The organism is Halorubrum aidingense JCM 13560 (assembly GCF_000336995.1).
In the GTDB taxonomy this organism is placed as follows: Archaea; Halobacteriota; Halobacteria; order Halobacteriales; family Haloferacaceae; genus Halorubrum; species Halorubrum aidingense.
Genome location: NZ_AOJI01000032.1, coordinates 112,961 through 170,631 on the forward strand (window position 1 = coordinate 112,961; position 57,671 = coordinate 170,631).

52 protein-coding genes (2 of these 52 running past the window's edge) are annotated in these 57,671 nt (G+C 67.7%); 29 read left to right on the top strand and 23 right to left on the bottom strand.

The window, feature by feature from the left end; translation table 11 throughout:
* From C461_RS13595 to C461_RS13605, 3 genes are all read right to left on the bottom strand, one after another.
* Window positions 1-127, bottom strand: the start of a protein-coding gene (locus C461_RS13595; RefSeq protein ID WP_008002168.1) for an ABC transporter substrate-binding protein. Its footprint begins 1,886 nt before the window's first position; 127 of the gene's 2,013 nt are visible here — the first part of the coding sequence; its start codon is at window positions 125-127; its stop codon lies off the left edge, out of view.
* A 100-nt stretch (window positions 128-227) separates the two neighbouring features.
* Complete coding sequence (locus C461_RS13600; RefSeq protein ID WP_008002169.1) at window positions 228-1,412, bottom strand: hypothetical protein; 1,185 nt, start codon at window positions 1,410-1,412, stop codon at window positions 228-230.
* 183 nt (window positions 1,413-1,595) lie between these two features.
* Entirely contained in the window at window positions 1,596-1,898 is a 303-nt protein-coding gene (locus C461_RS13605; RefSeq protein WP_008002171.1) for a DUF7091 family protein, read from the bottom strand.
* 397 nt (window positions 1,899-2,295) lie between these two features.
* Here C461_RS13605 and C461_RS13610 point away from each other — a divergent pair, with 397 nt between their 5' ends.
* From C461_RS13610 to lpdA, 7 genes are all read left to right on the top strand, one after another.
* Window positions 2,296-3,222, top strand: a complete 927-nt coding sequence (locus C461_RS13610) for a hypothetical protein (RefSeq protein ID WP_008002173.1) — start codon at window positions 2,296-2,298, stop codon at window positions 3,220-3,222.
* Window position 3,223: 1 nt separating this feature from the next.
* Entirely contained in the window at window positions 3,224-3,919 is a 696-nt protein-coding gene (locus C461_RS13615) for an RPA family protein (protein WP_008002176.1), read from the top strand.
* Window positions 3,920-4,046: 127 nt separating this feature from the next.
* Complete coding sequence (locus tag C461_RS13620) at window positions 4,047-4,451, top strand: hypothetical protein (RefSeq protein WP_008002178.1); 405 nt, start codon at window positions 4,047-4,049, stop codon at window positions 4,449-4,451.
* Window positions 4,452-4,825: 374 nt separating this feature from the next.
* The gene (pdhA, locus tag C461_RS13625) at window positions 4,826-5,929 is read left to right on the top strand and encodes a pyruvate dehydrogenase (acetyl-transferring) E1 component subunit alpha (RefSeq protein WP_008002181.1); all 1,104 of its coding nucleotides are present in this window, start codon (window positions 4,826-4,828) and stop codon (window positions 5,927-5,929) included.
* Window positions 5,930-6,916: an alpha-ketoacid dehydrogenase subunit beta gene (locus C461_RS13630; RefSeq protein ID WP_008002183.1), complete on the top strand. Its 987-nt coding sequence runs from the start codon at window positions 5,930-5,932 to the stop codon at window positions 6,914-6,916.
* A 2-nt stretch (window positions 6,917-6,918) separates the two neighbouring features.
* A complete protein-coding gene (locus C461_RS13635) occupies window positions 6,919-8,490 on the top strand; it encodes a 2-oxo acid dehydrogenase subunit E2 (protein ID WP_008002185.1) in 1,572 nt (523 codons plus the stop codon).
* Window positions 8,490-9,917 (top strand): dihydrolipoyl dehydrogenase, encoded by a 1,428-nt coding sequence (gene lpdA, locus C461_RS13640; RefSeq protein ID WP_008002187.1) that lies wholly within the window; start codon window positions 8,490-8,492, stop codon window positions 9,915-9,917. The genes C461_RS13635 and lpdA overlap by 1 nt, the downstream gene beginning before the upstream one ends.
* Before the next feature lie 50 nt (window positions 9,918-9,967).
* On the opposite strand, the gene C461_RS13645 is transcribed toward lpdA, so the two are convergent.
* A complete protein-coding gene (locus C461_RS13645) occupies window positions 9,968-10,165 on the bottom strand; it encodes a heavy-metal-associated domain-containing protein (protein WP_008002189.1) in 198 nt (65 codons plus the stop codon).
* 132 nt (window positions 10,166-10,297) lie between these two features.
* On the opposite strand from C461_RS13645, the gene C461_RS13650 reads away from it, so the two are divergent.
* From C461_RS13650 to polC, 5 genes are all read left to right on the top strand, one after another.
* Window positions 10,298-10,915 (top strand): AsnC family transcriptional regulator, encoded by a 618-nt coding sequence (locus tag C461_RS13650; RefSeq protein WP_008002191.1) that lies wholly within the window; start codon window positions 10,298-10,300, stop codon window positions 10,913-10,915.
* A gap of 290 nt (window positions 10,916-11,205) precedes the next feature.
* The gene (locus C461_RS13655; RefSeq protein WP_008002193.1) at window positions 11,206-11,532 is read left to right on the top strand and encodes a DUF5783 family protein; all 327 of its coding nucleotides are present in this window, start codon (window positions 11,206-11,208) and stop codon (window positions 11,530-11,532) included.
* Between the two features lie 99 nt (window positions 11,533-11,631).
* Entirely contained in the window at window positions 11,632-12,006 is a 375-nt protein-coding gene (locus C461_RS13660) for a NifU family protein (protein WP_008002195.1), read from the top strand.
* A 228-nt stretch (window positions 12,007-12,234) separates the two neighbouring features.
* Window positions 12,235-12,654 carry a PPC domain-containing DNA-binding protein gene (locus C461_RS13665; protein WP_008002197.1) on the top strand — a complete coding sequence of 140 codons (420 nt, stop codon included), beginning with the start codon at window positions 12,235-12,237 and terminating at the stop codon, window positions 12,652-12,654.
* A 16-nt stretch (window positions 12,655-12,670) separates the two neighbouring features.
* Window positions 12,671-16,342 (top strand): DNA polymerase II large subunit, encoded by a 3,672-nt coding sequence (polC, locus tag C461_RS13670; RefSeq protein WP_008002199.1) that lies wholly within the window; start codon window positions 12,671-12,673, stop codon window positions 16,340-16,342.
* Window positions 16,343-16,641: 299 nt separating this feature from the next.
* On the opposite strand, the gene C461_RS13675 is transcribed toward polC, so the two are convergent.
* Window positions 16,642-17,286 carry a bifunctional 4-hydroxy-2-oxoglutarate aldolase/2-dehydro-3-deoxy-phosphogluconate aldolase gene (locus tag C461_RS13675; RefSeq protein WP_008002201.1) on the bottom strand — a complete coding sequence of 215 codons (645 nt, stop codon included), beginning with the start codon at window positions 17,284-17,286 and terminating at the stop codon, window positions 16,642-16,644.
* Between the two features lie 223 nt (window positions 17,287-17,509).
* Here C461_RS13675 and C461_RS13680 point away from each other — a divergent pair, with 223 nt between their 5' ends.
* The 5 genes from C461_RS13680 (at window position 17,510) to rpsJ (ending at window position 23,457) form a co-directional block, all read left to right on the top strand.
* Entirely contained in the window at window positions 17,510-19,699 is a 2,190-nt protein-coding gene (locus C461_RS13680) for an elongation factor EF-2 (protein ID WP_008002202.1), read from the top strand.
* Window positions 19,700-20,089: 390 nt separating this feature from the next.
* A complete protein-coding gene (locus tag C461_RS13685) occupies window positions 20,090-20,686 on the top strand; it encodes an amino acid-binding protein (RefSeq protein ID WP_049906687.1) in 597 nt (198 codons plus the stop codon).
* Window positions 20,683-21,669, top strand: a complete 987-nt coding sequence (locus C461_RS13690; RefSeq protein WP_008002206.1) for a homoserine dehydrogenase — start codon at window positions 20,683-20,685, stop codon at window positions 21,667-21,669. The genes C461_RS13685 and C461_RS13690 overlap by 4 nt, the downstream gene beginning before the upstream one ends.
* Window positions 21,670-21,879: 210 nt before the next feature.
* Window positions 21,880-23,145 (top strand): translation elongation factor EF-1 subunit alpha, encoded by a 1,266-nt coding sequence (tuf, locus tag C461_RS13695; protein ID WP_008002207.1) that lies wholly within the window; start codon window positions 21,880-21,882, stop codon window positions 23,143-23,145.
* Window positions 23,146-23,148: 3 nt separating this feature from the next.
* Entirely contained in the window at window positions 23,149-23,457 is a 309-nt protein-coding gene (gene rpsJ, locus C461_RS13700; RefSeq protein WP_008002209.1) for a 30S ribosomal protein S10, read from the top strand.
* 116 nt (window positions 23,458-23,573) lie between these two features.
* On the opposite strand, the gene C461_RS13705 is transcribed toward rpsJ, so the two are convergent.
* Together C461_RS13705 and C461_RS13710 are read right to left on the bottom strand one after the other, a co-directional pair.
* Window positions 23,574-24,134, bottom strand: coding sequence for a rhomboid family intramembrane serine protease (locus C461_RS13705; protein WP_008002211.1), 561 nt, complete (start codon window positions 24,132-24,134; stop codon window positions 23,574-23,576).
* A gap of 70 nt (window positions 24,135-24,204) precedes the next feature.
* Complete coding sequence (locus tag C461_RS13710) at window positions 24,205-24,489, bottom strand: hypothetical protein (protein WP_049906689.1); 285 nt, start codon at window positions 24,487-24,489, stop codon at window positions 24,205-24,207.
* A gap of 160 nt (window positions 24,490-24,649) precedes the next feature.
* On the opposite strand from C461_RS13710, the gene C461_RS13715 reads away from it, so the two are divergent.
* From C461_RS13715 to C461_RS13730, 4 genes are read left to right on the top strand one after another with little or no spacing between them, the layout of a single operon-like run.
* Window positions 24,650-25,792, top strand: coding sequence for a lysylphosphatidylglycerol synthase transmembrane domain-containing protein (locus C461_RS13715; RefSeq protein ID WP_008002215.1), 1,143 nt, complete (start codon window positions 24,650-24,652; stop codon window positions 25,790-25,792).
* Between the two features lie 22 nt (window positions 25,793-25,814).
* Window positions 25,815-26,996, top strand: a complete 1,182-nt coding sequence (locus C461_RS13720; protein WP_008002217.1) for a hypothetical protein — start codon at window positions 25,815-25,817, stop codon at window positions 26,994-26,996.
* A gap of 39 nt (window positions 26,997-27,035) precedes the next feature.
* Window positions 27,036-28,178, top strand: coding sequence for an extracellular solute-binding protein (locus C461_RS13725; protein ID WP_008002218.1), 1,143 nt, complete (start codon window positions 27,036-27,038; stop codon window positions 28,176-28,178).
* Window positions 28,179-28,197: 19 nt separating this feature from the next.
* Window positions 28,198-30,492, top strand: coding sequence for a DUF7846 domain-containing protein (locus C461_RS13730; RefSeq protein ID WP_008002220.1), 2,295 nt, complete (start codon window positions 28,198-28,200; stop codon window positions 30,490-30,492).
* A 489-nt stretch (window positions 30,493-30,981) separates the two neighbouring features.
* On the opposite strand, the gene C461_RS13735 is transcribed toward C461_RS13730, so the two are convergent.
* The 3 genes from C461_RS13735 to C461_RS13745 all read right to left on the bottom strand — a co-directional run bounded on the left by C461_RS13735 (window position 30,982) and on the right by C461_RS13745 (window position 33,962).
* The gene (locus tag C461_RS13735) at window positions 30,982-31,635 is read right to left on the bottom strand and encodes a dolichyl-phosphate hexose transferase (RefSeq protein ID WP_239639124.1); all 654 of its coding nucleotides are present in this window, start codon (window positions 31,633-31,635) and stop codon (window positions 30,982-30,984) included.
* 195 nt (window positions 31,636-31,830) lie between these two features.
* Window positions 31,831-33,435 carry a GMC family oxidoreductase gene (locus C461_RS13740; RefSeq protein ID WP_008002223.1) on the bottom strand — a complete coding sequence of 535 codons (1,605 nt, stop codon included), beginning with the start codon at window positions 33,433-33,435 and terminating at the stop codon, window positions 31,831-31,833.
* Complete coding sequence (locus tag C461_RS13745) at window positions 33,432-33,962, bottom strand: gluconate 2-dehydrogenase subunit 3 family protein (protein WP_008002225.1); 531 nt, start codon at window positions 33,960-33,962, stop codon at window positions 33,432-33,434. Before C461_RS13745 ends, C461_RS13740 begins: the two co-directional genes overlap by 4 nt.
* A 114-nt stretch (window positions 33,963-34,076) precedes the next feature.
* Between C461_RS13745 and C461_RS13750 the strand changes: the two genes are divergently transcribed.
* From C461_RS13750 to prf1, 4 genes are all read left to right on the top strand, one after another.
* Window positions 34,077-35,687 (top strand): ABC transporter permease, encoded by a 1,611-nt coding sequence (locus C461_RS13750; RefSeq protein WP_008002227.1) that lies wholly within the window; start codon window positions 34,077-34,079, stop codon window positions 35,685-35,687.
* 325 nt (window positions 35,688-36,012) lie between these two features.
* Window positions 36,013-36,948 (top strand): NAD-dependent epimerase/dehydratase family protein, encoded by a 936-nt coding sequence (locus C461_RS13755; protein ID WP_008002229.1) that lies wholly within the window; start codon window positions 36,013-36,015, stop codon window positions 36,946-36,948.
* Between the two features lie 382 nt (window positions 36,949-37,330).
* On the top strand, window positions 37,331-39,112 hold the full coding sequence (gene argS / locus C461_RS13760; RefSeq protein ID WP_008002231.1) for an arginine--tRNA ligase: 1,782 nt from the start codon (window positions 37,331-37,333) through the stop codon (window positions 39,110-39,112).
* A gap of 74 nt (window positions 39,113-39,186) precedes the next feature.
* Complete coding sequence (gene prf1 / locus C461_RS13765; protein WP_008002233.1) at window positions 39,187-40,437, top strand: peptide chain release factor aRF-1; 1,251 nt, start codon at window positions 39,187-39,189, stop codon at window positions 40,435-40,437.
* A 67-nt stretch (window positions 40,438-40,504) separates the two neighbouring features.
* Here prf1 and C461_RS13770 read toward each other — a convergent pair whose 3' ends face one another.
* The 6 genes from C461_RS13770 to C461_RS13795 all read right to left on the bottom strand — a co-directional run bounded on the left by C461_RS13770 (window position 40,505) and on the right by C461_RS13795 (window position 48,348).
* The gene (locus C461_RS13770; protein ID WP_008002235.1) at window positions 40,505-40,945 is read right to left on the bottom strand and encodes a metal-dependent transcriptional regulator; all 441 of its coding nucleotides are present in this window, start codon (window positions 40,943-40,945) and stop codon (window positions 40,505-40,507) included.
* Window positions 40,946-41,060: 115 nt separating this feature from the next.
* Window positions 41,061-41,546, bottom strand: coding sequence for a hypothetical protein (locus C461_RS13775; RefSeq protein WP_008002237.1), 486 nt, complete (start codon window positions 41,544-41,546; stop codon window positions 41,061-41,063).
* 262 nt (window positions 41,547-41,808) lie between these two features.
* Entirely contained in the window at window positions 41,809-43,032 is a 1,224-nt protein-coding gene (sufD, locus tag C461_RS13780) for a Fe-S cluster assembly protein SufD (RefSeq protein ID WP_008002239.1), read from the bottom strand.
* Window position 43,033: 1 nt separating this feature from the next.
* Complete coding sequence (sufB, locus tag C461_RS13785) at window positions 43,034-44,461, bottom strand: Fe-S cluster assembly protein SufB (RefSeq protein ID WP_008002241.1); 1,428 nt, start codon at window positions 44,459-44,461, stop codon at window positions 43,034-43,036.
* A 52-nt stretch (window positions 44,462-44,513) separates the two neighbouring features.
* Window positions 44,514-45,431 (bottom strand): ABC transporter ATP-binding protein, encoded by a 918-nt coding sequence (locus C461_RS13790; RefSeq protein WP_008002243.1) that lies wholly within the window; start codon window positions 45,429-45,431, stop codon window positions 44,514-44,516.
* Window positions 45,432-45,567: 136 nt separating this feature from the next.
* On the bottom strand, window positions 45,568-48,348 hold the full coding sequence (locus C461_RS13795; protein ID WP_008002244.1) for a DNA-directed DNA polymerase: 2,781 nt from the start codon (window positions 48,346-48,348) through the stop codon (window positions 45,568-45,570).
* Between the two features lie 102 nt (window positions 48,349-48,450).
* On the opposite strand from C461_RS13795, the gene C461_RS15905 reads away from it, so the two are divergent.
* From C461_RS15905 to C461_RS13805, 3 genes are all read left to right on the top strand, one after another.
* On the top strand, window positions 48,451-48,624 hold the full coding sequence (locus tag C461_RS15905; protein WP_169316538.1) for a DUF7331 family protein: 174 nt from the start codon (window positions 48,451-48,453) through the stop codon (window positions 48,622-48,624).
* Window positions 48,625-48,687: 63 nt separating this feature from the next.
* The gene (locus C461_RS13800) at window positions 48,688-49,134 is read left to right on the top strand and encodes a DUF7322 domain-containing protein (protein ID WP_008002248.1); all 447 of its coding nucleotides are present in this window, start codon (window positions 48,688-48,690) and stop codon (window positions 49,132-49,134) included.
* 24 nt (window positions 49,135-49,158) lie between these two features.
* Complete coding sequence (locus C461_RS13805) at window positions 49,159-49,632, top strand: DUF7346 family protein (protein WP_008002250.1); 474 nt, start codon at window positions 49,159-49,161, stop codon at window positions 49,630-49,632.
* A gap of 150 nt (window positions 49,633-49,782) precedes the next feature.
* On the opposite strand, the gene rad50 is transcribed toward C461_RS13805, so the two are convergent.
* The 4 genes from rad50 to C461_RS13825 form a co-directional block, all read right to left on the bottom strand.
* The gene (gene rad50 / locus C461_RS13810; protein WP_008002253.1) at window positions 49,783-52,476 is read right to left on the bottom strand and encodes a DNA double-strand break repair ATPase Rad50; all 2,694 of its coding nucleotides are present in this window, start codon (window positions 52,474-52,476) and stop codon (window positions 49,783-49,785) included.
* Window positions 52,473-53,786: a DNA double-strand break repair protein Mre11 gene (mre11, locus tag C461_RS13815; protein WP_008002255.1), complete on the bottom strand. Its 1,314-nt coding sequence runs from the start codon at window positions 53,784-53,786 to the stop codon at window positions 52,473-52,475. Before mre11 ends, rad50 begins: the two co-directional genes overlap by 4 nt.
* Window positions 53,787-53,900: 114 nt before the next feature.
* On the bottom strand, window positions 53,901-54,170 hold the full coding sequence (locus tag C461_RS13820; RefSeq protein WP_008002257.1) for a hypothetical protein: 270 nt from the start codon (window positions 54,168-54,170) through the stop codon (window positions 53,901-53,903).
* 82 nt (window positions 54,171-54,252) lie between these two features.
* A complete protein-coding gene (locus C461_RS13825; protein WP_008002259.1) occupies window positions 54,253-54,516 on the bottom strand; it encodes a winged helix-turn-helix domain-containing protein in 264 nt (87 codons plus the stop codon).
* A 162-nt stretch (window positions 54,517-54,678) separates the two neighbouring features.
* Between C461_RS13825 and pan1 the strand changes: the two genes are divergently transcribed.
* On the top strand, window positions 54,679-55,896 hold the full coding sequence (gene pan1 / locus C461_RS13830; protein ID WP_008002261.1) for a proteasome-activating nucleotidase Pan1: 1,218 nt from the start codon (window positions 54,679-54,681) through the stop codon (window positions 55,894-55,896).
* Window positions 55,897-55,946: 50 nt separating this feature from the next.
* On the opposite strand, the gene C461_RS16215 is transcribed toward pan1, so the two are convergent.
* The 3 genes from C461_RS16215 to C461_RS13840 form a co-directional block, all read right to left on the bottom strand.
* Window positions 55,947-56,078 carry a hypothetical protein gene (locus C461_RS16215; protein ID WP_008002263.1) on the bottom strand — a complete coding sequence of 44 codons (132 nt, stop codon included), beginning with the start codon at window positions 56,076-56,078 and terminating at the stop codon, window positions 55,947-55,949.
* Window positions 56,079-56,182: 104 nt separating this feature from the next.
* Window positions 56,183-57,358: a DHH family phosphoesterase gene (locus C461_RS13835; RefSeq protein WP_008002265.1), complete on the bottom strand. Its 1,176-nt coding sequence runs from the start codon at window positions 57,356-57,358 to the stop codon at window positions 56,183-56,185.
* A gap of 97 nt (window positions 57,359-57,455) precedes the next feature.
* Window positions 57,456-57,671, bottom strand: partial view of an NAD-dependent epimerase/dehydratase family protein gene (locus C461_RS13840; RefSeq protein WP_008002267.1) — the final stretch only. The gene runs 726 nt beyond the window's last position; the window shows 216 of its 942 coding nt (coding positions 727-942); its start codon lies beyond the right edge, outside the window; the stop codon is at window positions 57,456-57,458.

Below are 57,671 nucleotides of genomic sequence, written 5' to 3' on the forward strand. Positions count from 1 at the left end.
TCTCCAAGGATAGCTGCCCCGGGCGGTCGCGTCCGGCGATGTTCCGTACTCGGCCGATACAGCCGGCGCTGAGGACCGCAGTACCGACTCCCGCGAGCGCCTTCCGCCGGCCGATCTGCCGCGTCATCTGTTCGTTGCTGTTTCGCTCCCGGCGTATATCTCTTCTGTGGTGCGTCTGGTCCACGCCACGCCGTCAACCCGGTACCGTTCTCGTGTCGAAACCAAGATCAGATCACGTCCGCGAGCGGTAACAACAGCCCGACGCCCCACGCGAGGACGCCGACGATGAGCACGGGGTCGTCGTCGGCCGCTCGCCCGACCGCGATGATTCCCAGCGCGGCCAACACGGCGATGCGATGGACCATCAGTTCGGGCGGAATCGCGACGCCGAGCGCGGCGAAATCGACGACGAAGCCCGTGCCGAGTCCGACGGTCACGCCGAGGAACGCGGCCGTCGGATCGGCCCGCTCCACCCCGCTGACGACCAGCGCGGGGAGTCCGACGGCGATACCGAGGTAGAGGGGGGCAGCGATCGCTTTCGGCGGCAGCGCCGGGTAGGAGGTCTCCAGCGCCACGCCGGCGACCCGGATCCCGACTAACACCGCCGCGAGCGCGACCCCGAGCAGGGCGGCGTCGGCGTGCCGCGCGCCTTCGCGACGCACGCGGTGTGCCAACTCGACCGCAGCGGCCCTCGTCCGTCGACCGAGCAGCGCGCCGGCCAGCGGGACGAGCAGCGCGAGTTCGATGACCGATATCCAGCCGTCGCTCATCCCCCCTTCGATCCCGCGGTACTCGCGGCTGACCGCCTCGGCGCCGTCGTTGTCGATGAAGTCGTCTTCGAGCCGCACCGCGGGGTCGTTGATGTCGGGAACCGTGTGTCGGAGCCGGAACCAGTCGTAGTACTCCTCGTGGACTTGGACCGCGGTGTAGGCGCCGTCGGGGGACTCGTACGCCCGGATGTGGTCCCGCGAGCCGAGGTACGCGCCGTCGTGGCGTTCGAACGACTCGGTCATCCAGACGCCGCTGTCGGGCCCCCGGAAGTACGCGTAGCGGGTCGAGCTGTGAGCGTCTTCCCAGTCGCGGGTGACGATTTCGCGGACGTCCTCGGGGTCCGCGTGGGCCTCCGCGTCGTCGGTCTCGCGCCAGTCCGTCTCCGGCTGTCCCTCGAGCGCCTCGCGAACCGTCTCGCCGTCGGCGTGAAAGACGACGTTGATCGCGAGCGTTCGACCGCCCTCCGCGGTGGTCCGGCTCGTGTACGGCCAGACTCGGTAGTCGCCGTCGACCTCCATGAGCGCGTCGTCGTCGATCGCGGGGGCCGGCGGCTCCGTCCCTCCGGCGTCGAAGAATCCGGAGAGCGCGAGCCCGACGCCGACGACGACGAGGAGCGCGACGATCACCGTGTTCCGCTGCATGATCCCGCGGAGGGGAGCCGGCTAAAAACGTGTTTGGGTCGGTGTGATCTCTCGTTTCCCTGCCGCCACCGGGCAGTCGTCGGGTCGTCACCGGGCAGTCGTCGGGTCGTCACCGGGTCGTCACCGGGTCGTCTCCGAGCCGTCTCCGGGCCGTCTCCGGGCCGTCTCCGGGTCCCTATCGCGTCACCACGTCTCCACGAACCCTTCTCGGATGTCCTCCGCGCATCCCTCGCAGTCGGGGTGCCCGGGGTCGAAACAGCTCGGGCGCCCCTCTGCGTCGACCGCGACCGACCGTCGCTCCGCGTGCCGGCGACAGACGATTCGCGCCCGACCCGACTCGTCCGCGGGGAGATCGTAGCGATCGACGCCCGAGCCGTCGCCGTCGGGATCGTCGCGCCCCTCGGCGTACGCCCGCTTCGCTTCCTCGAACTGCTTGCCCGCCTTTCGGAGCTGTTGGCGGATAACGCGTTCGAGCCGGTCGTCCATACGTCCCGTTTCGGCGCTCGGGATATAGGTCCGTTGCCGGCGACGCGAGCCGACACCGACGGTCTCCGCTCGTCTATTTATAAGCTATCGCGCGCTTGGCGGCCGCCGCGGTGGCGGTTCGAAAGCTGACTCCCGCTCGCTCGGCTCCGCGTCACGTGCGAGTGCTTCACGCGGTACCGTTCCACTTGAAACGAAGCCCGCGTCCGGCTGACGAGCGTCAGACGCGACGGCCGCGGGGCGGGACGGCGGCGCGCCGTCCCGATCGCGAACTCGCCCGGAGAGCGGCTGTTCGCCGATAATTCGTCCACTTTCACCGCGGTTGCGGGATTTTTAATACCGTGAGGAACCAACCGTCGTACGCCTCCCATTGAAACACGACCGGAGGCGGAGACACCCAATGAGCGAACTGCGACAGGAAGCGGAAGCGATAGCGGAACAGTTCTCGGACCACCTCGATGTCGACGCCGACGACGTCGAAGAGCGGTTAGAAACGCTCGTCGACGAGTACCGCGTCCCGCTCGACGAGGCGCGCCGGAGCGTCACCAACAGCTACCTCGAAGACGCCGGCATGGAGCGCGACGAGCTCGGCCGCGGCGGCAGCGAGTCGGTGCTCGTCAACGACATCGACGAGGACGAACAGTGGGTCGACCTGCGTGTGAAACTGGTCGACCTCTGGGAGCCTCGCAGCGACTCGATCTCGCAGGTCGGGCTCGTCGGCGACGAGTCCGGCACGATCAAGTTCGTCTCGTTCAAGACCTCGGAGCTGCCCGAGCTGGACGAGGGCGCGTGCTACGAGCTCTCGAACGTCGTCACCGACGAGTACGAGGGCAACTACTCGGTGAAGCTCAACCGGACGACGCAGATCACGGAGCTCGACGAGGAGATCGAGGTCGGCGACAACGCCGACACCGTCGAGGGCGCCCTCGTCGACATCCAGTCCGGCTCCGGACTGATAAAGCGCTGTCCCGAGGAGGACTGCACCCGCGTCCTCCAGAACGGGCGGTGCTCCGAGCACGGCCAGGTCGAAGGCGAGTTCGACCTCCGGATCAAGGGCGTGCTGGACGACGGCGAGACCGTCACCGAGGTCATCTTCGACCGGGAGGCCACCGAGGAGCTCACCGGGATGGGCTTAGAGGAGGCCAAAGACATGGCGATGGACGCGCTCGACACCACCGTCGTCGCCGAGGAGATGGCCGACGACGTGCTCGGGCGGTACTACCGCGTCACCGGCCCCACCTTCGGCCGGTACGTCCTGGTCGACGAGATGGAGAACCCCGGTGCCGTCGACGTTGAAACTGCGCTGATCGAAGCGAGGTCGATTTAAAATGAGTCAGTCTGCCCCCACCCGAGAGGTCGCCCGGCGCGTGTTCGCGAGCGAATTCAACGACGCCGGCTTCACGTTCACCGAGTCGGACGACGAGCGCGCTCCCGTCTACCTCCTGCTCCCGACGGGCGAGTCGGCGAACCGCGTGTTCTTCGTCGGCACCCTCACCGAGAAGGAGGACGTCGGCGAGGAGTCCGAGTACTGGCGCGGCCGCATCGTCGACCCGACGGGCACGTTCTTCGTGTACGCCGGGCAGTACCAGCCCGAGGCCGCCTCGAAGCTCCGCGATCTGGAGCCGCCCGCCTACGTCGCGGTCGTCGGGAAACCCCGGACGTACGAGACGGACGACGGGACGGTCCGCGTCTCGGTCCGCCCCGAGTCGATCACCGAAGTCGACGCCGACACCCGTGACCGGTGGGTCGCGGAGACCGCGCGTCGAACGATCGAGCGCGTCGCCGCCTTCGACGACGGGAACGAGTACGCGCGGATGGCCCGCGAGGAGTACGATCTGGACCCGCAAACGTACGAGGCCGCGGCGCTGTCGGCGCTCGAAGACCTCGACGACGGCGCCGGCGACGAACTCGCCGGCGACGCGGCCGCCGAGGGCGAATCCGCTGACGACGAAGCCGCCGAAACCGGCGACTCCGCCGGCGGTGCGGTCGACGCGACGGACTCCGCGGGCGCGCCGGAACCGTAACCCGTCCGCGCCGGAACGGTAGTCCTTCCGGGAAATGCGGGCCGGGCGCGTCTGCGCTCGGGACCCAATATCAATCCTGCGACTGTCTGACAAACGTTTAAGTATTTTGCCGGACGAACGGTCCGGTATGGGCAACAAGAACAAGACGATCTCGTTCCGCGTCAACGAGGACGCGTTCGAGACCCTCCGCGACATCGCCGAGGAGCGAGACATCTCGCTGTCGGCGGTCTTCCGGGACTACGTGGAAACGCTCGTTGCCCACGACGGACAGGTCCGGGTCGTTCCGGAGGCCGAACTCGAGAACATGGACGGGAGCGGCGCGTCGTTCCCCCCGAAAATCGAGGTCCCGAAGAGCTTCGTGCGCGAACACGAGCGGCTGGAGCTCGAAGCGGACCACCTCCGCGAGCAGTTAGAAGAGCACAAACGGTACGTCAACTACCTCCGCGAGCAGCTTGAGGACGGCGACGACGACGTGATCCAGTTGGAGGACCTCGACGGCGAGCCCGACGAACCCTCCTTCCGACTCGGATAGCCTCTGTGCCGCTTTTTCGGCCGATTCGGATTCGCCGATCCGGATTCGCCGAACCGTCCGCCACTGACCGGTTCACCGGTCGACCGTGAGTTTCATCGGTCGCCCGTGACCGTCCTCGCAATCCGCGCTCGCGACGGCCGCAGTTCCGATCCGATGAGAAACTGTCCTGTTTGTCCGTTACTATCCGAGGAAACGCCGATGTCGACGAAAATATTGCCGGACAACCGAGATATACTTCGCCATCGTCTAATTCTCTCCCGGGCCGCTGGACAGTTACTTAGTCGTCACTCCGATTTCTGACTATAATAAATTATTTACGAAAACAATATTACCCGGGCGCCGAACCGTTTGGACATGAACAGGTGGGTCCGACCGTGAGCGTATTCGACAGAGCGTACGACGATCCGGTCCGCGTGCTCGACGAGGACGGCCAGGTCGTCGGCGACGTCCCCGACCTCGACGACGAGGAGCTCGTCGACATGTACCGGCATATGCGGCTCGCCCGTCACTTCGACGGACGAGCGGTGAGCCTCCAGCGACAGGGGCGGATGGGGACGTACCCCCCGCTGTCGGGACAGGAAGGCGCCCAGATCGGCTCCGCGGCGGCGCTCGCGGAAGACGACTGGATGGTGCCCTCGTACCGCGAGCACGGCGCCGCCCTCGTCCGCGGGCTCCCGCTGAAACAGACGTTACTCTACTGGATGGGCCACGAGGCCGGCAACAAGGCCCCCGAAGACGTGAACGTCTTCCCGGTCGCCGTCCCCATCGCGTCGCAGGTGCCTCACGCGACGGGCGCGTCGTGGGCCTCGAAGCTCCGCGGAACCGACGAGGTGTTCCTCTGTTACTTCGGCGACGGCGCGACGAGCGAGGGCGACTTCCACGAGGGCGTCAACTTCGCTGGCGTGTTCGACACGCCGACCGTCTTCTTCTGTAACAACAACCAGTGGGCGATCTCCGTTCCCCGCGAGCGCCAGACCCGGAGCGCGACGCTGGCACAGAAGGCGGAGGCGTACGGCATCGACGGCGTGCAGGTCGACGGGATGGACCCGCTCGCCGTCTACAGCGTCACGAAGGCGGCCGTTGAGAAGGCTCGCGACCCCGACACCGACCGTCCCCGCCCGACGCTGATCGAGGCGATCCAGTACCGGTTCGGCGCCCACACGACCGCGGACGACCCCACCGTCTACCGCGACGACGACGAGGTCGAACGCTGGAAGGCGAAGGACCCGATCCCGCGGCTGGAGGGGTACCTCCGCTCCGAGGGCGTGCTGGACGACGACCGCGTCGCGGAGATCACGTCGACGGTCGAGCAGCGAGTCGCCGACGCCATCGACGCGGCCGAGTCCGAGGCGCGGCCGGAGCCGCGGGAGCTGTTCGAGCACGCGTACGCGGAGCTTCCGCCCGAACTACAGCGACAGTACGAGGAGTTCGCCGCCTTCCGCGAGACGCACGGCGACGCGGCGTTCTTGGAGGAATAAATGAGCGAGACACAGAACCTCACCCTAGTGCAGGCGGTTCGAGACGGATTGTACACCGAGATGCGCGAGGACGACGACGTCCTCGTGTTGGGCCAAGACGTCGGGAAGAACGGCGGCGTCTTCCGGGCGACGGAAGGCCTGTTCGACGAGTTCGGCGGCGATCGCGTCGTCGACACGCCCCTCGCGGAGTCGGGCATCGTCGGCGCCGCGGTCGGCATGGCGGCGATGGGGCTCAAACCGGTCCCCGAGATCCAGTTCTCCGGGTTCATGTACCCCGGATTCGACCAGATCGTCTCGCACATGGCCCGGTTCCGCGCCCGGAGCCGCGGGCGGTACACGCTCCCGATGACCCTCCGCGCGCCCTACGGCGGTGGGATTCGCGCGCCGGAACACCACTCCGAGTCGAAGGAGGCGTTCTACGCGCACGAGGCCGGCCTCAAGGTCGTTATCCCCTCGACGCCGTCCGACGCGAAGGGGCTGCTCGCGGCGTCGATCCGCGACCCGGACCCCGTGATCTTCCTCGAACCGAAGCTCATCTACCGGGCGTTCCGTGAGGCGGTTCCCGAGGGGCCGCACACGGTTCCGATCGGAGAGGCCGCCACGCGCCGCGAGGGCGGGGACGTCGCGGTGTTCACCTACGGCGCGATGACGCGACCGACGCTCGAAGCGGCAGAGAACCTCGCCGAGGAGGGGATCGAGTGCGAGGTCGTCGACCTCCGAACGATCTCCCCGCTCGACCGCGAGGCGATCGTCGAGGCGTTCGAGGCCACCGGCCGCGCGGTCGTCGTCCACGAGGCGCCCAAAACGGGGGGACTCGCGGCGGAGATCACGGCGATCATCCAAGAGGAGGCGCTGCTGTACCAGGAGGCGCCCGTCACTCGCGTCACCGGGTTCGACGTACCGTACCCGCTGTACGCGCTGGAGGACTACTACCTCCCGACGGCGGCTCGCATCGAGGAAGGTATCACGGAGGCGGTGGAGTTCTGACCATGCCCGTCAAGGAGTTCAGACTGCCCGACGTGGGCGAAGGCGTCGCGGAGGGCGAACTGGTCACCTGGCTGGTCGCGCCCGGCGACCGCGTCGAGGAGGACCAGCCCGTCGCGGAGGTCGAGACGGACAAAGCGCTCGTCGAGGTCCCCTCGCGGTACGACGGGGTCGTCGAGGAGCTGTTCGCCGAGGAGGGCGAAATCGTGCCCGTCGGCGACGTGATCATCTCGTTCCGCGTCGACGAGGACGGCGAGGCCGACGAGACCGAAACAGACGGCGAGTCCGGAGACTCCGGAGAAGCCGACGCCGACTCGGGCGACGGCACTGCGTCCGAGCCAGCCGACGAACCGGACGGCGACGTGCCGTCCGGTCGAACCTTCGCGCCGCCATCGGTCCGCCGACTCGCCCGCGAGCTCGGCGTCGACGTCGCCGCGGTCGACGGAAGCGGCCCGGGCGGCCGGATAAGCGAGGCCGACGTGCGGGCGCACGCCGAGGACGACACCCCGGAGCCGCGTCCTGCTCCGGCCGATATCGGTTCGGGCGATCGGAAGTCCGCGGTCAGCAAACGCGGCGCGTCGGGCGACGGTACCGACTCCTCCGCCGACGCGGCCACGTCCGACGCCGACGAACCGAGGACCGCCGTCGAGCCCGCCGGCCGAGAGACGACGCTCGCGACTCCGGCGACCCGCAAGCTTGCCCGCGAGCTCGACGTCGACATCGACGACGTCCCGACCGACGAGACCCGCGACGGCGAGGCGTTCGTCACGGACGAGGCCGTGCAGGCGTACGCGGACGCGATGGAGGGTGGCGCCGACGTTGAGCCGGCGCCCGCGGACGCGGTCGCAGTCTCGGATTCGGGGACGTCCGCGACCGAGCCCGTCGACGAGACGGTCCCGTACCGCGGGGTTCGCCGCACGATCGGCGAGCAGATGGAGCGGTCGAAGTACACCGCGCCGCACGTCTCCCATCACGACACCGTCGAGGTCGACGCCCTCGTCGAGGCGCGCGAGCGGCTGAAACCCAAGGCCGAGGCGGCGGGTGTGAACCTCACCTACATGCCGTTCGTGATGAAGGCGATCGTCGCCGGGCTGAAGGAGTTCCCGTACCTCAACAGCGAACTCCGCGAGGACGACGAGGAGATCGTGTTGCGAGGCGAGTACAACCTCGGTATCGCCGTCGCGACCGACGCCGGGCTGATGGTCCCCGTCGTCGAGAACGTCGACGAGAAGGGGCTCTTCGAACTGGCCGCGGAGGTTCGCGACCTCGCGTCGCGGGCTCGCGACCGGAAGCTCAAGCCCGCCGAAATGAAGGGAAGCACCTTCAGCATCACCAACTTCGGCGCCATCGGCGGGGAGTACGCCACGCCGATCATCAACTACCCCGAGACCGCGATCCTCGGGCTGGGGGCCATCGAGGAGCGGCCGGTCGTCCGCGACGGCGAGGTCGTCGCGGCGCCGACGCTCCCGCTGTCGCTGTCGATCGATCACCGCGTCATCGACGGCGCGGTCGCGGCCGAGTTCGCGAACACCGTCATGGAACACCTTGAACACCCGCTGTTACTGTTGACTCAATAATGGTCGTCGGAGACATCGCAACCGGAACGGAGGTACTGGTCATCGGCGCGGGACCGGGCGGCTACGTCGCCGCCATCCGCGCCGCACAGCAGGGACTCGACACGACGCTCGTCGAGAAGGACGCCTACGGTGGCGCCTGTCTGAACCGCGGCTGCATCCCCTCGAAGGCGCTGATCACGGGGAGCGGGCTCGCCCACGAGGCCGGCAACGCCGAGTTCATGGGCGTCCACGCGGACCCCGCCGTCGACATGGCACAGATGATCGAGTGGAAAGACGGCGTCGTCGACCAGTTGACGGGCGGCGTCGAGAAGCTCTGTAAGGCGAACGGCGTCAACCTCGTCGAGGGGACCGCCTCGTTCGTCGACGATCACACCGTTCGCGTCGCTCACGGCGGCGAGGGGCAGGGCTCCGAGTCGATCGAGTTCGAGCACGCCATCGTCTCGACGGGCTCGCGACCGATCCAGATCCCCGGCTTCGAGTTCGCCGAGGATCACGTCTGGAGCTCTGCGGACGCGCTCGACGCCGAGACGGTCCCGGACCGGATCGGAATCGTCGGCGGCGGGTACATCGGGATGGAGCTGGCGACGACGTACGCCAAGCTCGGCGCCGAGGTGACCGTCGTGGAGATGCTCGACGACATCCTCGACCCCTACGAGGACGACGTGAAACGGATCGTCCGCAAGCGCGCCGAGGAGCTGGGCGTCGAATTCCACTTCGGCGAGGGCGCGAGCGGCTGGTCGGAGGGCGCCGACGGCGGCTACCTCCTGCAGACGGAGACGGAGGGCGGGGAGGAGTCGACGTACAGCGTCGACAAGATCCTCGTCGCGGTCGGCCGTCAGCCGGTCACGGACGGGCTCGACCTGGAGAACGCCGGGATCGAGACGGACGACCGCGGATTCATCCAGACCGACGACCGGACGCGAACCGGCGTCGAGCACATCCACGCCGTCGGCGACGTCGCGGGCGAGCCGATGCTCGCGCACGCGGCCTCCAAGGAGGGGATCGTCGCGGCCGAAGTGATCGCGGGCGAGCCCGCGGCGCTCGACCAGCAGGCGATCCCCGCGGCCGTCTTCACCGACCCCGAGATCGGGACGGTCGGAATGACCGAAGCCGAAGCCGGCGACGCCGGGTTCGACCCCGTCGTCGGGCAGATGCCGTTCAACGCCTCCGGTCGCGCGATGACGACCGGCCACACCGACGGGTTCGTCCGGCTCGTCGCCGACGAGGAGACCGGCTTCGTGCTCGGCGGGCAGATCGTCGGCCCCGAGGCGTCGGAGCTGATCGCGGAGGTCGCGCTCGCGATCGAGATGGGCGCGACGGTCGAAGACGTGGCGGCGACGGTCCACACGCACCCGACGCTCGCGGAAGCGGTGATGGAGGCCGCGGAGAACGCGCAGGGACAGGCGATCCACACGCTGAACCGCTAAGACGGCGGGATCAGCGCGGTCGTCGTCGAGACGACTGTAGTTTGCTTTTATTAAGCGGACGCATTGTAGCCCGCCTCGCTCACGGCGTCGACGAGCGCGTCCACGTCGGCGTCGCCCTCGACCGTCGCCGACGCGCTCTCGTGGTCCGCGGTCGCGCTCGTAACGCCCGAAACCCCCTCCAGCGCCTCCGTGACGCTCTGTTCGCAGTGTTCACACGACATCCCTTCGACGGTGATAGTTCGGCTCACAACGCGATACGGTAGGAGTGGGGACGCTTTGTCGCTTTCTGCTTCGCGGTCGCGGCTCTGACGCCCACTTCGCTTTGTATTCCAAGGCGAAACCGCCGAACCGTCTTACGTATCGGTGTCGTATCGAGAGATATGCGAGATCTGGACGAGACCGACCTCGAAATTCTGTCGCTGTTGGCGGCGAACGCCCGCCGGCCATTCAGCGAGATCGGCGAGCGCGTGGGACTGTCGGGGCCGGCGGTCTCCGACCGCGTCACGCGCCTGGAGGAGTCCGGCGTCATCGAGGGGTTCACCCTCGACGTCGACCGAACGATGCTGCGGGCCGGCGTGCCCGTGATGATCGACCTTGAGTTCGCGGCCGCCGAGGCGGCGTCGACCGACGGCGTCGATCCCCTCGACGCGGCCCGCGAGCGCGCTCGCGACGCCGACGCGGTTGAGCACATCTTCGTCACCGCCGAGGGCGACCTCCGGGTGTACGCCCGCGTCGAGGGACGGAACGTCCGCGAGTGGGTGCGGCGGCTGTTCGACGGCGTGCCGGTCGCTGACTACGCCGTCACGCTGGTCGACGAGTTTGAGTGGACGCCTTCGATCGAAGGGGTCGAGTTCGCGCTGACGTGCGCGGAGTGTTCGAACACCGTCGACAGCGAGGGCGAGACGACGCGGATCGACGGCGAGGTGTACCACTTCTGTTGTCCGTCCTGTCTGTCGCGGTTTCAGGAGCGGTACCGGCGGTTGGAAGACGGCGTGTGATCGACGGCTGGTCACCCCGCTCGCGGCGCCGGAGTGTTCCCCGCCTGTGAAGCCGTCGCTTCCGGTGTCCCCCAGCGACAGTCCCCTTCTCCCGATCGCGAATTGACTACGGGTTGGCGCCCCCAGCGGCATTTTATATCGCGGTATTCGATTTATAGCCTGTTTGCTCTCTAACGACGGCCGTCTCCCGCTTCCCTCGCGATCGCCGTCCAGCGGGTTTGATTCTCTGGTTTCCTCCGATCGGCCGCCGGATCGACCGGCTTTTTCCCATTCGGATCGTCGCGATTGGTATGGCCGACGAGTTCGACCCCGAGAAGTTCGAGGACAAGTACGTCCACTACTTCCAGGAGCTCCAGCGGGCGTACAAGAACGCGTTCAACCACATGAACGAGCGGTACGACTCCCAACTGATCCACGGGATCGACCAGACGGTCCTCAACGAGTCGGAGCCGTTCTACGAGGACGGCGAGTTCCACGTCGAACTCCCCGATAACCCCCGTGAGCGCCTCCAGGGCGTTATCGTCGACGACGAGACGTTCGAAGAGACGCTAGCGGAGTACGTCGAGCGGATCGAGTCGGAGCTGTACCGCACGCTGCGGGTCGACCCCCCCGAGTGAACCGCTCGCCCGAGCGGCTCCGGGACGATCGGGGCGAAGTCAGCCCGTCGCGTTCGGGCCATCCAAAGGCATAAGCCGGCCGAACGCCAACTCGCGGGCATGAGCACGGAAACAGCCGACGCGGACAACGACCTCCGCGAGCGGATCACGAACTTCCTGCGGCGCAACTTCCCGCAGATCCAGATGCACGGCGGGAGCGCCGCTATCAGCCACCTCGACGCCGAGACGGGTGAGGTCACGGTCCAGCTCGGTGGTGCCTGCTCCGGTTGCGGTATTTCTCCGATGACGATCCAGGCGATCAAGTCCCGGATGGTCAAAGAGATCCCCGAAATCGAGACGGTTCACGCCGACACGGGCATGGGCGCCGGTGCAGACGGCGACCTCGGCGGCACCAGCAGCGGCGGAATGTCCCCGTCGTTCCCCGGTGAGACGACCGACGACGGCGACGACGAAGGCCCGCAGGCCCCGTTCTAACTGCGCGTCTCGCCCGGTCCGCTTTTTCACGTTCCTCGACGTTTTTCGACCTCTTTGGCTATCATCTTGTAGTGTGACGCTTCTCCGGCGGGTTTTCGTGCGTTGCTGCCGCTCCGTCGCGATCTGATGATATACTGTATCTCGCTATATTAATTATCTCGAACGCGGTCGCGCCTCGACCGGCGCCGACTGAAGGCTTTTTGCCCCCGGCGGTCGTGGTCGGTTCCTATGCACCACCGGGAAGTCGAACCGACGGCGGAGTACGTCGCGCGGTTCGAGACGGGCGCCGACTGGCGCGAGGAGATCGAGTCCCTCGCCCGCGCGGAGGACGTCGAAGCGGGCTGGTTCACGGCGCTCGGCGCCGTTCAAGACGCCGACGTGTGGTTTTACGACCAGGAGGAGACCGAGTATCGGTCGGTGACCTTCGAGGAGCCGCTCGAGGTCGCCGCCTGCGTGGGCAACGTCTCGCTGCTCGACGGCGACGTGTTCGCGCACACCCACGTCGTGTTGTCGCGGCCGAGCGGACAGGCCTTGGCGGGCCACCTCGATTCCGCGACGGTCTGGGCGGGCGAGTGCCACCTTCGCGCGTTCGCCGAGCCGCTGGAGCGCGAACACGACGCCGCGACCGATCTCGACTTATGGCTGTGAGGCGGACCGCGCGGCGATGAGACCGGACGACGAGCGCTACTTCGCCCGGATCGAAGAGCGGCTCGACGAGGCGCTCGACGTCGCGGAGACCGCGAAGGGACAGGGGTACGACCCGAAGCCCGAAGTCGAGATTCCGGTCGCCCGCGACATGGCCGACCGCGTCGAGAACATCCTCGGGATCGACGGGGTCGCCGAGCGCGTCCGCGAACTGGAAGGCGAGATGTCCCGCGAGGAGGCGGCCCTGGAGCTGGTCACCGACTTCGTCGAGGGGACCGTCGGCGACTACGACTCCCGCGCCGGAAAGGTCGAGGGGGCTGTCCGAACCGCCGTCGCCCTGCTGACCGAGGGCGTCGTCGCCGCGCCGATCGAGGGGATCGACCGCGTCGAACTGCTGGAGAACGACGACGGCACGGAGTTCGTCAACGTCTACTACGCCGGTCCGATCCGGTCTGCCGGCGGGACCGCGCAGGCGCTGTCCGTGCTCGTCGCCGACTACGCCCGATCGCTGCTCGGTATCGACGAGTACAAACCGCGAGACATCGAGGTCGAGCGCTACGCCGAGGAGATCGCGTTATACGACAAGGAGACGGGGCTCCAGTACACGCCGAAGGACAAGGAGTCGAAGTTCATCGCCAAGCACATCCCGGTCATGCTGGACGGGGAGGCGACGGGCGACGAGGAGGTCTCGGGGTTCCGCGACCTCGAACGGGTCGACACCAACTCCGCGCGCGGCGGGATGTGTCTCGTCGCCGCCGAGGGGATCGCGCTCAAGGCGCCGAAGATCCAGCGGTACACCCGCAACCTCGACGAGGTCGACTGGCCGTGGCTCCAGGACCTGATCGACGGGACGATCGGGAAGGACGGCGACGGAGACGGCGACGAGGCGGCGGACGACGCCGGCGACGGGAGCGAGGCCGAGGGAGACGACGCGGGCGCCGCCGACGGCGCACAGACCGGTGACGGAAGCGGCGAGGGTGCGAACGGCGACGCTCCGCCCGACGAGCCCGCCGGCCCCCTCCGGGCCGAACCCGCACAGAAGTTCCTGCGGGACCTGATCGCGGGGCGTCCCGTCTTCACCCACCCGAGCGAGGCGGGCGGGTTCCGCCTTCGCTACGGTCGCGCCCGCAACCACGGGTTCGCGACCGGCGGGGTCCACCCGGCGACGATGCACCTCGTCGACGACTTCCTCGCGGCCGGCACGCAGATCAAGACCGAGCGGCCGGGGAAGGCGCACGGCGTCGTCCCGGTCGACTCCATCGAAGGGCCGACGGTGCGGCTCGCGAACGGCGAGGTCAGACGCATCGACGACCCGGAGGAGGCGAAGGCGGTGCGCAACGGCGTCGAGAAGGTGCTCGACCTCGGCGAGTACCTCGTCAACTACGGCGAGTTCGTCGAGAACAACCACCCGCTCGCGCCGGCGTCGTACGTGTACGAGTGGTGGGTCACGGAGTTCGAGGCCGCCGGGGCGGACGTTCAGGCCATGCAGGACGACCCGCACGTCGACCTCGAACACCCCGGCGTCGACGAGGCGCTCGACTGGGCGCGCGAGTACGACTGCCCGCTCCACCCCGAGTACACCTACCTCTGGCACGACGTGTCGGTCGCGGCGTTCGAGGCGCTGGCCGACGCGGTCGCCGACGGCGACGTGATCGAGGGCGTCCTCGCGATCGAGCGAACCGAACCAGTCCAGCACGCGCTGGAGTCGCTGTTGATCGAACACGCCGCGACGCCGGACGCGCTCCGGATCCCCACGTGGCGTCCGCTCGCGCGGTCGCTCGGGATCGACGACGGGCTCCGGAAGTCGTGGGAGTCGACTGACCTCTCGGCGGCGGCGCGCTCGTGGGACGACGGGAACAACGCGGTGAAAGCCGTCAACGAGGTCGCTCCGTTCGAGATACGGGAGCGGGCGCCGACCCGGATCGGCAACCGGATGGGGCGCCCGGAGAAGTCCGAGAGCCGCGACCTCTCGCCCGCGGTCCACACCCTCTTCCCGATCAACGAGGCGGGCGGCCCGCAGCGCGACGTCGCCGAGGCCGCGCGCACCATGGACGACCGGGGGCGTCGCGGCCGGCTGGAGGTGGAGGTGTCCGACCGCGTCTGCCCCGACTGCGACGGCCACACGTACCAGGCTCGGTGTCCGGACTGCGGCGTCCACACCGCCCCGCACTACGAGTGCGGTGACTGCGGAACCGTCTGTGAACCCGACGAGTCCGGCCGCGTCGTGTGCCCGCGCTGCGAGTGGGAGGTGACCGCGGCGACCTACCAGGAGGTCGACGTCAACGACGCGTATCACTCGGCGCTGGAAAACGTCGGGGAGCGCGAGGCGTCCTTCGAGANGACCGCGGCGACCTACCAGGAGGTCGACGTCAACGACGCGTATCACTCGGCGCTGGAAAACGTCGGGGAGCGCGAGGCGTCCTTCGAGATCCTCAAGGGCGTTCAGGGACTCACCTCCCGGAACAAGACGCCCGAGCCGATGGAGAAGGGCGTCCTCCGCGCGAAGAACGGCGTCACCTCGTTCAAGGACGGGACGGTCCGCTACGACATGACCGACCTCCCGGTCACGTCGGTCCGGCCCGAGGAACTCGACGTGACCGCCGATCACCTCCGGGAGATCGGGTACGAGACGGATATCGACGGCGAGCCGCTGCGCCACGACGACCAGCTCGTGGAGCTGCGGGTCCAAGACATCGTGCTCTCCGACGGCGCGGCCGAGCACATGCTGAAGACCGCCGACTTCGTCGACGACCTCCTCGAGCAGTTCTACGGCCTCCCCCGCTTTTACGAGGTGAACGAGCGTGACGACCTCGTCGGCGAACTCGTCTTCGGGATGGCCCCCCACACGAGTGCGGCTACTGTCGGGAGAGTGGTGGGTTTCACGTCGGCCGCGGTGGGATACGCTCATCCGTACTTCCACGCCGCAAAACGCCGGAATTGTGACGGTGACGAGGATTGCGTGATGCTGCTCATGGACGGACTTCTCAACTTCTCGAAAGAGTTTCTCCCCGACCAACGTGGCGGTCGCATGGACGCGCCGCTCGTCATGTCCTCACGGATCGATCCCTCGGAGATCGACGACGAGGCGCACAACATGGACATCGTGCGCGAGTACCCGCGCGAGTTCTACGAGGCGACGCTGGAGATGGCCGACCCGGAGACGGTCGAGGACCGCATCCAACTCGGCGAGGACACGCTCGGGACGGACGAGGAATACCACGGGTTCGATCACACCCACGACACGACGGACATCGCGATGGGACCGGATCTCTCGGCGTACAAGACGCTCGGCGACATGATGGAGAAGATGGACGCGCAACTGGAGCTGGCCCGGAAGCTCCGCGCGGTCGACGAGACCGACGTCGCCGAGCGGGTCATCGAGTACCACTTCCTGCCGGACATCATCGGGAACCTCCGCGCGTTTTCGCGCCAGGAGACCCGGTGTCTCGACTGCGGCGAGAAGTACCGTCGGATGCCGCTGTCGGGCGACTGCCGCGAGTGCGGCGGGCGGGTGAACCTCACCGTGCATCAGGGGTCGGTGAACAAGTACGTCGACACGGCCATCGAGGTCGCCGACCGATTCGGCTGTCGCCCCTACACGAAACAGCGGCTGAAGGTGTTAGAGGAGTCGCTCGAGTCGATCTTCGAAGACGACACCAACAAGCAGTCCGGCATCGCCGACTTCATGTGACGCGGTCGAGGTCGGAACGCGGCTTTCCGTGCTTATAAGCGGCTGGTCGGCGCCGTCGACCGTTTATAAATAATCGACGCGGTACTCAGTTCTACCGTCCCAGCCAGTTCGAGTTCCTCCCCGCACGGCAACCGCACCTCACGCCTCCCCAGCCTCGTCGCTGGCGCCCACGGCGCCAGCGACTCCCTCGCGCGCTCCTTCGTGGCCGTTTATAAACGGTCACTCGGAGGCGCGCGCCACCGCTGCTGCCGTCCACGTCGGTTTATGAGTAGATTCCGCTGCCTCAACAGATCGACGCCTCAGTCGTTTGCGCGCGCCTCTTCGACCACTCGCGTGAACTCGCGTGCGGTCTCGGTGATCTCGTCGTAGTCGCCGCGCGCGGCCGCGTCGTAGTCGACGAGCGCGCCGCCGGCGCCGACGGCGAACGCGCCGGCGTCGATGTAGTCGGCCGCGTTCCCGGGGCCGACGCCGCCGGTCGGCATCATCGGGATCTGTCCGAGCGGCCCCTTCATCGCGGCGAGGTGGTCCGGGCCGACCGTCTTCGCGGGGAACACCTTCACGAAGTCGGCGCCGGCCTCGTAGCCGCGGATCGCCTCGGTCGGGGTCATCACGCCGGGCGCGGTGACGGCGCCGTAGCGGTTGCAGGTCTCGATGACGTCCTCGTGGAGGCTCGGCGAGACGACGAACTCCGCGCCGGCCATCAGGGTCGTCCGCGCGGTCTCGCTGTCGAGGACGGTGCCGGTGCCGACGACGACCTCGTCGCCGAACGAGCCCGTCACCTCGCCGAGCTTCCCGGCGACGTCGGGCGTGTCCGCGGTGATCTCGACGGCCGTGACGCCGCCCTCGCGGAGCGCCTCGGTGATCTCGATGAGCTGATCGGCTTCGACCCCGCGCAGCACCGCGACGACGCCGGTGTCGGCGAGCCGCGAGAGCGTCTCGTTCATGTGCTGTCGTTCCCGAGGGAGCACTTAAATCCGCGTGGAGGCCGGCGACCCCGCCGCCGCGAACTCAGCGGTCTGTGTCACCGTCTCGATCCGTGCTACCGCCCCTCGTTCTAATCGTGCGATCGATCGACACGAAATCGGCGTCGATCGGGGGTGATCCCCCGCGAAACGGCCGCGACGAAACACTACCCTTTTGACCCTGCTGTCGGTACCAACCGGTATAATGGGCCGACGCAAGAAGATCGTTCAAGAGTGCGAGCGGCTGATGGACAACCCGGAGCATATCCGGAACATCGCCATCGCCGCCCACGTCGACCACGGGAAGACGACCCTCTCCGACAACCTGCTGGCCGGCGCCGGCATGATCTCCCAGGACACCGCGGGCGAGCAGCTCGCGATGGACACGAAGGAGGACGAGCAGGAGCGGGGTATCACCATCGACGCGGCAAACGTTTCGATGACCCACGAGTACGACGACACCAACCACCTCATCAACCTCATCGACACCCCCGGCCACGTCGACTTCGGGGGCGACGTCACCCGCGCGATGCGCGCGGTCGACGGCGCGCTGGTGGTCGTCGACGCCGTTGAGGGCGCGATGCCCCAGACGGAGACGGTGCTCCGGCAGGCGCTCCGCGAGGGCGTGAAGCCGGCGCTGTTCATCAACAAGGTCGACCGCCTCATCTCCGAGCTCCAGGAGGGGCCCCAGGAGATGCAGGAGCGGCTCCTGTCCGTCATCGCCGACGTCAACGAGCTCATCCGCGGGATGGCCGAGAACATGGACGACATTCCCACGGATTGGACCGTCTCCGTCGAGGAGGGCACGGTCGGATTCGGCTCCGCGCTGTACAAGTGGGGCGTCTCGATGCCGTCGATGCAGCGGACCGGCATGGACTTCGGCGACATCATGGAGCTCGAACAGAACGACAAGCGCGACGAGCTTCACGAGCGCACGCCGCTGTCGAGCGTCGTGCTCGACATGGTCTGTGAGCACTTCCCGAACCCGGTCGACGCGCAGCCCCGTCGTGTCCCGCGTATCTGGCGCGGCGACCCGGACTCCTCGTTGGCCGAGGGGATGCAGCTGGTCGACGAGGACGGCGAGGTCGTCTTCATGGTCACCGACATCTCGATGGACCCGCACGCGGGCGAAATCGCGACGGGTCGCGTCTTCTCCGGCACGCTGGAGAAGGGCCAAGAGCTGTACGTCTCCGGTACCGCGGGCAAGAACCGCATCCAGAGCGTCGGTCTCTTCATGGGGTCCGAGCGCGAGGAAGTGGGACACGTCCCGGCGGGGAACATCGCGTCTGTCACCGGTCTTCGCGACGCTATCGCCGGCTCCACGGTTTCCTCCGTCGAGATGACGCCGTTCGAGTCGATCGAGCACATCTCCGAGCCGGTCATCACGAAGTCCGTCGAGGCGCAGAACATGGACGACCTGCCGAAGCTCATCGAGACGCTCCAGCAGGTCGCCAAGGAGGACCCGACGATCCAGATCGAGATCAACGAGGACACGGGCGAGCACCTCATCAGCGGACAGGGTGAGCTCCACCTCGAAGTGATCACTCAGCGGATCCGCGACAACCAGGGCATTCCGGTCATCACCGGCGAGCCGATCGTCGTCTACCGCGAGCAGCCCCAGGAGGCGTCCCGCGAGGTCGAGGGGCAGTCGCCGAACCGCCACAACAAGTTCTACATCACGGTCGAGCCGATGGCCCAGGAGATCGTCGACGCCATCCAGCTCGGCGAGGTCTCGATGGACATGCCCGAACTGGAGCGCCGCGAGGCGCTGCAGGAGGCCGGCATGGACAAGGACACCTCCCAGAACGTCGAAGACATCCACCGGACCAACATCCTCATCGACGACACGAAGGGGATTCAGCACCTCAACGAGACGATGGAACTCGTCCTCGAAGGCCTTCAAGAGGCCCTCGACGACGGGCCGCTCGCCGCCGAGCCCGTCCAGGGGTCGCTGTTCCGGCTGCACGACGCGAAGCTCCACGAGGACACCATCCACCGCGGTCCCGCGCAGGTCATCCCCGCGGTCCGCAACGCGGTCCACCGCGCGCTGATCGACGGCGAGGTCCGCCTGCTGGAGCCGATCCAAGACGTCCGGATCGACGTCCCCTCGGAGCACATGGGCGCCGCGTCCGGTGAGATCCAGGGCCGTCGCGGCCGCGTCGACGACATGTACCAGGAGGGTGACCTCATGGTCGTCGAGGGCATCGCGCCCGTCGAGGAGATGATCGGCTTCTCCTCCGACATCCGCTCTGCGACCGAGGGTCGCGCCTCGTGGAACACCGAGAACGCGGGCTTCCGCGTGCTCGTCGACAACCTCCAGCGCGAGAAGATCATGGAGATCCGCGAGCGCAAGGGGATGAAGCTCGAACTGCCGTCGTCGATCGACTACATCTAAGTCGACCGGCCGGTTCGGCTTCCGCGGTTTTCGCGGTTCTGCGGCGGTTTGCGGCCTTTTCAACTACTTTCCTCTCCTGTCTCGACGGCTGTGTCTCGCTTTTTCGCTTCTCCTCTCGTCGCGTTCACTCCTGAGCCGCGCCGTCGAACGGTGGGTCGACGATCCCGTGGCGCACGTTGACACGACGAGCAGCGAGGCAACGCCTGCCATCGCCGAAGGCTTATACCGGATCGCCCGACTTCTTTCGAACATGCAGACGGGCACGACTCCCGCTCGGCGCATCGTGACGGAGCCAGCAAGCGACCGCTCCGCGCCGCCGACAGGAACGTGCCAGCGGACCCGTTCGCGGAGCGCCGACGGACCGGCCGCCGGCGCGTCGGAGGTGGTCGCGTGAGCGACGCTCGCGACGGCGCCCCGGAACCCGCAGAAGGCGAGACGATCGACACGTCGCCGGACGGCGGCCACGCCGCATCGACGCCGTCGACGCACACGGTTCGACTGGAACTCGTCGACGAGCCCGGGCAGCTCCTCGCGGCGCTTCACCCGATCGCCGACAACGGGGGGAACCTCCTGTCGATCTACCACGAGCGCGGGAACAAGACCCCGCGCGGTCGGATCCCGGTCGAAGTCGACTTCGAGGCGACCCAGGAGCGCTTCGAGGGGATCGTCGAGGCCCTCCGGAGCGAGGGCGTGAACGTGATGCAGGCCGGCACGGAGCGGTACGCCGAGGAGGTGACGCTGCTGCTGTTCGGTCACCTCATCGATACGGACCTGTCTGACACGCTCTCGCGGATCGAGGCGTGCGAGTCGGCGTCGGTCGCCGACGTGTCGTTGGCGGCGCCGCAGGGGACGGAGGAGTCGTCGAGCGCGCGCCTCCGTCTGGAGGCGCGGGCGGGCGAGACGGAGCGGGCGCTCGCGGCGGTCCGGGAGTTGGCCGACGAGAAGGACCTGCGTCTGGTCGAGCCGCTCACGGGGGTGGAGGCGTGAGACTCGCCGTCATCGGCGCCGGCGCGGTCGGTCGGTCCGTCGTCGACCTCGCGGCGGAGTACGGCCACGAGGTCGTCGCGGTCGCCGACTCCTCGACCGCGGTCGTCGCGGACGGATCGGACGGTCGGAACGACGGCGTCGATCCCGAGGCCGTGGTGACTCGGAAGGCCGAGGCGGGAATCGTCGGCGACGACGACCCCGCCGACGCGCTGGCGGCCGACTACGACGTGCTGGTCGAGGCGACGCCGACGACGCTCGACGACGCGGAACCGGGCTTCTCGCACGTCACCACGGCACTGGAGCGGGACCGACACGCCGTGCTGGCGAACAAGGGGCCGGTCGCGGAGCGGTTCGGTGACCTGCAGGCGGCGGTCGCGGACAGCGCCGGCGAGATTCGGTTCGAAGCGACCGTCGGTGGCGCCATCCCGGCGGTGTCGACGGTGGAAGACATCGAGCCCGGCCACGTCACGGCGGTGCGCGGCGTGCTCAACGGGACGGCGAACTTCATCCTCACGCGCATGGCCGCCGAGGGGCTGGGCTACGACCACGTGCTCGCGGAGGCGCAGGACCTCGGCGTCGCCGAGGCCGACCCCTCGTTCGACGTCGACGGGACGGACGCGGCGCTGAAGTGCGTCATTCTCGCGAACGTGCTCTCGTTCGGCGCGGCCGACGACCCCGCGGACGCCCGCGAGTTCACGCTCGATGACGCGAGCGTCGAGGGGATCCGAGACGTGCCCGGATCCGCGCTCCGGCTCGCCGCCGAAGACGGACGGACGGTCCGGCTCATCGGCGAGGCGACCGGCGAGACGGTCCGCGTGGCGCCGCGGCTCGTTCCCGAGAACGGGACGCTCGCGGTGTCCGGGACGCAGAACATCGTCCAGATCGAGACCACCCACGCCGGTCGGCTCAACATCTCCGGTCGCGGCGCCGGCGGTCCGGAGACGGCCAGCGCGGTGCTGGGTGACGTCGGTCGACTTGAGTAACGCCAGGCGCCGTACGCGATCGCGCCGGCGTCGAGATCGGTTGACCGTCCGCGAACGCAGCCGTCGGAACCGACCGTGTGTCGGTTACCCGTGATCCGCGTTGTCGAGAATCGCCCGACGGCGTCGCGATCGTCTGTGGGCCGTATCGAAACCGTTTTAGTGGAATCTACCGAAACCTACTCACAGAGCGCCTTAGCGCGTGATTACCCCATGAGTGACAAACCGCACCAGAACCTGGCCATTATCGGCCACGTCGACCACGGCAAGAGTACGCTCGTGGGTCGCCTCCTCTTCGAGACGGGGAGCGTCCCCGAGCACGTAATCGAGCAGCACCGCGAGGAAGCCGAAGAAAAGGGCAAAGGCGGATTCGAGTTCGCCTACGTGATGGACAACCTCGCCGAGGAGCGCGAGCGTGGTGTCACGATCGACATCGCCCACCAGGAGTTCGACACGGACAACTACTACTTCACCATCGTCGACTGCCCGGGCCACCGTGACTTCGTGAAGAACATGATCACGGGCGCCTCGCAGGCCGACAACGCGGTGCTCGTCGTCGCGGCCGACGACGGCGTCGCGCCCCAGACCCGAGAGCACGTGTTCCTGGCCCGCACGCTGGGCATCAACGAGCTCATCATCGGCGTCAACAAGATGGACCTGGTCGACTACCAGGAGTCCTCCTACAACGAAGTCGTCGAAGAGGTCAAGAACCTGCTCAACCAGGTTCGCTTCGCGACCGACGACACGACGTTCGTGCCGATCTCGGCGTTCGAGGGCGACAACATCGCCGATGAGTCCGAGAACACCCCGTGGTACGACGGCCCCACTCTGCTGGAGTCGCTCAACGACCTGCCGGAGTCCGAGCCGCCGACGGACGCGCCGCTCCGACTCCCCATCCAGGACGTGTACACCATCTCCGGTATCGGGACCGTCCCCGTGGGACGCGTCGAGACCGGGATGCTCAACACGGGCGACAACGTCTCCTTCCAGCCGTCCGACGTGGGCGGCGAAGTGAAGACGGTCGAAATGCACCACGAGGAAGTGCCGCAGGCCGGCCCCGGCGACAACGTCGGATTCAACGTCCGCGGCATCGGCAAGGACGACATCCGTCGCGGCGACGTCTGTGGTCCCGCCGACGACCCGCCGAGCGTCGCCGAGACGTTCAAGGCGCAGGTCGTCGTCATGCAGCACCCCAGCGTCATCACCGCCGGCTACACGCCGGTCTTCCACGCCCACACGGCGCAGGTCGCCTGTACGATCGAAGAGATCAACCAGAAGATCGACCCCTCGTCCGGTGAGGTCGCCGAGGAGAACCCGGACTTCATCAAGTCCGGCGACGCCGCGGTCGTCACCGTGCGCCCGCAAAAACCGCTCAGCATCGAGCCGTCCGGCGAGATTCCGGAACTCGGCAGCTTCGCCATCCGCGACATGGGTCAGACCATCGCGGCCGGCAAGGTGCTCGAAGTCAACGAGCGATAATCGATGCAGCAGGCACGCGTCCGCCTCGCCGGCACGAGCCCCGAGGACCTCGACGACATCTGCGCCGACGTCCGCGAGATCGCGGACTCGACGGGGGTCGCCCTGTCGGGCCCGATCCCGCTGCCGACGAAGACGCTCGAGATCCCGTCGCGCAAGTCCCCGGACGGTGAGGGGACGGCGACGTGGGAACACTGGGAGATGCGCGTCCACAAGCGTCTGATCGATATCGACGCCGACGAACGCGCGCTCCGCCAGCTCATGCGCGTCCAGGTGCCGAACGACGTCAGCATCGAGATCGTTCTCGAAGACTAAGCGCTAGGGCGTCTTTCACGCTCTCTTCGTTTTTTATCGTCCGAGAGCGTCGCCGCCGTCGATCGGCGCCGACTGCCGCGCCCGCCGCCCGCCTACGCCCACCGTCGGCGGACTCGTCAGCGTACGTCCAACAGCCCGACCCGTCCGGCGGCAAGCCCGCAGAACGCGCCGACCGCGTGTGCGATCAGCGCGACCCCCGGTGCTGCAGTCGTCGCGGTGAGAAGCACGGCGACGACTCCGAACAGCAAGAGCTGTCGCCGCGGGGAGAGTCGGAGCCGATCGAACAGCCGCGCGCTGACGACGTTGCCGGCGAGCAGGTAGCCGCCGAGCGCGAACACCGCGCCGCTCAGTCCCAGCACGGCGACCGGTGGCCCGATCAGTGCGCCGAGGGCAACCTGTGCGATCCCGGCGAGGGCGCCGGTCGTCACGACGAACGCGTGAAACCGGACTACGGTCGTCCGCCGTTCGACGAGCGGCCCGACGATCAAGAGACCGAGTGCGTTCGCGAGCAGGTGCCCGAGCGAGCCGTGCGCGTACACGCTGGTGACGACCGTCCACGGCGCGAACGCCAGCGGTGTCGACAGCGCGAACAACCCCGTGACGCCGACGAGTCGCAGCGCGCCCTGAGCGATCGCGAACAGCGACGCGAGCGCGAGAGTCTGGAGGGTCGCACGCATCGGAGATCGGTAGGGCCCGTATCGGCTTAAATACGGACGGGCGGTCACCCGGCCGAGACCGCGTCCCCGCTCAGATCACGTCTTCGGGGTCGTGAGCGCGGGCCATTCGCTCGGCCTCGGTCGCGTACCGCTCGCGGTCGTCGGGGTCGTCGACTGCCCCGACGTTCGCCGGGTCGGCGTCGACGGCGGCCGTCGTGTCGCGCACGTCTGAAAAGGACGTGAGCGCGCGCTCCTTGCGGAAGTAGCGTTTCCCGTCGGTCGTGGCGTAGGTGAGTATCACCATGTTCTGCTCGTCGTCGGAGTACGTCCGTTCGACGAGCCACATGCGGACGGTCTCTGTCTCTGGACTGGTCATGTGTAGTATTTGGACATACGCACACAAACGGTTTTTGGTGGGCGAGCCGGCTCCGTCGGCCGCAACGAGAACCGTCACCGTTATATGATTTAGGCCGACCTAAATCAATGTATGCACGCCGCACGCCCCGTCAAACGCCTCGCCGAACCGCTCCGAACCGATGACTGATCGCGGTGGGCGACGGTGGACCGCCGGGCTCCGCTCCCGTGATCGCCTCACGGCGATCGGAACGCTTCTCGTCCTCGTCGTCGGTGCGGCGATCCTCGTTCGGACGGTCGACGCGGGCGCGGTGATCGGCGCGGTGACAGGAGCCGATCCGGCGCTTTTGGGCGCCGCGCTCGTCGCCTACCTCGTCTCGTGGCCGCTCAGGGGGCGACGGTACGGCGACGTGCTCGCGGCCATGGGCCACCGCTGCCGAACCGGGTTCCTCACCGCGACCGTGTTCGCCAGTCAGACCGCGAACCTCGTCATCCCGGCGCGAGCCGGCGACGGGGTCCGTGCGTACCTGCTCAATAAGCACCGCGACGTGTCGTACCCCACCGGCGTCGCCTCGCTCGCCGTCGAGCGCGCGTTCGATCTCGTGGCGATCGCCGCGTTGGGCGGGACCGCTCTGGCGCTCCTGCTTCTCGACGGCCGATCGATCGAGTCGACCGCGTCCGTCGGCTCGCTCGCTCCGACGACTGCCGTCACCGCGGCGGCCGTCATCGCCGGCGGCGCGGCGCTCCTCTCGGCCGCGACCGTCGCGGTCGCGCGGAGCGAGCGGCGGTTCGGGCCGGCCCTCCGCGAGCGCGTCGCACGCCCTCGGGTGGAGCGGGCTGTTGCTGCCGCGGTCCGGTTCGGCGCGTCGGTCCGCGTCGTCGCCGCCGATCCCCGCAGTCTCACAACGGTGTTCCTCTGGAGCGTGACTGTCTGGGCGCTCGACGTTCTGACGGCCGTGCTGGTGCTCGCCGCGCTCGCGGGCGGGATCGGCGGACTCGTTCAGCCGTCGACGCTGTTGATAGTCGGGACGCTCGCCGTCAGCGTGGGCAACCTCGCGAAGGTGCTCCCGCTCTCGCAGGGCGGGATCGGCCTGTACGAGGCGGCGTTCACCGGCCTCGTCGTCGGAACGACCGCGCTCCCCGTCGAAACGGCGCTCGCGGCGGCGATCGTCGACCACGCACTGAAAAACGCTGTGACACTCGCGGGCGGTGGGGCGGCCGCGCTCGCGTACAACGTCTCGCCGTCGGCCGGCTCGGAGGGGACCGGCCGACCGAACGCCGCCGGCGACTCCGAGTCCTCGAACGCCGGACCGCCAAGTTTTTAGGCCAACCTAAAAAATACGGGGTATGGCAGAACACGGTTCACCCGCCGCGAGCGGGGACATCTGCGTGATCGTCCCCACGATTCGTGAGTACGAGTGTCTCCGCGCGTACGTCGAGAACGCCCGCAGTCACGACTTCGACGTGTCTCGGCTCCACTTCGTACTCGTCACCGAGGACTTCTGTGACGTCGACGAGATGCAGTCCATGCTCGACGACCTCGACGTGTCGGGCGAGGTCTTCGACGGCACCCGCCGCGAGGAGTGGTACGAGGCCAACGGGGTTTCCGAGTACGGTCACGTCGTCCCGGCCGCGAGCCACGCAGAGACGAGCTTCGGCCTCCTGTACATGTGGGCGGACGAGACGTTCGAGTACGGGTTGTTCATCGACGACGACACGCTCCCGCACGACGATCAGGACTACTTCGGTCGTCACATGGAGAACCTCGCATTCGGGGGGAGCGTCGAGCGCGTGCGCTCCGACGAGCAGTGGGTGAACGTCCTCTACCAGAACGCCGACGAACACGGGCTGTACCCGCGCGGCTACCCGTACTCCGCGATGGACGAGACGGTCGAGACGGACGAGGTCGAGATCGAGCGCGGCGAGGTCGTCGCCTCGCAGGGGCTGTGGACGAACGTCCCCGACCTCGACGCGGTCCGGATCCTGATGGACGGTGACCTAGAGGGGCAGGCGCAGACCCGGACGACCGCCGACGACTTCGGCGAGGACTTCGTCGCCGCCCGGGGCAACTATCTCACCGTCTGCTCGATGAACCTCGCCTTCCGCCGCGAGGTGATCCCGGCCTTCTACCAGCTCCCGATGGACGACAACGAGTGGGAGGTCGGCCGGTTCGACGACATCTGGAGCGGGCTGTTCCTCAAGCGCGCTGCGGACGTGCTGGGGAAGCGGGTGTACAACGGGGGTCCGCTGTGCGAGCACAACAAGGCGCCGCGCTCGACGTTCGACGACCTCGCGAACGAGGTGGCGGGGTTGGAGCTGAACGAACACGTCTGGGAAGTCGTCGACGGGGAGGGAGACGACGCGGACTCCTTCGAGGCGGCGTTCGCGTCGATGGCCGACGCGCTCGCGGAGGGGGACTTCTCCGAGTGGAACAACGGCGCCTTCCTCAACCACTGCGGCGAGTACATGCGCGACTGGCTCGACTGCCTCGACGGGATCCGCCGGACGCCGGCGGTCGCGGACGACTGAACCGACACCACTAAGTCGATTTAGGGCACCCTAAAACACATGGCCATCAATATACCAAACGACGTAGACCGCCGGCGATTCCTCGCCGCGACGGGCGCGCTCGGCGTCGCCGGGCTCGCCGGCTGTACGGGCGACGACGACAGCGGCAGCGACGGCGAAAGCGGCGACGGCGACGCCGAGGGATCGATCGGCCAGATCGGCTCCGGCCGTGCGGGGCGTGACGCGCCCGGCGGCACGTCGATGTCCGAGATGCCCGACCTGTCGGGCGAACTCACTGTCTACTCCGGTCGCGGTGAGTTCCTCGTGGGCGAGCTTATCGAGTACATCGAGGGCCTGTACGACGACTTCGACCTGACCGTTCGATACGCCGGCTCGACCGACCACGTGAACGCGATCGTCAACGAGGGCGACGGCTCGCCGGCCGACGTGTTCTACTCGGTCAACGCGGGTTCGCTCGGCGCGCTCGCCGACGAGGGGCGCACGCAGTCGCTCTCCTCGGACGTCACCGACATGGTCCGCTCGGAGTTCCGAACCGACCAGTGGATCGGCACGTCGGGGCGCGCGCGCACCGTGCCGTACAACACCGAGGCGTTCTCCGCGGACGATATCCCGGACGACATCATGGCGTACCCGGAGGAGTTCGCGGGCACCCTCGGTTGGGCGCCGTCGTACGGCTCCTGCCAGGCGTTCGTCACCGCGATGCGACTGATCGAGGGCGAAGACGCCACGCTGGAGTGGCTGGAATCGGTCGTCGAGTCGGGGATCACCAGCTACCCCGACGAGTTCGCCGCCTGTCAGGGGGTCGCCGACGGCGAGGTCGACGCCGCGTTCACGAACCACTACTACATCCAGCGCGTCCTCGACGGCAGCGCCGAGGCGTCGATCGACACCGCCTTCACCAGCGGCGACGCCGGGGCGGTGTTCAACGTCGCCGGCGCCGCGGTCGTGGACACCGCGAGCGACGCGACCCTCGCGGAGAACTTCGTCCGTCACCTGCTGTCGGCCGAAGCGCAGGACTACTTCGCGCGGTCGACGTTCGAGTACCCGCTGATCCCCGACGTCGAACCCGTGGGCGACCTGCCGACGATCGACGAGCTCGACGTGCCCGACATCGACCTGACACAGCTGTCCGACCTCGAACCGACGATCGACCTCATGCGCGAGGCCGGCGTCGACGTATAGGCGCTCGTCAGCGACTCCCGTGACCTTTCGTCTAGACTCGTTTCGCCCGCGCCGATCGGCCCGTCGACTCGCGAGCCGCGGCCGCGCCCGTCTCGCAGGGGCCGACCGGCTGACGCTGGCGGCCTGTCTCGTCGCGGTCGCCTCCGGGGTCCTCACCTTCGCGATCGCCGCGACCGTTTTCGCGCACCACTCGACTAACCACGACGAGGGGGTGTACCTCATGCAGGCCGCGCTGCTGCTCTCCGGGCAACTGGAGATCCACGCCGGCGCGCTCGCCGACGCGTTCCACCCGTGGTTTTTCATCGAGGACGACGGGCGGCTCTATCCGAAGTACAGCCCCGTGCCGGCCGCGATGTACGCCGTTTCGATGGCGCTGTTCGGCGAGCCGCGGGTGACGCTCGCGGTCGTCGCCGCGGGCAACGCCGCGCTCGTGTACCTGCTCGGATCGACCGTCTTCGACCGACGGATCGGTTTCGCGGCCGCCGTCCTCTTCGCGGCCTCGCCGATGGCCGTCGTCACGTCTTCGGTTTTCCTCCCGTACGCGCCCACGACGTTTCTGAACCTGCTGTTCGCGGTCGCGTACCTCAGGAGCGTTCGCGACGGATCGCTTCCGGCGGCCGGGGTCGCAGGGGTCGCGATCGGGCTCGCGTTCTTCGCCCGGCCGTTCACGGCGGTGCTGTTCGCGGCGCCGTTCATCGTTCACGCGCTTGTCCGAGTCGTGTCCGCGGGCCGGTCTGCGATCTGGTCTACGGGCCGCCTCTCGCTTCCTGACCCGGTTCGCTGCCACGGTCTCACGGCGCTGTTCGGGACGCTGTTCGTCGGCGTCACCCTCGCGTACAACCTCCGCGTGACCGGCTCTCCGCTGACGTTTCCGTACGAGGCGTTCGCCCCGATGGACGGGCCCGGATTCGGCGAGCGACGTATCCTCGGCCACGTTGAGGAGTACACCCCGGAACTGGCGCTCCGGTCGAACGGCTACGCGCTCTGGTACCTCGCCACGCGGTGGGTCGTCGCCGGACCTCTCGGCACGGTGCTCGCGCTCGCGGGCGGTGGGCTGGCCGCGTGGCGCTGGCTGGCGGGAGAACGCGCGGTCGGAGCCGATAGCGATAGCGACGACGAGGGCGACGGCGTCTCCGAAGGGTTCTCCGACCGCCGCTTCGAGCGGACGGCCGGGCTCCTCCTCGCGGGCGTCGCCGCGGCGGTCGTGGTCGGAAACCTGTTCTTCTGGGGCACGAACAACCTCCTCGCGACGTTTTCGGACCCGACCAACGGACTGATCGCGGGGTTCGGTCCGTTCTACCACTTCGATCTCCTCGTCCCGCTGTCGGTGTTCGGCGGGGTCGCCGTCGTCGCCGGCGGTCGGTGGCTCGGGATGCTCCGCCGCCGGCTCGCGTCCCGCGTCGCCCCGCGAACCGCGCGTGCGGTCGTCGCCGCTGCGGTGGTCCTCGTCGTCCTCGGCGGGGCCCTCGGTGCTGTCGCGGCGGTCGAGACGCCGCTCGATCGGCACGCGGCGCAGGCCGACAAACACGAGGCGGCCTACGAGCCGATCGAGGCGGCGACGTTCGAGAACGATCTCGTGTTCGTCCCGACCCCGTACGGCGAGTGGCTCAGTCACCCGTTCCAGCCGCTCCGGAACGATCCCGGGCTGGACGGCGAGGTCGTGTACGCGCTCGACCGCGACCCGGAGGAGGACTTCGCGGTGATCGACGCGTACCCCGACCGCGACCACCACCGCTACGCGTATCGGGGCGAGTGGACGCCGAACCCCGACCAGCACGTCGCCCCGAAGCTCGAAGCGCTCGACGTGCGCGAGGGGGCGCGGATCGACGCGACGACGACCGTCGGCGTTCCCGAGCGCGTCGACCGCGCGCGGGTGCGACTGGAGACCGTACGCGGAGCGGGGGGTGACGGTGCCGAGGGTGCCGATGCCGCCGACACCGCCGACCGCGTGACGTACGACGTGACCGATCCCGACGGCTCGCTCGCGGTCGGTTGGTCGCTGACGCCCGACGGCGCGCGGCTGACCGGTTCCCCGAACTCGACGGCCCCGAACGCGACGGTCCCGATCGATCCCGCGGGCGACGAGGTCATCGTGACCGTGACGCTCGTCGACCCCGCGGGATCGACGTTCACGTACCGTCAAGAGGCGACGGTTCGGGCGACGGATGAGGGCGTTGAGGCGGTCTGGCCGCCGGAGCGCTCTGTCTGCCGGCTCGTCACGGAGTGCGGGACCGAAGGCACCTACCTCCCCGACAATCCGGACGCCCACGCGGAGTGGGTCGTCTTCGAGACGGACGCCGAGGCGAGCGACTGATACGTCGACTTCTTATAAATAGTTGCCAGCAGATCGGCGGTTGACACCCCTAAATCCCCAGCCGATCGTTTATAAATGGCCGTCAGTAGATCGGCGGCGAACATCTCCAAAGCCCCAGCCGCGAGGCCGCAGTACGCTCGCTGTGCTCCCCGCTCGCGCTGTTCGCTGCGGTGCTTACGTCGCCTACTGCGGCCTCGCGACTGCCCCTTTGAGTCCCGCCCCGGACCGCAACCGCTGCCTCACGCCTCCCCAACCTCGTCGCTGGCACCCTCCGCTTCGCTCCGGGAGCCAGCGACTCCCTCGCGCGTGCTGCCTCGCGGCCGCCGACGGCGGCCGCTCGCAGGCGCGCGCCGACCGCATCCGTACGGTTATTTATAAATAATCAGCGCCGCCGCTCACGAGTGTAAAAACGTCGCCGGCGGCGGTCCACTGTGCCCACAGTGTCCGTCCGGACCGCCGTCCGGGGTCAGCGTCGAGGGCGAAACGCCCTCAGAACCGCCGAAGCTGCTCTTCGAGACAGACGGTGACGATCGACTTCGCGATGGCGACGCCGCCGCCGATCGGGTCGAGCTTCGTGTCGCCGAGCCGCTCGGCGTAGGCGATCGGACGCTCGCGCACGTCGTAGCCGCGCATCAGCGGTCGGATCAGGAGCTCGGCGGAGAGCCCGGTGTTCTCGGTCCAGCCGATCTCCTCGACGACCTCGCGCCGATACGCGCGCATGCCCGTAGTGGTGTCGTGGACACGCTCGCCCATCAGGAGCGAGGCGACCGCTGCGAACGCGTGGTTTCCGAGGCGGTTGAACGCCGGCATCGCCTTCGCGCCGTGGTAGAGCCGGTCGCCGCTCACCACGTCCGCGCCGTCGTTGATCTCCGCGAGGAACTCCGGCAGCTGCTCCATCGGGTAGGTGTCGTCGCAGTCGGTCGTGACGACGATCGGCCGGTCGGGCGCGAGGATCGCCTCGCGGACGGCGACGCCGTACCCCTGCGGCTCCTGTTCGATCACGCGCGCGCCGTGTTCGCGGGCGATCTCCGGCGTCCGGTCCGAGGAGCCGTCGACGCAGACGACCTCGGCGCGCCCGTCGGTGACGTCCTCGACGTCGGCGAGGACGGTTCCGATCGCCTCCTCCTCGTTGTACGTCCCCATCACGACGCTGACGTCGTCGAAGGTGTAGCGCTCCCCGTCTGCGCCACTCGCTGCGGTCGTCGCGTCGCCGTCGGTTGCCGCTCCGTCCTCCGCCTCGTCGACGCCGTCGGCCGACCCGTTCGCGGTGAGTGATCCACTCATTACTCTCACAGCACCACCCCACGCACTTGAGTTTTTAGGTTTACCTAAAACAAATCAGAGCCGGCGTTCCACGTCGTCTGCGACCCGAAGCGCGAGCGCGGCGATCGTGAGCGTGGGGTTCATCGCGCCACCGGTGGGGAACACCGAGCTTGACGCGATCCAGCAGTTGTCGAGGTCGTGGGTCCGGCAGTCGGCGTCGACCACGCCGGCGTCGGGGTCCGCGCTCATCCGGGTGGTACCCATGTGGTGGTACGCGGGTCCGGTCGCGTCGGGACCGGCGACCCACTCGATCTCCGCGCCCAGTTCCTCCAGGATCGCTCGTTGGATCTCGTTGGCGCGCTCGATGGTCCGGAGCGCCCGGTCGTCGACGCTCCAGTGGATGTCGGGAACCGGGTTGCCGCGGTCGTCGGTGCGGTCGGGATCCAGCCCGATGTAGCTCTCCGATCGGGGGCGCTGTTCGACGAGCCCGCCCACCGCCACGTGCGTCCCGTAGCTGTCGCGGAGGCGGTCGAGCAGCTCGTCGCCCCAGTCGTCGCCGGTCAGCGCCAACTCGACCGGCGAGGGGCCGGCGTAGTTGAAAAACTCCAGTTTGAACGGGGCGAGCTCTTCGTCGGCGTCGTCGTAGAACTGGTCCGACCCGCTCGTGTAGAAGCCGACGTGATTCTGTCGAGTCGGCTCGTCGAGGACGCCGCCGGCGCCCGCGAACAGGTGGTCCATGAAGAACTCCCCGACGTGGCCGCTGGAGTTCGCCAGCCCGTCGGGGTACGTCTCGGAGTCGGAGAGGAGGAGGAGCCGCGGCGTCTCCACCCCGCCGCAGGCGACGACGAAGGACTCGGCTTCCTGTCTGTGCTCCTCGCCGTCGGGCGTCGCGTACACCGCGGCCGTCACGCGGTCGGCCTCGTGATCCAGCCGCTGGACCGGCGCGCGGTCGATGACGGTCGCGCCCTTCCCCTCCGCGCGCTCGATGTGGACGGTCGCGTCGTACTTCGCGCGGGCGGGACAGACGGGCTGGCACGTCCCGTACCCGACGCAGGCGGACCGGTCGTCGTACGGCTCGGAGTTGCGCGCGTTCGGCACCGAGTGCATGTCGATCCCCAGCTCCTCGCAGGCCTCCGCGAACAGCGAGTCGCTGTAGGACGGCTCGAACGGTGGCATCGGATGCGGCTCCTCCCGCGGCGGCGCGTAGGGGTTGTCGACGCCGCTGCCGCCGGCGACGCCGATCTCCCGTTCGGCCTCGGCGTAGTACGGCCGGAGGTCCGCGTAGTCGATGGGCCAGTCGGGGCCGACGCCGCGCTCCGTTCCCGAGTTGAAATCGTCCTCGTGGAGCCGCATCACCATCCCCTGCCAGTGGAGCGTCGACCCGCCGATCCCCTTGACGCGGGCGTGGTTCAGCGGGTAGAACCGCTCGCCGGAGTTCTCGTGGGCGTCGCGCTCGCCGCCGCCGTCCCACACCGCGGGCCGGTCGTCGCTCGGCCGGATCGCCCGTTCCTGGCGTGCGAGGCGGTCCGCGGGGTCGAATCGCGGGCCGGCGTCGAGGACGACCACCTCGTGATCGCCGGCGAGGCGGTCGGCGACCAACGCCCCGGCCGGTCCCGCGCCGACGACACAGACGTCCGCGTCCGGCACCGGCGAGCGGTCGACGCCGTCCTCCGCGCTCACGGCGACCCCCGTCGGTAGCTCTCGGTTCCACCGGGGTGTCCCTGCGGGTTCTCTAAGCCCACCAGCTCGCCGCCGGTCGGCGAGGCGTACAGCGCCAGCAGCAGCTCGTTGACGACGTGGTACCGCACCCGCTCGGCGAGCGTGCCGTCGCGGTCCTCCTCGGCGGTGTCGGCGCCGATCTCGCGGAGCAGTCCGTCGCGGTCGCTCTCGGAAAGCTCGGTGACCGGCGCGCCGTGCCACGAACGGCCGGCGTCGTCGAGCGCGGCGACGGTCTCCCGGAGCCCGGCGGCGCGGCTCGATCCGTCGAGCCGGCCGTCGAGAAAGCGGTCGACGAACGAGTCGACGCCGGTGAGTTCGTCGGGATAAACGACCGCCGCGACCGCGGCCATCGAGGCGCGGACGGTCTCGTCGTCGGGGAGCGAGTCCTCGTCGCCGGCGGCGTCGCCGTTCCCGGCGTCATCGTCNCCATCAGAGATGTGTATAAGAGACAGCAGCGCGGCCGCCGCGTCGCGCCGCGTCAGTTCCATGGCGTGTTTAGGCCACCCTAAAGTATTATATCCGTCGGACCCGAGCGACGACGGGATCGGAACTGCTAACGGTCGGTGCGCCCTTCCGCCACCAAGCATTCCGCTTCCCGGACCATGAGCTGGACACGCCGGATCCGCGACGCGCTCACCGACGGCGACGACCGCTTACCGCTGGGGCTGACCCTGTTGTCGGCGGCCATCGCGGGGACGATGGTGTTTCCGCTCGCGTGGCTGGTGATCGAGGCCGTCACCGTCGAGCGGTCGCGCGCGAGCGACCTGCTCTTCAGCGCGGCGACGGCCGAGGTGATCGCCAACAGCCTGCTTCTGATGGCCGGCGTCACGGCGCTCTCGATCCTGTTGGGCGTCCCGCTGGCGTACCTGACGGCCCGGACCGACCTCCCGTTCCGCCGGTTCTGGTCCGTCGTCGCCGCGCTCCCGCTCGTGGTGCCCAGCTACGTCGGCGCGTTCGCGTTCGTCTCCGCGTTCGGCCCTCGCGGCGAGTTCCACGACGTGCTCGCCCCGCTCGGGATCGAGCGGCTCCCCGACGTGTACGGTCTGCCGGGCGCGATCCTCGTCATCGCCCTCTACACGTACCCGTACGTCTACCTGACGACCCGTGCCGCCCTGCTCTCGTTCGACACGACGCTTATCGAGGCGGCCCGGACGCTGAACCACGGGCGGTTCGAGGCGTTCCGCCGCGTGACCCTCCCCGTGATCCGACCGGCGATCGCCGCCGGGTCGCTGTTGGCGGCGCTGTACGCCGTGTCGGACTTCGGCACGCCGTCGATCATGCGACTCCCGGTGTTCACCCGTCAGATCTACGTGGAGTACAACTCGTTCGGTCGCGACTACGCCGCGCTGCTCTCCCTCCAACTGCTCGCGGTCGTCCTCGTCGTGCTCGCCTTGGAGTGGTTGGTTCGGTCGAACCGGGACACGCACGGCGACGACGCCGGCAGCGCCGACCGCCTCGTGCGGCTGGGTCGGTGGCGCTGGCCGGCGACGCTCCTCCCCGCGTCGGTGTCGGCGGTCGCGCTCCTCGTCCCCCTCTGGATCCTGCTGTTGTGGCTCCTCCGCTCTGACGCCGGCCGCCGCCCGTCGATGGCGTTCGAGTGGGTCCAAGTCGTCAACTCGGTGTCGGTCGCGGCGGCGGCCGCCCTCGCGGCCGCGCTGGCGGCCATCCCCGTCGCCTACTTCGCCGCGACGAACGACTCGCCGCTGGCGACGCTGTTCGAGCGGGCGACGTACGTCGGGTTCGCCGTGCCGGGGATCGTGCTCGCGCTCGCGCTGGTGTACTTCGGCTCGGGGTACCTCCCGTGGATCTACCAGACGCTCCCACTTTTGGTGTTCGCGTACGTCGTCCGCTTCCTCCCGCAGGTCGTCGGCTCGACGCGGACCGCGATCCTCGGGGTAGACCCGCGGTTGATCGAGGCGAGCCGCACCCTCGGCGAGTCGTCGATGGGCGCGTTTCGGCGCGTCACGTTCCCGCTCACTCGCTCCGGGATCGTCGCCGGCGCGGCCCTCGTCTTCCTCACGACGATGAAGGAGCTTCCGGTCACCCTCATCCTCCGCCCCTCCGGCTTCGAGACGATCGTCACGCAGATCTGGCGCGCACAGGAGACGGCGCTGTACCAGTACGCGGTCGTCCCCACGCTCATCCTGCTCGTCATCTCCGGACTCTCGATGGTCGTCATCCTCGCGCAGGAGGGCGGCAGAGAGGGGCTGTGAGATCAAAAATCCGTTTGCAATCCGTTCTCAATCCCTTCGATCGTACAGCTATTGGCCCGCTGTGCGGCGGCGCGCTCCGGTGAGCGCCTTTTAAAGGCGCGAACCGAGCGCGAGGGAGTCGGACCGACGCAGCTGCGTCGGTCCGACGAGGCTGGGGAGGCGTGAGGCGCGGAGCGGAGCGGCGCGGATGGGTGGGACGTTGGCGACACCTACCGCCCGTCCGCAGTCACCCGTTTATTCCCGATCGACTCCGGCCTCGCCTCGATCGGCTCCGGTCTCGATCCGATTCCGCACGTACTAATTGGCCGCCCCCTCAGTGAGCCGTATGGACCTCACCGATTCGCACGTCCTCGTCACGGGCGGCGCCGGCCTCGTCGGGAGCCACCTCGCCGCGCGGCTCCTCGACCGCGGCGCGTCGGTCCGCGTCGCCGACGACCTCTCGAAGGGCGAGCGCGACCGGGTGCCCGACGGCGCCGACTTCGTCGAAGCCGACCTGACGGACCCCGACGCCGTCGCGGAGGCGGTCACCGCCGACCTCGACGTCGTCTTCCACTTCGCCGCGTACACCGACACCAACTACGACGACGACCGCGAGCTGTTCGAGGCGAACACGGCGATGACGTACAACGTGCTCGACCGGATGCGCGAGGTCGGCGTCGACCGGTTCGCCTTCACCTCCTCTTCGACCGTGTACGGCGAGGCGCCCCGCCCGACGCCCGAAAACCACGCCCCGCTCGAACCGATCTCGATCTACGGCGCCTCGAAGCTCGCCGACGAGGCGCTGATCTCGACGCACGCGCACTCGTACGGGATCCAGTCGTGGGTGTTCCGGTTCGCGAACATCGTCGGCCCCCACCAGCGAGGGAACGTGATCCCCGACTTCATCGAGAAGCTCGACGCGGACCCGACCGAACTGGTGATCCTCGGTGACGGCCGCCAGGAGAAGTCGTACATGCACGTCTCGGAGTGCGTCGACGCCATCCAGCACGTCGTCGAGCACGCGGACGACGACCTGAACGTCTACAACCTCGGGACGCGGACGACCACGTCGGTCACGGCCATCGCCGACATCGTCAGCGACGAGCTGGGCATCGACCCCGCGTACGCGTACACCGGCGGCGACCGCGGGTGGACCGGCGACGTGCCGAAGATGCGCCTGTCGATCGAGCGGCTCGCCGACCTGGGCTGGGAGCCGTCGATCGAGAGCGACGAGGCCGTTCGACGGAGCGCACGCGAACTGATCGACGAGATCGTGGAATAGGGAGCGGTCGGTTGTGCGTTCGCGATGTGCGCGAGTGCCGGTGGAGCGGTGGCGGTCGCTTCCGACGGCTCGACTGTTTATTTATAAGTGAGTGGCAGCGGGTCGACGGTCTTCGAAGTCCCGGTCGTTTGGTTATAAGTGATTGATCACAGATCGGCGGTGAACGCCCTGAGGGCCACCCCGCACCGCAGCCTCACGCCTCCCCAGCCTCGTCGGACCGACGCAGCTGCGTCGGTCCGACTCCCTCGCGCTCGGATTCGCGCCGCGTTGCGGCGCTCACCGGAACGCGCCACCGCTGTTTCAGGTCGTTCGGGTATTCCCCACGACCTCTCCCGCGCGCCGCTTCGGAAGGGCCTTTTAGGCCGACCGACGAACGGACGGTATGTTCAGGCAGTTCCGGTCGGAGGTGGCCGACGCCCTCGGCGACGCGCTCGCCTCGCTCGACCTCCCGACCGACGACCTCGGCATCGAACGCCCGCCCGACGACATGGACGCGACGCTCGCCTCCAGCGTCGCCTTCCGACTCGCGGGCGAGGTCGGCGCCGCGCCGCCGAGCGTGGCCGCCGACGTCGCGAACGCGGTCGACACCGACGGCTACGACTACCTCGGCGCCGTCGACACCGCCGGCCCGTACGTCAACTTCCACGTCACCGAGCGGTACTTCGCCGACACTCTCGACGCCTCCGCGACCGACGCGGGATACGGCGCGCTCCCCGACCGAGACACCTCCGTCGTCGTCGAGCACACGAGCGCGAACCCGACCGGTCCGGTCCACGTCGGCCGGGCGCGCAACCCGATCGTCGGCGACGCCGTCGCGAACCTCATGGAGTACGCGGGCTACGACGTCGACCGCCACTACTACGTCAACGACGCGGGCCGCCAGATGGCGGTGTTCACGTGGGCGTACGAGCGGTTCGACGAGTCCGATCTCGACGACGAGCCCGCCCGGGACCGCGCCGAGTACGACCTCGTCAGGTACTATCGCAAGGGGAACGCCTACTTGGAGGAGGCGGACCCAGCGGACGCCGACGCCGCAGAGGAGGAAATCGCCGCCATCCTCCAGGGTCTCGAGGCCGGCGACGAGGAGACGTACGAGCGCGTCGGCGAGGTCGTCGACACGGTGCTCGGCGGGATGAAGGAGTGTCTCGCGCGGCTTCCCGCGGAGTTCGACGCGTTCGTCAAGGAGACGCAGTTCATGCGCGACGGGTCGACGGAGGACGTGGCGGCCCGGCTCAAAGAGACCGATCAGGCCGTCTACGAGGAGGACGCCTGGCAGTTGGAGCTCGACGACTGGGGAATCGACAAGAACCTCGTGTTCCTGCGCTCCGACGACACGAGCCTCTACACCACCCGCGACCTGGCCCACCACGAGTGGAAGTTCGCGAACTACGACCGCGCGGTCACCGTCCTCGGCGAGGACCACAAGCTGCAGGCCGATCAGCTCGACGCGACTCTGGAGCTGCTCGGCAACGACGTCGACCGACTCGGGCACGTCATCTACTCGTACGTGAACCTCCCCGACGGGAAGATGTCCACCCGTCGCGGGACGGGCGTGATGCTCGACGACCTGCTCGACGAGGCGATCGATCGCGCCCGCGAGGCGGTCGAAACCCGGATGGACGACCGCATCCGCGACGACGACCTCACCGAGGCGGACGTCGAGCGCATCGCGCATCAGGTCGGTATCGGCGCGGTCCGGTACGACATCGTCTCGAAACAGCCCGCGAAGGCGATCACCTTCGAGTGGGAGGACGCGCTCGACTTCGAGGGGCAGTCGGCCCCGTTCGTCCAGTACGTCCACGCGCGCTGTTGTGGCATCCTCGAGGAGGCGGCCTCGGCGGGCATCGAGGTGCCCGCGACGGGATCTGCCCTAGACGTCGACGCGTCGGCGCTGGCGACCGACGAGGCCCGTGCGCTCCTCCGCGAAGTCGCCCGGTTCCCGGCTGCGATCGAGTCGGCGGCCGACGACTTGGAGCCGCACACGATCGCCACGTTCACCCGCGAGTTCGCCGACGCCTACAACGCGTTCTACCGGGAGTGCCCCGTCGTGACCGCCGAAGACGACGACGTGCGCGCGGCCCGCGTCGCCCTCGTCGCGGCCGCGAAACACACGATGGCGAACGCGCTCGACGTGCTCGGCGTCGAGGCCCCGGACTCGATGTAGACGGGCGAAATCGCCTCCTCCGGGGTGTCGTCAGGTCAAAGCTTACTTACACGCACGCTGCCGTAGTTCGGGTAATGAGTAGCGACGCCCAAGAGGCGAGCGAGGACCGGCGGAAGTACGAGTTCCGCAAGGTCATCGAGGAGCTCCGCGACTTCGAGGGCTCCGGGACGCAGCTCGTCACCATCTACATCCCCGAAGACCGGCAGATCTCTGACGTGGTCGCACACGTCACCCAGGAACACAGCGAGGCGGCCAACATCAAGTCCAAACAGACTCGGACGGCCGTTCAAGACGCGCTGACGTCGATCAAAGACCGCCTCCGCTACTACGACACGTACCCGCCGGAGAACGGGATGGTGATCTTCTCGGGGGCGATCAACGCCGGCGGCGGCCAGACCGACATGGTCACCCGGACGCTGGAGTCGCCCCCACAGCCCGTCGAGTCGTTCCGCTACCACTGCGACTCCGAGTTTCTCACCGAGCCGCTCGAGCACATGCTGGAGGACGCGGGGCTGTTCGGGCTCATCGTCTTGGACCGCCGCGAGGCCAACGTCGGCTGGCTGAAGGGCAAGCGTATCGAGCCCGTCAAGTCCGCCTCCTCGCTCGTCCCCGGCAAGCAGCGCAAGGGGGGCCAGTCCGCTCAGCGGTTCGCCCGTCTCCGGCTCGAAGCGATCGACAACTTCTACCAGGAGGTCGCGGGGATGGCCAACGACCTGTTCGTCGACAAGCGCCACGAGCTCGACGGCATCCTCGTCGGCGGTCCGTCCCCGACCAAAGACGAATTCCTCGACGGCGACTACCTCCACCACGAGCTTCAGGACAAGGTACTCGGCAAGTTCGACGTCGCGTACACCGACGAATCGGGTCTGAAAGACCTCGTCGACAACGCCAGCGAGGCGCTCGCCGATCAGGAGATCGTCGAAGACAAGCGGAACATGGACGAGTTCTTCGAGAAGCTCCACACCGGCGAGGAGGCGACGTACGGGTTCGAACAGACCCGCCGCAACCTGATCATGGGCTCCGTCGACCGGCTGCTCATCTCCGAGGATCTCCGATCCGACGTGGTCGTTTACGAGTGTCCGAACGGCCACGAGGAGTACGAAGTCGTCGACTCGCGGCACTCGACCCCGTCACACGAGTGCGCGGAGTGCGGGGAAGACGCCGCGGTCGAGAAGCGCGAGGACGTCATCGAACACCTGATGGCCATCGCGGACCAGCGCGGCACCGACACGAAGTTCATCTCGACGGACTTCGAGAAGGGCGAGCAGCTGCTCGACGCGTTCGGCGGTATCGCGGGTATCCTGCGGTACTCGACGGGTGTCTAAGGAGCGTCTCTCCGAGCGTCCGGCGTCTCGCGGGCTTCGGATCGGCGGCTTCGTCGCTACTTTTCGGCTACTGCTCCGGTTCGACCGGCGCGGTCGCGACCTCTAGACACGCGCAGGCGTCGGTCTCGGGGTCGAAACAGTCCGGACACTCCGGCTGACGGTCGATGATCGTGTCGAGTCGGTCGGCGACCGTGTCGTCGATGACGGCCTCCAACTCGCGGGCCTCCGCCCGGAACTCCTCGACCCCGAGCACGTTCGCGAGGAAGCGCTCGATGATACAGTAGGTCTGGAGCGCGTCGCGGGCCCGGACGATGCCGTCGTCGGTGAGCCGGACGCCTTTGTACTTCTCGTGTTCGGCGAGGCCGCGCGCTTCCAGCTTCCCGATCATTTCGTTGGCGCTCGCCGGGCTCACGTCGAGCGCGTCGGCGATCGATCCGGTCGAGGCGGGGCCGTCTTCCTGCTGCTGTACGACGTATATTGTCTTCAGGTACTGGTCTGCGGTGTTCACAGTTCCCCTCCGTCAGCGGTCGTCATCGGCTCGGTTCGCCGGCTCGGTGGCAGTTCGGTCTCTCGGCTCCGCAGCGGATCGGCCCCGCGGCTCGTCGGCGTCGCGTGCGTCCCGATCATCGTCGCTCCATGACTTCCGTGACTTCGCTAACCCCTTCGGCCTCCTCCTCGCGGATCGTCTCCAGCGTCTCCAGCAGGGTCTCGCGGTCGACCGAAAACTCCGCGTCGGACGCTTCGATCGCCCCGATGAGGTCGTCGTAGAACTTGTAGGCGGTCTCTTCGTTGCACAGCTGGTCGTACAACACGCCGTCGAAGTCGTCCGGCTGCGTTCGCCCGTATCGGGCGTCGACGAGCGACTCGATCTCGTCGAACGGGACGCTGTCGACGCCGAGCCCCTCGATCAGCGACTCCAATCGCTCGCGGTGTTCGGCCGACTCCTCGGCCGCGCCCGCCAGCAGCGCCTCGATCTCCGCGTCGAGTTCGGCATCGAGGCTCTGGTAGTGGTGGTGTGCGCGCGCCTCGACGACCTCTTCCAACACGATCCCGATCTGCAGCAGTCGGGCGAGTTGGTCGTCGGAGGTAATCCGCTGGCTCACACTCACCGAGACCACCCGTCGTCCGTTACGCCCGTTCGCATACACGCCATCTCGGGCGTCGTTCGACTTAAGGGGTTCCCCTTCCGCGGCGTTCGGGCGCCTGCGCGTCGCTCGTCGGGGCGTGCCGCTCGTCGGGACACTCGTCGGGACGTGCCGCTCGTCGGGACACTCGTCGGGACGTGCCGCTCGTCGGGACACTCGTCGGGACGTGCCGCTCGTCGGGATACTTCCGATCGAAAAAACACCGAACCGACCGCAGCCGCGACGCCTACTGGAGGCGTTCCACGACGAGCTCTTCGACGTCGTCGCGGAACTCGTCGACCGCAATCTCCTCGAAGACGGGCACGAAGAACCCCTCGACGAGCATGTTCCGAGCCGTCCGGGGGTTGATCGTGCGGCTCTCCAGGTAGAACAGGTCCTCGGCGTCGACCTGACCGACCGTGGCGGAGTGCGACGCCTCGGTGTCGTGGTTGTGGATGATAAGCTTCGGTGACGCGTCGGCCTCGGCGTCGTCCGACAGCATCAGCGTGTTCTCGCGCTGGTAGCTGGAGGTGTTCCACGCGTCTTCACCGACGTCCTGAACGCCCTCGTAGACGGAGCGGGCGACGTCGTCGAGCACGCCGCGCGTAACGAGGTCGGCGGTCGTGTGCTCGGCCTGGTGCCAGACGCGGGCGTTGATGTCGAAGTGCTGGTCGTCGGTGCCGAAGAACGTCCCGACGATCTGGCTCTCGGAGCCGTCGCCGTTGAGTTCGGTTTCGACGTCAGACCGCGTGAGCTTCGAGCCGAAGTTGCTCTCGATCCAGTCGATGGCGGCGTACGTGTCGGTGACGCCGCGCTTTAGCGAGTAGGTGTAGGTGTCGTCGTCGAGGTTCTGCAGGGAGCCGAACTGGACGTTCGCGTTCTCGCCCGCGACGACCTCGACGAGGTTCGAGAAGTACCGGTCGCCGTCGACGCGCTCGCCGCTTCCGTCGCCGGACGTGATCGACTCGAGGATCGTCACCGAGGAGGACTCCTCGGCGACGACGAGCGTCTGGCTGAACAGCGAGCGGGAGTTCATCTCCGCGCGGACCTTCACGTCCTCGACGTCGACGCCCTCGGGGACGTATACGAACGTGCCCGTCGTGAACAGCGCCACCGACAGCGCCGTGAGGTAGTTGTGGTCGGCGTCGAGCACCGAGCCGAAGTTCGCCTCGATGACGTCGCCGTACTCGTCGAACGCCTCCGTGAACGGGAGCACGACGACCTCGTCGTCGCCGGCCGTCCGCTCGGTCGCGTCCGACTGGTTCAGCGGGTCGACGAGCGCTTCGAAGTCGAGCGCTTCCAGGTCGGTCCAGCGTCGCCCCGGCGTCTGGATGACGTCCGGCAGCGCCGCCGTCTCCAGCGCGTCCAGCGCGTCGAGACGGGCCTCCAAGAGCCACTCGGGCTCGTCGCGTTCGTCGGCGATGCGTCGTACCGTGTCCTCAGAGAGGCTCTCGATTGCTTTCGTGCTCATGTTATCCGAGCGAGCCCTCCATCTCGAGTTCGACGAGCCGGTTGAGCTCGACGGCGTACTCGATGGGTAGCTCTTCCGTGATGGGCTCGATGAAGCCCGAAACGATCATCTGCTTTGCGTCGTCGTCGTCCAGCCCGCGCGACTGCAGGTAGAAGATGTCCTCGTCGCCGATCTTCCCGACGGTCGCCTCGTGGGCGACGTCGACTTTCGACTCGTTGATCTCCATGTACGGCATCGTGTCCGACGTCGACTTGTTGTCGAACATCAGCGCGTCGCACTCGACGGCCGTCGAGGAGTTCTCCGCGCCGTCCGCGATGTGGACGAGTCCGCGGTAGTTCGTCCGACCGCCGTCCTTCGCGATCGACTTCGACTCGACCGTCGATTTGGTATCCGGCGCGTTGTGGTACACCTTCGCACCCGTATCGATGTCCTGGCCCTCGCCGGCCATCGCGATGGTGATGTGGTTGTCGGAGGCGCCGCGGCCCTTCAGGATCGTCGAGGGGTACAGCATCGTCGCCTTCGACCCCATCGAACCCGAGATCCACTCCATGCGCCCGCCCTTCTCGGCGATGGCGCGTTTCGTGTTCAGGTTGTACGTGTTCTTCGACCAGTTCTGCACCGTCGAGTACTGGACGTGAGCGTCCTCGCCGACGAACACTTCGACGCCGCCCGAGTGGAGGTTGAACGCCGAGTACTTCGGCGCCGAACAGCCCTCGATGTAGTGGACTTCGGAGCCCTCTTCGGCGATGATGAGCGTGTGCTCGAACTGACCCATCCCCTCGGAGTTCATCCGGAAGTACGCCTGGATCGGCATGTCGACCGTCGTGTCCTCGGGGACGTAGACGAACGAGCCGCCCGACCAGATCGCGCCGTGCAGCGCTGCGAACTTGTTGTCGCTCGGCGGCACGGCCTTCGTCATGAAGTACTCTTTGACGAGCTCTTCGTGCTCCTGGACCGCCTTGTCCATGTCACAGAAGATGACGCCCTTCTCTTCCCACCGCTCCTGCATGTTCTGGTAGACGATCTCGGACTCGTACTGGGCCCCGACGCCGGAGAGCGCGTTCTTTTCGGCCTCCGGAATCCCCAGCTTGTCGAAGGTGTCCTTGATCTCCTCGGGCAGCTCCGTCCAGTCGTCGACGCCGCCGCGCACGTCGATGTCGGGGCGGATGTACGGAATGATCTCGTCGATGTCGACCTCCGAGAGGTCCGGCGCCTCGGGCCAGTCCGTCGGCATCGGCATCTTCTGGAAGTGCTTCAGCGCGCGGAGGCGCCGTTCGAGCATCCACTCCGGCTCGTCTTTGTCCTCCGAGATGACGCGGACCGTCTCCTCGGTGAGTCCCTTCTCGCTTTTGAAGGCGGACTTCTCCTCCTTCTTGAACTCGAAGCGCTCCTCGGTGTTCGTCTCCTTCAGATGGTCTTGTGAACTCATATCAATTGGTTACCGTCCTGGTTGTATAGTGCTGTTGCGTAATCACGATCAATTACGCGTCGGCGAACGCCTCCTCGCGAACCCAGTCGTAGCCGTCCGCTTCGAGCTGTTCCGCGAGCTCCGCACCGCCGCTCTTGGCGACCTTGCCGTCGAGCATCACGTGGACGTGGTCGGGCTCGACGTAGTCGAGGATGCGCTGGTAGTGGGTGATCTGGAGGATTCCGGTGCCCTGCTCGTCGCGCAGCGCGTTGATCCCCTTCGAGACGTCCTGGAGTCGGTCGATGTCGAGCCCGGAGTCGATCTCGTCGAGCACGGCGACGACAGGCTCCAGCATCGCGGCCTGCAGCACCTCGTTCTGCTTCTTCTCACCGCCGGAGAAGCCGGCGTTGAGGTACCGCTGCATGAACTTCTCGTCCATGTCGAGCAGTTCCATCTTCTCGGAGAGGATCTCCTGGAACTCCGCGACACCGATCTCGCCGTCGTCCGCCGGTCCCTCCATCGGGGAGGTGTCGTAGCCCGCGTCGTCTTCGTCGTCCGCGTCGTCCGCCTCGTCGCCCTCGAACAGTTCCTCGCGCTCGTCCGCCTTCGCGTTGAGCGCCTGCCGGAGGAAGTTCGTCATCGTGACGCCCTCGATCTCCGCGGGGTACTGGAAGCCGAGGAAGATACCGAGCGCGGCACGCTCGTTGGGCTCTAACTCCAAGAGGTTCCAGTGATAGTCGTCGTCATCGAGGTCGACGTCGACGTCGGCGACGTCCTCCTCGTCGAGATGGAGGAGGATTTCCCCATCGGTCACTTCGTAGGCCGGGTGGCCGGCGATGACCTTCGCCGTCGTCGACTTCCCGGACCCGTTCGGTCCCATCAGCGCGTGGATCTCGCCGGAATTAACCGTGAGGTCGACGCCGCGAAGGATGCGTTCACCGCCCTCTTCAGCCACTCGTGCGTGAAGATCGTTGATTTCGAGAGTTGCCATATGTCGTCTCGTGCCTCGTACGTGCACACTGGTGGCTGAGGAGGTTAATGGTTACGCATCTCCCCGTCAAATCTCGCAAAACCGGTAAGAATTTTTCATCCGATCGAAAACTGGTTTCCAGCCTCGGCGTCCGTTTTCACATAAACGAGCCCAGGCCGGTCTGTTCCTGGCCGGTTTTCACCTCTTCCCACGACATCCCGAGCGCTTCGATGACTCGCTCTATCGGTCCCTTAAGCGTCTTATCGAGCATCTTCTCCCAGTCGACTTCGAACTCGTCGGGCACCTGATCGGCGTACTCGAAGCAGATCACGTCCGGGTCGCGTTTGAATTCGCCGTAGAGCGGATCGCGCTGCGGATCGAGTCCCTTTTCGTCTTCCATTCGCTGCCAGAAGTCCGGATGGACCTTTTTTAAATAGAGCCGCTTCGGCTTCGACCCGCTCCCGAAGTTCGTGCCGAGCATGTGGTTGGCGTACTTCGCGCCGCGGACCTGCGCCGTCGGCGTCGCGTACGCGTCGAGCTTCTTCCCGATCCCGCCCGGGATCCCGATCTCGTCGAGGTCGACGTCGCCCCCGAGCACCCGCGCGATCACGTCGACGAGGTACGCTTTCACCTCCTCTAAGTCCTCGTCGATATCGTCGCCCGTGACGATCGTTTCGATGACGCTCTGTTGGACCTCCTTCGTAATCTGTGCGATGTCCGAGCGCTTGTACTCGAACCCGGTGATGTCGATGTCGTCGACGTCTTTCCCCTCCTTCCAGATGATGTGGCCCGCGTACCGCTTCTTCTTGCCCGCCTGGAAGAAGCGCCGGTAGAGCTTCTCGAACTCGATCTGGAAGCGGTGCGAGTCGGCGTTCAGTTCCTCGCTCGCGAAGTCGTCGTATCGCTCGTTGATGTGGTCCTCGATCTCGAAGGAGGTCTCGATCGCTTCCTCTTTCGACATGTCCGATAGAGATAACATAACACTGTCAGTATCCCCATACGCAACCTGATAATCAAGCTCGTTGGCAGCCTCTTCGGTGAAGTCGATGACCTCGCGGCCGGTCGCTGTGACGGCTGCGGCGCCCTCTTTGTCGTAGAGACGGAACCGATCCCACCCCGTAACTCCGTAGAGAGAATTCATAATAACCTTGACAGCTCCCTGCTGTCTGTCGTACTGCTCGTAGGGTTCGGTTCCGGGGGCGTGGTCGTTCCGGCGGGCCTTCTTCTCCTCGCGCTCGGTGAGGAGTTCGTCGACCATCTCGCGCATGATACCGTCCGGCTCCTTCCGGAAGTGGGTCCCGTTGGGCGCGACGTACGTGTCGCCGTCGTACGCCGACGGATCGACTTTCGTCTCCGGACCGGCGTTGATCGTCACCATACACATCGGGTACAGGCTTTTCAGGTCCTGTACGGTCACCATCTCCTTGACGCCCGTGATCGGGTCGAAGACGGCGCCGCCCTCGAAGTCCTCCGACTCCTGTTGGCCCTTCGTCGGGAGGGCGAACTTCCCGAACGCCTTGTGGAGGACGTACATGTCGACGGTGTCGCCGGGCGTCGGCGCGTCTTCGATCTTGCAGCCGACGAAGGTGCGCACCTCGTCCCAGAAGGCGATCACGTCCTGTTTCCGGTCGATCTCGACGCAGAGCTCCACGTCGCGGATGCTGTACTCGAGCAGGCGCTCGGGGTCCTGCTCCCAGAGGTCGCCGATGTCGCCCGTGTAGCGCTCCTTGCCGATACCGAGTTCGCGCTCGCCGACGGCGTCGAGCCGGTACGACTCCAGTTCGGTGAACATCGTCCGCTTGTAGGCGTACAGCAGGTCGAAGACGACCCGCCCCTTGATGTCCGGACCGCCCCAGCCGGAGCGCCAGACCTCGCCGATCCGGGAGAGCCGGTCGACCGAGAGGTCGTACTGGCTCCCGTCGTCGAGCACCTCCAGTCGGTCGAGGACGTACGGCGCGTCGAAGTCCTCGAAGTTCCACCCCGTCAGCAGGTCGGGATCGGTGTCGTCGACGTACTCGATGAACGCGTCCAACATCGCCGCCTCCTCCTCGAAGATCCGAACCGTGAATTCCACGTCGCCTTCCCCGATCCCCTCGTACTCCGGGAGGTCTTCGGGGGGCGGCACCTCGGCCTCGGGCGCGTCGTACAGCCAGACGACGTACTCGTCGTCGTAGGAGTCGTGGCTCGTGAGACAAATGATCGGCTCTTCGCCGTCTTCGGGGAACCCGCGGCGGTCGTCGACCTCGATGTCGAAGGTGTTCACCCGCATCTCGGCGTCGACCTCGGCGGGTTCGAGGTGTCCCTCGTGGACCTGAATCGCCTCGGAGCCGTCGTCGAGTCTGCGCTCTTCGACTCGCAACCCCCCGTTGAGTCCGTTGTCGATCAGAAAGCGGTTCGGAAAGAGGATGTCCGCCTCGAAAGTCGTCGCGAAGTCGTCGCGGATGGTCCCCACGTCGCGAGGCGTGCGGGTGACGATCCGGGTGAGCGGCTCGCCGCGGATGCTCTCGTAGGGCTCACCCGCCGGATTCTCCTCGCGGGTTCCGATCACCACGTCGTACTGCTCGACGGGATCGCGGTTGAGGTCGGCGGTGGGGACATAAAAGTACGGCTCGACGCCCAGCACGCGGACGTGTTCGCGGACGTCGTCGCCGTTCTCGACCGGTCGCCGGCCGAACACGTGAACGACCGGATACTCGTCGCTGCCGTACCCCTCGACGGCGTAGTCGATCTGAGTGATCATCAGATCGACGGTTCCGGTCGAGTCCGGGAACTTCGCTTCGTCGACGTCGACGACGTCGCTGACGTGTCCCCGGCCGCCGCCGGCGACGACAGCCGCCTCCTGCGCGGCGAGGTTCTCCCGTTCGGCCTCCGTGCCGGCCCCCGTCTCGTCGCCGTCGCTCGCGGGCGACGAGAAGTCCGACAGCCCCGACTGAGTCATACGTCTCCTTCGGCGTCACCCCGGTAAAAAACTCGGCTTTCGGGTGCGGCGAGCGCTCCCGGCACGGAAAGGCATATAATGTGCCATGGCATACCAAGGTCCATGTCTTCGGACCCACGTTCGGAACGCAGGGTGTCTCGCCCGGCCGGTCGCGACGCAGTCGACGCCGAGGTCGAGGTGTACGAGGACGACGGGAACGTGGTGCTTTTCGACGCCGCGAACCCGCTGGCGTGGGTCGAAGCGAGTCGGACCATTCGGCTCGCCGACGCGACCTGAGCGGAGAACACTGGGGGGCTTCCGGACGGAACCTCTTTGCCCCGGCGCGGCCTACCCGGTGACGTGTTCTCCCTGGACGAGGACGATGAGGGCGAGATTTCCTTCGGCGAGAGCTCCGACGCCGAGCGGGAGATGACGCCGGACATCCCGAAGGCGCCCTCGGTGAAGACGTTCGACGACAGCGGGAACTTCGAGGGAGCGGGCGACGTCGACTCGGGGACCCTCCGCGCGTTCGTCGTCGCCGTGATCTACGCCAACGCCGCGGTGCTGCTCGTCGCGCTCGGTCCGATGCTGTGGTACTTCGAGGGGTGGTCACGGCTCGGTCCGGGACTGCTGATCGCCGGATTGCTCGCCGGTATTCGGACGTACCAGACGTACCGGGCGTGGGAGCGAAAACGAGACGAGCGCGACTCGGAGGACTCGGCGGACGAAAGCGACGCCGACTCTTTCGACTCCGACGCCGACTCTTCCGACTCCGACGCGGACGCCGCCCCCCCGGAAGCGTCATGACCGGTCGACCACTCGGTTTCACCCATGCAAACGGTTCGCGACGGCGACGGTGAGACGTACCTCCTCGTGAAACGCTCCGCCGAGTCGAGTCGGGTCCGCGACCCCGCCACCGGCGAAGAGCGCTACGTCGACAACGACCAGCTGGTCGTCGTCGACGGCGAGTCGCCGCTGTCGACGGCGGCGTCCGGCGTGCCCGCTCCGGTTCGCCGGGTGCTCCGAGCGGTCCACAGCGACCGGACTCTGGGGCTGCTCGCCGTGGTCGTCGACGAGGGACCGATCTCCGTGATCGAACTGCTCGACGCGGCCGACATGTGCGAGTCCGATCTCCACGGAACCGTCGCCGAACTCCGCGCGGCCGGCCTCCTCGACGAGGCCGACGTGGGCGGCCGCCGCGGCTACGCGGCGACCGACACCGCGGTCGAGGGACTCGGGCTGTTACGCGGCGGGCCGGCGGCGAACGACGACGCCCGCGACGCCGACGGCACCGTTGACGCGTAGCTGTTTATAAAGAACGTCCGAGAGCGCGCGGTCATTTATCAATGTGATTCCGCTCGGTGAGCCGAATCCGCCGGACTGCATCCACCGAGCGCACTCACTCGCCACAGCCACCGAGTGCACCCGCTCGCCACAGCCACCGAGCGCGCCCGCTCAGTCGTCCGCGAGCGACGCGACGTCGAGTTCGGTCGCGTCCTCTCGCCGCACCGTCGACCGGTTCGAGCGCGGCTCCTTCTCGACGGTGATCAGCTCGTCGGCGGCGCCAACCAGCTCGTCGTCGTGGCTGACGATGAGGATCTGCCGCACGCCGAACCCGCGCATCTCCTCGACGAGCCGCACCAGCCGCGAGACGTGGCCGGAGTCCAAGAAGACGGTCGGCTCGTCGAGAATGAGCGGCGGCGTCGGCGCCGCGCCCTCGATCCCCTCGGAGAGCAACCGATAGATCGCACAGCGCAGCGAGAGGTTGAACAGGGCGCGCTCCCCGCCGGAGAGCTGTTCGGGGTCAAGTGCCTCCCCGTCCTTCTGATAGACGGTGAGGACGTACTCGCCGTCGAGCTCGATGTGCGAGTAGGCGTCGTTGCCGTACACTAGCTCGAACGTCTCGTTGAGGGTGCGCTCCAACTCGGCGACGTTGCGCTGGCGTAGCTCCGCCCGGAGGTCCCCGTACATCGCCTCCAGCTCACTCGTCTCCTCGTGGAGGTCGCCGAGCGCCGCGACGGTCGCGGCCAGCCCGTCGCGCTCGTCTCGGAGGGCCTCCAACTCGCGGATCTCGCCGTTGACCCCGCCGATCGCGTTCTCCAGCTCCGTCCGACGCTCTGCGAGCCGGTCGAGCTCTCCGTCGACGCGTTCGAGATACTCCTCGGCTCGATCTCTCCGCTCTCTCGCCGCCTCGACCGCCTCCTCGTCGACGGCGTCGGCGAGCTCGTCGCGTCGCTCGCGCTTGTCGGCGAGCCGATCCCGCCGCTCGTCGTTCACCTCGTCGAGGCTCTCCCGCTTCTCGCGGCGACGCTCGACCTCGTCTTCCGCGTCCCCGATCGCCTCCAGTCGCTTTTCGATCGCCGCCACCGCCTCTCGGGCGTCGTCGACCGCGCCGAGCGCGTCTTCGAGCTCCGACACGCGCGCCGCGGCGTCGTCGGCCTCCTCGCGCTTCTGGGCGGCGACCTCGCGGGTCTTTTCGGCCTCGTCTCGGAGTTCGGCGGCGCGCTCGCGCTTTTCCGCCGCCGCCTCCCGCTTCCGCTCCGCCTCCGCGCGCTTCTCCTCGACGCGGTCCTCGAGCATCTCGACCGCCTCGTCGATCTCGTCGAGTCGGTCCGCCGCGGCCGCGAGGCCGTCCAGCTCTGCGATCCGGTCGTCGAGACCGTCCTCGCGCTCGCGGGCCGCCTCCAACTCCGCCTCCAGCTCTGCAACCCGCTCGCGGTCCTCGTCGATCCCGCTGGCGTGCGGCGAGTCTTCCACCGGCTGGCCGCACTCGGGACACTTCCCCGCCGCGAGCAACTCCTCGGCCTCCTCGACGCGCTCGCGGGCGTTCTTCAGTTCCGCCGACAGCTCCGCGATCCGCTCGCGGACCTCGCCGCGCCGCTCGCGAAGCGCCTCGCGCTCGTCGGCCACCCCGTCGCGGTCGACGTCGGCGTCGGCGGCCGCGAATCGCTCGCGGAGCGTCTCGGCCTCCTCTCGGAGATCCGCGATCGAAGACTCGCGGTCGTCGGCCTCGTCCGCCGCAGCGTCGGCCTCGGCGGCGAGGTCGTCGGCCTCGGCGTCGACCTCCGCGGCGCGCTCGGCGCGGTCGTCCGCCTTCCCAGCGAGGTTCGTCGCCTGATTGCGGAACGCCTCGGCGCTCACCCGCTCGCCGTCGAGCTCCTCGCGGATCTCGCTTTCCCGTTCGTCGAGCTCGGCTCGGCGCTCGGCGATGGCACCGTCGCTCGCCGCCTCAAGCCCCGCGTCGTCAAGCCGCTCGTCGACCGCGGCTTCGATCTCCTCGATCCGCTCGCGGGCCTCGCGGATCGCGTCGCGGTGCTCGTCGCGTTCGCGTTCGGCCGTCCGGATCTCCTCTTCGATCTCGTCGATCTCCGCCTCCACCGACTCCAGTTTCTCTCGTTTCTCCGCGTGCGTCGACAGTGTCTCCGCGGCGGCCTCGCGGGTCTCCTTCGCCCGCTCTCGTTGCGTCTCGTAGCGATCGATCTCGTCGGAGACCTCCGAGAGGTCGCTTTCGAGCCCGTTGAGCCGGTCGTGGAGACCTTTCGCCTCCTTCGACTCGATCTGGTCGCCGAGCTGATCGAGCCGGCCGCGACGGTTCTCCAGTACGTCCTCGACCCCGAGGCGGGCGTCCCCGGCGCGCTCGCGGTACTCCTCGAGCGTCCCGAGTTGGAGCAGGTCGTCGATGGTGTCCTGCCGCTCGCGCGGGCTCGCGTTGATCAGTTTGTTCACCTCGCCCTGTCGGACGTACGCGCAGTTGACGAACGCCTCGGCGTCCATCCGCAACAGCCCGGTGACGAACTCGCGGACCGCCCGCGCCCCGTCGCGGCTCACGTCGCTCCCGTCGGTCGATTCGAGGACGCACTGGTGGTCGATCCGGTCGCCGTAATCGCGGAGCCGTCGCTCGACGCGATACGACGCCCCGTCGTGGGTGAACCACAGCTCCACTTCGGTCTCCTCTGTCCCGTTCGTGATCACGTCATCGAGGGTGCCGTCAAGTGCCTTCGACCCGTACAGCGCGAAGAAACAGCCCTCTAACAGCGAGGACTTTCCGCTCCCGTTGAGACCGTGGATGACCGTGACGCCCTCGGTGAGTCGGAGGTCGGCGTCGCCGTACGGTTTGAAGTTCGAGAGTCGGATGCGGTCGAAGTTCACAGGTAGTCCTCCATGGAGACCTGCCCGTCGGTCGCCGACGGGTCGGTGTCGCCGGTATCCGATTTGTCGCCGGTATCCGCTTTGTCGCCGTCGCCATCGCCTATTTCGTCGCTTCCGTCGATATCGCCGTCGCCGTTGCCAGCCGCTGGCTCACCACCGTCACCGTCGTCGGCAGCCGCCTCGCCCCGATCGAACGCGTCCAGGTCCTCGATCCGCTCTTCGACGCTCCGTTTCACCGCGTCCCTGACGTTGCTGTCGGGGACCGTCTCCGCTCGAACCGTCTCGTCGACGTCCAGCGCGGCCTCCGAGAGCGCCATCTCGTCGAGCCGCTCGCGGACGGCGTCCTCGGGGTCGGCGAAGCTCACGTCGACCTCGGCGTCCTGCTCGACCTCGCGGCGGTCGGCCACGCGAGCGATGAGCGCGCCCTCGTCCGTCGCGAACGCCTCGACCGCGGCCGGGGTGACGGGGTCACCGTCGCCGGTCACGGTCACGAGAACGACCGCGTCGTCGAGGTCGTACTCGCGGACGCGCTCGCGCACTCGCGATTCGCCTTCGCCCTCGCGGAGTTCGACCTCCACGAAGACGAACGGGCGCGTGTCGAGCGCCCGGCGGCGGATCGCCACGCAGTCGTCGCCGTCGGCGGCGTCGGCGTCGAACGTGACGAGGTTATACCCGCGCCCTTCGCGCTCGCTCGCGCTCGCTCGCTCGGTCGATCCCGGGTACGTGACCCACGTCCCCTCGACTTGGGCGACGTCGGGCGTGTGGTTGTCGCCGAGGAGCATCGCGTCGAAGTCGACGGTGCTCTCCGAGAGCACCGTCTCGGTGTCCCAGTCCGCGTAGCCGAACGGCTCGAAGAGGCCGTGAGCGACCAGCGCGGCGTGCTCCGCGTCGTGGTCCGCGAACGCGTAATCGAGATCGTCGCGCCGCGAGACGGGGACGTGGTCAAGCCCGTAAAATGCGGTGTCGCCGATCGCGGTCGGCTCGTCGTCGAGGCGGGTCGCGAGCCCCAGTCGCTCGAAGAGGTCGAGCCACTGTCCGCCCCGCGTCGATTCGTGGTTTCCGACGACCGCGAGGAAGGGGATTCCGGCGTCGTCGAGCCGACGGAGCACCGAAATCGTCCCCAACAGGTCGGCGAGCTCGGGCCGCCGGTCGTGAAAGAGGTCGCCCGCGTGGACCACCGCGTCGACGTCGCCGTCGATCGCGTCGTCGATCACGGCGCCGAACGCGTCGAGGAAGTCCTGGCGTCGGACCGGCGAGTGGTACTGCGCGTACCCGATGTGGGTGTCGCCGGTGTGTATCACCCGTGTCATCTGGACGGTTCTTGGCCGGTATCGGGTTTAGGGGTTCCGGGGATGTGCCGGTCGGGGCCGCTCGGGGCCGCTGGGTCCGCTCGGCGGCCGGGACGACGACCGCGGCCTCGCCGATCAGGCGGTCGCGGCCTCGCGGAACTCGCGGTACGCGGCGAGCGCTTCGCGCCCGCGTTCGGCCGCCCGGCTGTCTCCGGCGCGCTCGGCGGCCGCGATCGCCTCGTCGAGTCGGTCGAGCCCCACCGCGTCGACGAATCCGGCGGCGCGCCGCAGGTCGGACCGCGCGGCGTCGGCCTCGTCGATGACGGCGACGTAGGGGTCCCTCGCGGTGTCGGTTCGGGTCGCCAGCGCGGTCAGCGCGCGTTTGACGGCGGTAGTCGAGACCACGCGGTCGCTGCGTCGCTATCGGGTATAAGAGGTCGTCTCCCGGGAGGGTCGGTCGACGCGCGACGACGGCTAACCCCGAAGATCACACCGAAAGCGTGTACAGCCGCTTGCGCGCGTCGGTAAAGGAGAACCGGGCGTCGATGACGCCCTCGTCTTCTAGCCGCGAGAGCGCGTATCGAACGGTCCGCGGGGGCAGTAGCGTCTCTTCGGCGAGTTCGCTCTGGGTGAGCGTCTCGTTGTAGTCGAGCACCTTCGCGACGAGCTTCGCGCTCGGTGGGAGGTCCCGGACTGCGCTCCAGCGATCCGCAACGTTCTCTTCGGCGGCGACGGCGTCGGTCGTACTCATGCGTACCTCACCGTAACTCATGCCGTTAGATAATATTTACTATCCTATTTTATTACTATCGAGCATTTGCTGGCCGTCCGGCGCCCCCGCGTTTTCCCCGACCGCGGTCCTGTGTCTCCCCCACCCGAAACCTCTTACGCGCGAGACGCCTTATTGCGCACAATGACTGACACCGTCGACGACGTCGAGATGCCCTACGACGAGGGATCGGCGTCGAGACAGGAGAAGATCGAGTCGCTCCAGGAGGAGCTCGACGTACTCGAGTCGCAAAACGAGGAGATGCGCGACAAGCTTCTCGACGCGAACGCCGAGAACAACAAGTACCAGCAGAAGCTCGAACGGCTCACACACGAGAACAAGAAGCTGAAGCAGTCCCCGCTGTTCGTGGCGACGGTCCAAGAGCTCACGCCGGACGGCGCCATCATCAAACAGCACGGCAACAACCAGGAGGCGCTCACCGAAGTCACCGCGGAGATGCGCGAGACGCTCGCGCCGGACGACCGCGTGGCCGTGAACAACTCGCTGTCCGTGGTCAAGAAGCTGGACAAGGAGACGGACGTGCGCGCTCGGGTGATGCAGGTGGAGCACTCCCCGGACGTCACGTACGCCGACATCGGCGGGCTCGAAGACCAGATGCAGGAGGTCCGCGAGACCGTCGAGATGCCGCTCGAACACCCCGACATGTTCACCGACGTCGGCATCACGCCGCCCAGCGGTGTGCTCCTGTACGGCCCGCCGGGGACGGGGAAGACGATGCTCGCGAAGGCGGTCGCCAACGAGACGGACGCGACGTTCATCAAGATGGCCGGCTCCGAGCTCGTCCACAAGTTCATCGGCGAGGGCGCGAAGCTCGTCCGCGACCTGTTCGAGGTCGCCCGCGAGAACCAGCCCGCCGTCCTGTTCATCGACGAGATCGACGCGATCGCCTCGAAGCGGACGGACTCGAAGACCTCCGGCGACGCCGAGGTCCAGCGGACGATGATGCAGCTGCTCTCCGAGATGGACGGCTTCGACGAGCGCGGCGAGGTCCGGATCATCGCCGCGACCAACCGCTTCGACATGCTCGATCCCGCCATCCTCCGCCCGGGTCGCTTCGACCGGCTCATCGAGGTGCCCAAGCCGAACACCGACGGCCGCGAGATCATCTTCCAGATCCACACTCGGAAAATGAACCTCGCCAGCGACATCGACTTCGCCGAGCTCGCCGAGATGACACCGGACGCCTCCGGCGCGGACATCAAGGCGATATGCACCGAGGCCGGGATGTTCGCCATCCGCGACGACCGCACCGAGGTCACGCTGGACGACTTCCTCGAGGCCCACGCGAAGCTCCAGCAGGACGAGGAAAGCGGCGCCGACGACTCGCTGGCGTTCGCCTGAGCGGGTCCGGAACCGAACTACCGGAGCCGACGACTCTTTTCAGATCGCGGCTACAGCGATCTCACGACCAGATACGGAAGCAAGAAAAACAGCGCGAAGATCAGTCCCGTCGCGACCGCGTAGCCGGCGCCGACGCCGGCGAGTGCTCGCCACCCGTCGTCGGTCGGCAGGTCGATGTTCATGGGTGTCTCTCCCCGTGACACGACTTAACTCATCCGACGGAACCTGTCGTCCGGTTTCTCCTCGCGCCTGCCTCTCCGTCTCCCCGACAGCTGCGGTCCGCGGCTCAGACGTCGCCGGCCATGGCCCGAAACAGGCCGTCCGCGAGGTCATCGCGATCGACGGTCTCCGGCTCTCCTTCGCCCGTCGGTTCGATCGTCGGGGTGATCGTCCCACCCCCCATCCGTGAGTGTCCGCCTCCGTTGCCGTTGTCGACGTTCGAGAGCACCGATTCGATGGCGTTGCCCATGTGGACGCGGTCGTCTCGCGACCGTCCGGAGAGGTGGATCGTGCCGTCTCGTTCGCCGAGAACCACGACGGCGCTGACCCCTTCGAGCTGGATCAGTTCGTCGGCGGCTTGCGGGATCGCGTCGACGTTGTTCACGCCGCCCACGTCGGCGACCGCGAACGATCCCTCGATACGACGGCCCGCGATCGCCCGCGCTTTCACCTCCAACACCTCCGCGTCGACCGCGGGGTTGGCGATCCGGTCCAGCCGGTCCTGATCGACGCCGGGATACACGTACGCCGCGGCCGCGAAATCCGATTCGCTCGCCCCCACGGTGAGGTGTTTCGTGTCGGCCAAGATCCCGTACAGCAGCCCCGTCGCCGTCTCGGTCGGGAGCGTGAGGTCGCTTTTCGTCTCGCTCGCGTGCTTGTCTGGCGGCACCGGCGTCGCGTCGTTTTCTTTGAAGTATTCCGCGACGACCGAGGCGGTCGCACCGTAGTCGGTTCGCACGTCGGTGAACAGGTCGCCGGCTCCGTCTCCCGGGTGGTGATCGACGACCGCCGTGGGCAACACCCCGTCCGCCCCGGCGAATCCGCGCGGCTCGTTGTGGTCGACGAGGATGACGGACTCCGCGGCGAGGTCGCTGACGTGTTCGATCGGGTCCAACTCCAGATCGAGCACGGTCCGGAACGCGCGGTTCTCCTGGTGTCGGATCTGTCCGGGATACTGTACGGTCGCGTCGACGCCCACCTGTTCCGCGAGCGACGCGACGCCGAGAGCGGCCGACATCGCGTCCGGGTCCGGGTTCGGATGCATCAACACTGCGATCTCGTCTTGGTCGGCCAGCAACCGCCGGAACCTGACGCCTGCTCCCTGGCGAGCCCGGAACAGGAGATACCCGCCGGCGATGACGACGAGTCCGATGAATATCACCGTCGCCGTCAGTTCCGGGCTCTCTCGCGCGAGCGCTTCCGCCTGTGAGAGGCGCTCGTCGGCCGCGATCTGACGCCACATACGTTCGCCCAGAATCACCCCCGTCACATGAAGGTTCGTTACCCTTCCGACCTGTCGACAACGACAGATCGTCGGGGTGACCGATGCCACACCCCGGTTACGCGCTCGACGCGCGGAACGCCCGCACCGCGTCGCGGTATCCCTCGCGGAAGGTCGGGTACGCGAACTCGTACCCCAGCGCGTGGAGGCGGTCGTTCGAGCAGCGCTTGCTCGTGCGGATCCGCCGTTCGGCCGCCGCGGACAGGTCCCCTTCAGTGATGCGTTCGGCCTTCGACCGCTTTTCGGGACGCGGCACGCCGCACGCGTCGGCGAG

Excerpts from the sequence above, each read along its gene's own strand:
- C461_RS13600 (WP_008002169.1), bottom strand. The coding sequence starts at position 1,412 with ATGCAGCGGAACACGGTGATCGTCGCGCTCCTCGTCGTCGTCGGCGTC.
- C461_RS13605 (WP_008002171.1), bottom strand. The coding sequence starts at position 1,898 with ATGGACGACCGGCTCGAACGCGTTATCCGCCAACAGCTCCGAAAGGCG.
- C461_RS13610 (WP_008002173.1), top strand. The coding sequence starts at position 2,296 with ATGAGCGAACTGCGACAGGAAGCGGAAGCGATAGCGGAACAGTTCTCG.
- C461_RS13615 (WP_008002176.1), top strand. The coding sequence starts at position 3,224 with ATGAGTCAGTCTGCCCCCACCCGAGAGGTCGCCCGGCGCGTGTTCGCG.
- C461_RS13620 (WP_008002178.1), top strand. The coding sequence starts at position 4,047 with ATGGGCAACAAGAACAAGACGATCTCGTTCCGCGTCAACGAGGACGCG.
- C461_RS13630 (WP_008002183.1), top strand. The coding sequence starts at position 5,930 with ATGAGCGAGACACAGAACCTCACCCTAGTGCAGGCGGTTCGAGACGGA.
- C461_RS13635 (WP_008002185.1), top strand. The coding sequence starts at position 6,919 with ATGCCCGTCAAGGAGTTCAGACTGCCCGACGTGGGCGAAGGCGTCGCG.
- lpdA (WP_008002187.1), top strand. The coding sequence starts at position 8,490 with ATGGTCGTCGGAGACATCGCAACCGGAACGGAGGTACTGGTCATCGGC.
- C461_RS13650 (WP_008002191.1), top strand. The coding sequence starts at position 10,298 with ATGCGAGATCTGGACGAGACCGACCTCGAAATTCTGTCGCTGTTGGCG.
- C461_RS13655 (WP_008002193.1), top strand. The coding sequence starts at position 11,206 with ATGGCCGACGAGTTCGACCCCGAGAAGTTCGAGGACAAGTACGTCCAC.
- C461_RS13660 (WP_008002195.1), top strand. The coding sequence starts at position 11,632 with ATGAGCACGGAAACAGCCGACGCGGACAACGACCTCCGCGAGCGGATC.
- C461_RS13665 (WP_008002197.1), top strand. The coding sequence starts at position 12,235 with ATGCACCACCGGGAAGTCGAACCGACGGCGGAGTACGTCGCGCGGTTC.
- C461_RS13675 (WP_008002201.1), bottom strand. The coding sequence starts at position 17,286 with ATGAACGAGACGCTCTCGCGGCTCGCCGACACCGGCGTCGTCGCGGTG.
- C461_RS13680 (WP_008002202.1), top strand. The coding sequence starts at position 17,510 with ATGGGCCGACGCAAGAAGATCGTTCAAGAGTGCGAGCGGCTGATGGAC.
- tuf (WP_008002207.1), top strand. The coding sequence starts at position 21,880 with ATGAGTGACAAACCGCACCAGAACCTGGCCATTATCGGCCACGTCGAC.
- rpsJ (WP_008002209.1), top strand. The coding sequence starts at position 23,149 with ATGCAGCAGGCACGCGTCCGCCTCGCCGGCACGAGCCCCGAGGACCTC.
- C461_RS13705 (WP_008002211.1), bottom strand. The coding sequence starts at position 24,134 with ATGCGTGCGACCCTCCAGACTCTCGCGCTCGCGTCGCTGTTCGCGATC.
- C461_RS13710 (WP_049906689.1), bottom strand. The coding sequence starts at position 24,489 with ATGACCAGTCCAGAGACAGAGACCGTCCGCATGTGGCTCGTCGAACGG.
- C461_RS13715 (WP_008002215.1), top strand. The coding sequence starts at position 24,650 with ATGACTGATCGCGGTGGGCGACGGTGGACCGCCGGGCTCCGCTCCCGT.
- C461_RS13720 (WP_008002217.1), top strand. The coding sequence starts at position 25,815 with ATGGCAGAACACGGTTCACCCGCCGCGAGCGGGGACATCTGCGTGATC.
- C461_RS13725 (WP_008002218.1), top strand. The coding sequence starts at position 27,036 with ATGGCCATCAATATACCAAACGACGTAGACCGCCGGCGATTCCTCGCC.
- C461_RS13735 (WP_239639124.1), bottom strand. The coding sequence starts at position 31,635 with ATGGGGACGTACAACGAGGAGGAGGCGATCGGAACCGTCCTCGCCGAC.
- C461_RS13750 (WP_008002227.1), top strand. The coding sequence starts at position 34,077 with ATGAGCTGGACACGCCGGATCCGCGACGCGCTCACCGACGGCGACGAC.
- C461_RS13755 (WP_008002229.1), top strand. The coding sequence starts at position 36,013 with ATGGACCTCACCGATTCGCACGTCCTCGTCACGGGCGGCGCCGGCCTC.
- argS (WP_008002231.1), top strand. The coding sequence starts at position 37,331 with ATGTTCAGGCAGTTCCGGTCGGAGGTGGCCGACGCCCTCGGCGACGCG.
- prf1 (WP_008002233.1), top strand. The coding sequence starts at position 39,187 with ATGAGTAGCGACGCCCAAGAGGCGAGCGAGGACCGGCGGAAGTACGAG.
- sufD (WP_008002239.1), bottom strand. The coding sequence starts at position 43,032 with ATGAGCACGAAAGCAATCGAGAGCCTCTCTGAGGACACGGTACGACGC.
- sufB (WP_008002241.1), bottom strand. The coding sequence starts at position 44,461 with ATGAGTTCACAAGACCATCTGAAGGAGACGAACACCGAGGAGCGCTTC.
- C461_RS13790 (WP_008002243.1), bottom strand. The coding sequence starts at position 45,431 with ATGGCAACTCTCGAAATCAACGATCTTCACGCACGAGTGGCTGAAGAG.
- C461_RS13795 (WP_008002244.1), bottom strand. The coding sequence starts at position 48,348 with ATGACTCAGTCGGGGCTGTCGGACTTCTCGTCGCCCGCGAGCGACGGC.
- C461_RS15905 (WP_169316538.1), top strand. The coding sequence starts at position 48,451 with ATGTCTTCGGACCCACGTTCGGAACGCAGGGTGTCTCGCCCGGCCGGT.
- C461_RS13805 (WP_008002250.1), top strand. The coding sequence starts at position 49,159 with ATGCAAACGGTTCGCGACGGCGACGGTGAGACGTACCTCCTCGTGAAA.
- mre11 (WP_008002255.1), bottom strand. The coding sequence starts at position 53,786 with ATGACACGGGTGATACACACCGGCGACACCCACATCGGGTACGCGCAG.
- C461_RS13825 (WP_008002259.1), bottom strand. The coding sequence starts at position 54,516 with ATGAGTACGACCGACGCCGTCGCCGCCGAAGAGAACGTTGCGGATCGC.
- pan1 (WP_008002261.1), top strand. The coding sequence starts at position 54,679 with ATGACTGACACCGTCGACGACGTCGAGATGCCCTACGACGAGGGATCG.
- C461_RS16215 (WP_008002263.1), bottom strand. The coding sequence starts at position 56,078 with ATGAACATCGACCTGCCGACCGACGACGGGTGGCGAGCACTCGCCGGC.
- C461_RS13835 (WP_008002265.1), bottom strand. The coding sequence starts at position 57,358 with ATGTGGCGTCAGATCGCGGCCGACGAGCGCCTCTCACAGGCGGAAGCG.